General features: G+C 67.6%; 50 protein-coding genes (2 of these 50 running past the window's edge). 34 read left to right on the top strand and 16 right to left on the bottom strand.

Features of this window, described 5'->3' with window-relative positions; translation table 11 throughout:
* Nucleotides 1–635, bottom strand: the beginning of a protein-coding gene (locus ABRP34_RS17950) for an efflux RND transporter permease subunit (RefSeq protein WP_353711217.1). It extends 2524 nt beyond the left edge of the window; only the first 635 of its 3159 coding nucleotides appear in the window; it begins with the start codon at nt 633–635; its stop codon lies beyond the left edge, outside the window.
* A 483-nt stretch (nt 636–1118) separates the two neighbouring features.
* Here ABRP34_RS17950 and ABRP34_RS17945 point away from each other — a divergent pair, with 483 nt between their 5' ends.
* The 4 genes from ABRP34_RS17945 (at nt 1119) to ABRP34_RS17930 (ending at nt 9473) form a co-directional block, all read left to right on the top strand.
* Nucleotides 1119–1793 carry a DUF4232 domain-containing protein gene (locus ABRP34_RS17945; protein WP_353711216.1) on the top strand — a complete coding sequence of 225 codons (675 nt, stop codon included), beginning with the start codon at nt 1119–1121 and terminating at the stop codon, nt 1791–1793.
* 158 nt (nt 1794–1951) lie between these two features.
* Complete coding sequence (locus tag ABRP34_RS17940) at nt 1952–3442, top strand: FAD-dependent oxidoreductase (protein ID WP_353711215.1); 1491 nt, start codon at nt 1952–1954, stop codon at nt 3440–3442.
* Nucleotides 3443–3493: 51 nt separating this feature from the next.
* Nucleotides 3494–8551, top strand: coding sequence for an ATP-dependent helicase (locus tag ABRP34_RS17935; protein ID WP_353711214.1), 5058 nt, complete (start codon nt 3494–3496; stop codon nt 8549–8551).
* Nucleotides 8544–9473 (top strand): DNA-formamidopyrimidine glycosylase family protein, encoded by a 930-nt coding sequence (locus ABRP34_RS17930; protein WP_353711213.1) that lies wholly within the window; start codon nt 8544–8546, stop codon nt 9471–9473. Before ABRP34_RS17935 ends, ABRP34_RS17930 begins: the two co-directional genes overlap by 8 nt.
* A gap of 32 nt (nt 9474–9505) precedes the next feature.
* Here the strand turns inward: ABRP34_RS17930 and ABRP34_RS17925 are convergent, their stop codons facing one another.
* Nucleotides 9506–10165, bottom strand: coding sequence for a hypothetical protein (locus ABRP34_RS17925; protein ID WP_353711212.1), 660 nt, complete (start codon nt 10163–10165; stop codon nt 9506–9508).
* A 60-nt stretch (nt 10166–10225) separates the two neighbouring features.
* Between ABRP34_RS17925 and ABRP34_RS17920 the strand changes: the two genes are divergently transcribed.
* Nucleotides 10226–11707: a PLP-dependent aminotransferase family protein gene (locus ABRP34_RS17920; RefSeq protein WP_353711211.1), complete on the top strand. Its 1482-nt coding sequence runs from the start codon at nt 10226–10228 to the stop codon at nt 11705–11707.
* A 123-nt stretch (nt 11708–11830) separates the two neighbouring features.
* On the opposite strand, the gene ABRP34_RS17915 is transcribed toward ABRP34_RS17920, so the two are convergent.
* Both ABRP34_RS17915 and ABRP34_RS17910 read right to left on the bottom strand, forming a co-directional pair.
* Complete coding sequence (locus tag ABRP34_RS17915; RefSeq protein ID WP_353711210.1) at nt 11831–12523, bottom strand: SRPBCC domain-containing protein; 693 nt, start codon at nt 12521–12523, stop codon at nt 11831–11833.
* Entirely contained in the window at nt 12516–13145 is a 630-nt protein-coding gene (locus ABRP34_RS17910) for a helix-turn-helix domain-containing protein (protein WP_353711209.1), read from the bottom strand. The genes ABRP34_RS17915 and ABRP34_RS17910 overlap by 8 nt, the downstream gene beginning before the upstream one ends.
* 153 nt (nt 13146–13298) lie before the next feature.
* Between ABRP34_RS17910 and ABRP34_RS17905 the strand changes: the two genes are divergently transcribed.
* Entirely contained in the window at nt 13299–14240 is a 942-nt protein-coding gene (locus tag ABRP34_RS17905) for an RluA family pseudouridine synthase (RefSeq protein ID WP_353713398.1), read from the top strand.
* 15 nt (nt 14241–14255) lie between these two features.
* On the opposite strand, the gene ABRP34_RS17900 is transcribed toward ABRP34_RS17905, so the two are convergent.
* Nucleotides 14256–14786: an O-acetyl-ADP-ribose deacetylase gene (locus ABRP34_RS17900; protein WP_353711208.1), complete on the bottom strand. Its 531-nt coding sequence runs from the start codon at nt 14784–14786 to the stop codon at nt 14256–14258.
* A 151-nt stretch (nt 14787–14937) separates the two neighbouring features.
* On the opposite strand from ABRP34_RS17900, the gene ABRP34_RS17895 reads away from it, so the two are divergent.
* Nucleotides 14938–15567 (top strand): DedA family protein, encoded by a 630-nt coding sequence (locus ABRP34_RS17895; protein ID WP_043418554.1) that lies wholly within the window; start codon nt 14938–14940, stop codon nt 15565–15567.
* A 31-nt stretch (nt 15568–15598) separates the two neighbouring features.
* Here ABRP34_RS17895 and ABRP34_RS17890 read toward each other — a convergent pair whose 3' ends face one another.
* Nucleotides 15599–15904 (bottom strand): hypothetical protein, encoded by a 306-nt coding sequence (locus ABRP34_RS17890; protein WP_314196222.1) that lies wholly within the window; start codon nt 15902–15904, stop codon nt 15599–15601.
* A 173-nt stretch (nt 15905–16077) separates the two neighbouring features.
* Between ABRP34_RS17890 and ABRP34_RS17885 the strand changes: the two genes are divergently transcribed.
* The 11 genes from ABRP34_RS17885 to ABRP34_RS17835 all read left to right on the top strand — a co-directional run bounded on the left by ABRP34_RS17885 (nt 16078) and on the right by ABRP34_RS17835 (nt 25519).
* Nucleotides 16078–16407 (top strand): hydrogenase maturation nickel metallochaperone HypA, encoded by a 330-nt coding sequence (locus ABRP34_RS17885; protein WP_353711207.1) that lies wholly within the window; start codon nt 16078–16080, stop codon nt 16405–16407.
* 3 nt (nt 16408–16410) lie between these two features.
* Nucleotides 16411–17340 carry a hydrogenase nickel incorporation protein HypB gene (gene hypB, locus ABRP34_RS17880; protein WP_353711206.1) on the top strand — a complete coding sequence of 310 codons (930 nt, stop codon included), beginning with the start codon at nt 16411–16413 and terminating at the stop codon, nt 17338–17340.
* A 30-nt stretch (nt 17341–17370) separates the two neighbouring features.
* Complete coding sequence (locus tag ABRP34_RS17875) at nt 17371–18429, top strand: hydrogenase expression protein HypE (protein WP_353711205.1); 1059 nt, start codon at nt 17371–17373, stop codon at nt 18427–18429.
* Between the two features lie 28 nt (nt 18430–18457).
* Nucleotides 18458–20251 carry a nickel-dependent hydrogenase large subunit gene (locus ABRP34_RS17870; protein ID WP_003801347.1) on the top strand — a complete coding sequence of 598 codons (1794 nt, stop codon included), beginning with the start codon at nt 18458–18460 and terminating at the stop codon, nt 20249–20251.
* Between the two features lie 3 nt (nt 20252–20254).
* Complete coding sequence (locus ABRP34_RS17865) at nt 20255–21343, top strand: NifU family protein (protein WP_353711204.1); 1089 nt, start codon at nt 20255–20257, stop codon at nt 21341–21343.
* Between the two features lies 1 nt (nt 21344).
* Entirely contained in the window at nt 21345–22130 is a 786-nt protein-coding gene (locus tag ABRP34_RS17860) for a DUF5947 family protein (RefSeq protein ID WP_353711203.1), read from the top strand.
* Nucleotides 22127–22780 (top strand): DUF6084 family protein, encoded by a 654-nt coding sequence (locus ABRP34_RS17855; RefSeq protein WP_353711202.1) that lies wholly within the window; start codon nt 22127–22129, stop codon nt 22778–22780. Before ABRP34_RS17860 ends, ABRP34_RS17855 begins: the two co-directional genes overlap by 4 nt.
* Entirely contained in the window at nt 22777–24177 is a 1401-nt protein-coding gene (locus ABRP34_RS17850; RefSeq protein WP_353711201.1) for a hypothetical protein, read from the top strand. Before ABRP34_RS17855 ends, ABRP34_RS17850 begins: the two co-directional genes overlap by 4 nt.
* Before the next feature lie 112 nt (nt 24178–24289).
* On the top strand, nt 24290–24871 hold the full coding sequence (locus ABRP34_RS17845) for a hydrogenase maturation protease (protein WP_003801357.1): 582 nt from the start codon (nt 24290–24292) through the stop codon (nt 24869–24871).
* Between the two features lie 14 nt (nt 24872–24885).
* A complete protein-coding gene (locus ABRP34_RS17840; protein WP_353711200.1) occupies nt 24886–25191 on the top strand; it encodes a HypC/HybG/HupF family hydrogenase formation chaperone in 306 nt (101 codons plus the stop codon).
* A complete protein-coding gene (locus tag ABRP34_RS17835) occupies nt 25169–25519 on the top strand; it encodes a hypothetical protein (RefSeq protein ID WP_353711199.1) in 351 nt (116 codons plus the stop codon). The genes ABRP34_RS17840 and ABRP34_RS17835 overlap by 23 nt, the downstream gene beginning before the upstream one ends.
* Nucleotides 25520–25556: 37 nt before the next feature.
* Here ABRP34_RS17835 and ABRP34_RS17830 read toward each other — a convergent pair whose 3' ends face one another.
* The gene (locus ABRP34_RS17830; RefSeq protein WP_353711198.1) at nt 25557–26330 is read right to left on the bottom strand and encodes a DUF6390 family protein; all 774 of its coding nucleotides are present in this window, start codon (nt 26328–26330) and stop codon (nt 25557–25559) included.
* A gap of 149 nt (nt 26331–26479) precedes the next feature.
* Here ABRP34_RS17830 and ABRP34_RS17825 point away from each other — a divergent pair, with 149 nt between their 5' ends.
* The 3 genes from ABRP34_RS17825 (at nt 26480) to ABRP34_RS17815 (ending at nt 29493) form a co-directional block, all read left to right on the top strand.
* A complete protein-coding gene (locus ABRP34_RS17825) occupies nt 26480–27613 on the top strand; it encodes an ABC transporter substrate-binding protein (protein WP_353711197.1) in 1134 nt (377 codons plus the stop codon).
* Between the two features lie 82 nt (nt 27614–27695).
* Complete coding sequence (locus ABRP34_RS17820; protein WP_353711196.1) at nt 27696–28742, top strand: iron ABC transporter permease; 1047 nt, start codon at nt 27696–27698, stop codon at nt 28740–28742.
* Nucleotides 28735–29493, top strand: a complete 759-nt coding sequence (locus ABRP34_RS17815) for an ABC transporter ATP-binding protein (protein ID WP_353711195.1) — start codon at nt 28735–28737, stop codon at nt 29491–29493. Before ABRP34_RS17820 ends, ABRP34_RS17815 begins: the two co-directional genes overlap by 8 nt.
* A gap of 170 nt (nt 29494–29663) precedes the next feature.
* Here ABRP34_RS17815 and ppc read toward each other — a convergent pair whose 3' ends face one another.
* Nucleotides 29664–32474 carry a phosphoenolpyruvate carboxylase gene (gene ppc / locus ABRP34_RS17810; protein ID WP_353711194.1) on the bottom strand — a complete coding sequence of 937 codons (2811 nt, stop codon included), beginning with the start codon at nt 32472–32474 and terminating at the stop codon, nt 29664–29666.
* A 168-nt stretch (nt 32475–32642) separates the two neighbouring features.
* Between ppc and ABRP34_RS17805 the strand changes: the two genes are divergently transcribed.
* The gene (locus ABRP34_RS17805; RefSeq protein WP_353711193.1) at nt 32643–33467 is read left to right on the top strand and encodes a DUF1684 domain-containing protein; all 825 of its coding nucleotides are present in this window, start codon (nt 32643–32645) and stop codon (nt 33465–33467) included.
* A gap of 49 nt (nt 33468–33516) precedes the next feature.
* Here the strand turns inward: ABRP34_RS17805 and ABRP34_RS17800 are convergent, their stop codons facing one another.
* On the bottom strand, nt 33517–34731 hold the full coding sequence (locus ABRP34_RS17800) for an acyl-CoA dehydrogenase family protein (RefSeq protein WP_353713397.1): 1215 nt from the start codon (nt 34729–34731) through the stop codon (nt 33517–33519).
* A 32-nt stretch (nt 34732–34763) separates the two neighbouring features.
* Complete coding sequence (locus tag ABRP34_RS17795; RefSeq protein WP_353711192.1) at nt 34764–35582, bottom strand: SDR family NAD(P)-dependent oxidoreductase; 819 nt, start codon at nt 35580–35582, stop codon at nt 34764–34766.
* Nucleotides 35583–35754: 172 nt separating this feature from the next.
* Here ABRP34_RS17795 and ABRP34_RS17790 point away from each other — a divergent pair, with 172 nt between their 5' ends.
* The 4 genes from ABRP34_RS17790 (at nt 35755) to ABRP34_RS17775 (ending at nt 40979) form a co-directional block, all read left to right on the top strand.
* Nucleotides 35755–37014, top strand: a complete 1260-nt coding sequence (locus tag ABRP34_RS17790; RefSeq protein ID WP_353711191.1) for a glycoside hydrolase family 76 protein — start codon at nt 35755–35757, stop codon at nt 37012–37014.
* A 161-nt stretch (nt 37015–37175) separates the two neighbouring features.
* Entirely contained in the window at nt 37176–38222 is a 1047-nt protein-coding gene (locus ABRP34_RS17785) for an iron ABC transporter substrate-binding protein (protein WP_353711190.1), read from the top strand.
* 4 nt (nt 38223–38226) lie between these two features.
* Complete coding sequence (locus ABRP34_RS17780; protein WP_353711189.1) at nt 38227–39819, top strand: iron ABC transporter permease; 1593 nt, start codon at nt 38227–38229, stop codon at nt 39817–39819.
* Nucleotides 39816–40979, top strand: coding sequence for an ABC transporter ATP-binding protein (locus tag ABRP34_RS17775; protein WP_003798536.1), 1164 nt, complete (start codon nt 39816–39818; stop codon nt 40977–40979). The genes ABRP34_RS17780 and ABRP34_RS17775 overlap by 4 nt, the downstream gene beginning before the upstream one ends.
* Nucleotides 40980–40994: 15 nt before the next feature.
* On the opposite strand, the gene ABRP34_RS17770 is transcribed toward ABRP34_RS17775, so the two are convergent.
* Nucleotides 40995–42698, bottom strand: a complete 1704-nt coding sequence (locus ABRP34_RS17770) for a glycoside hydrolase family 32 protein (RefSeq protein ID WP_353711188.1) — start codon at nt 42696–42698, stop codon at nt 40995–40997.
* A gap of 120 nt (nt 42699–42818) precedes the next feature.
* Nucleotides 42819–43427 carry a YdeI/OmpD-associated family protein gene (locus tag ABRP34_RS17765; protein ID WP_353711187.1) on the bottom strand — a complete coding sequence of 203 codons (609 nt, stop codon included), beginning with the start codon at nt 43425–43427 and terminating at the stop codon, nt 42819–42821.
* Between the two features lie 121 nt (nt 43428–43548).
* On the opposite strand from ABRP34_RS17765, the gene ABRP34_RS17760 reads away from it, so the two are divergent.
* From ABRP34_RS17760 to ABRP34_RS17735, 6 genes are all read left to right on the top strand, one after another.
* Nucleotides 43549–44277: a VOC family protein gene (locus ABRP34_RS17760; RefSeq protein ID WP_353711186.1), complete on the top strand. Its 729-nt coding sequence runs from the start codon at nt 43549–43551 to the stop codon at nt 44275–44277.
* Nucleotides 44278–44442: 165 nt separating this feature from the next.
* Complete coding sequence (locus ABRP34_RS17755) at nt 44443–44982, top strand: NUDIX hydrolase family protein (RefSeq protein ID WP_003798527.1); 540 nt, start codon at nt 44443–44445, stop codon at nt 44980–44982.
* Nucleotides 44983–45066: 84 nt separating this feature from the next.
* Complete coding sequence (locus ABRP34_RS17750; protein WP_353711185.1) at nt 45067–46188, top strand: DUF6707 family protein; 1122 nt, start codon at nt 45067–45069, stop codon at nt 46186–46188.
* Nucleotides 46189–46267: 79 nt separating this feature from the next.
* Nucleotides 46268–46993: a hypothetical protein gene (locus tag ABRP34_RS17745; RefSeq protein ID WP_003798525.1), complete on the top strand. Its 726-nt coding sequence runs from the start codon at nt 46268–46270 to the stop codon at nt 46991–46993.
* 33 nt (nt 46994–47026) lie between these two features.
* Complete coding sequence (gene tgt, locus ABRP34_RS17740) at nt 47027–48331, top strand: tRNA guanosine(34) transglycosylase Tgt (RefSeq protein WP_043417729.1); 1305 nt, start codon at nt 47027–47029, stop codon at nt 48329–48331.
* A gap of 169 nt (nt 48332–48500) precedes the next feature.
* Nucleotides 48501–49436, top strand: a complete 936-nt coding sequence (locus ABRP34_RS17735) for a type IV toxin-antitoxin system AbiEi family antitoxin domain-containing protein (protein WP_353711184.1) — start codon at nt 48501–48503, stop codon at nt 49434–49436.
* Between the two features lie 131 nt (nt 49437–49567).
* On the opposite strand, the gene ABRP34_RS17730 is transcribed toward ABRP34_RS17735, so the two are convergent.
* Nucleotides 49568–50278 carry a queuosine precursor transporter gene (locus tag ABRP34_RS17730; RefSeq protein ID WP_353711183.1) on the bottom strand — a complete coding sequence of 237 codons (711 nt, stop codon included), beginning with the start codon at nt 50276–50278 and terminating at the stop codon, nt 49568–49570.
* Nucleotides 50279–50542: 264 nt separating this feature from the next.
* On the bottom strand, nt 50543–51949 hold the full coding sequence (locus tag ABRP34_RS17725) for an MFS transporter (RefSeq protein ID WP_353711182.1): 1407 nt from the start codon (nt 51947–51949) through the stop codon (nt 50543–50545).
* A 143-nt stretch (nt 51950–52092) separates the two neighbouring features.
* Here ABRP34_RS17725 and ABRP34_RS17720 point away from each other — a divergent pair, with 143 nt between their 5' ends.
* Complete coding sequence (locus tag ABRP34_RS17720; protein ID WP_353711181.1) at nt 52093–52986, top strand: hydroxymethylpyrimidine/phosphomethylpyrimidine kinase; 894 nt, start codon at nt 52093–52095, stop codon at nt 52984–52986.
* Nucleotides 52987–53094: 108 nt separating this feature from the next.
* On the opposite strand, the gene ABRP34_RS17715 is transcribed toward ABRP34_RS17720, so the two are convergent.
* Nucleotides 53095–54369, bottom strand: coding sequence for a serpin family protein (locus tag ABRP34_RS17715; protein ID WP_353711180.1), 1275 nt, complete (start codon nt 54367–54369; stop codon nt 53095–53097).
* A 174-nt stretch (nt 54370–54543) separates the two neighbouring features.
* On the opposite strand from ABRP34_RS17715, the gene ABRP34_RS17710 reads away from it, so the two are divergent.
* Nucleotides 54544–54900, top strand: a complete 357-nt coding sequence (locus ABRP34_RS17710; protein WP_353711179.1) for a DUF1801 domain-containing protein — start codon at nt 54544–54546, stop codon at nt 54898–54900.
* A 97-nt stretch (nt 54901–54997) separates the two neighbouring features.
* On the opposite strand, the gene ABRP34_RS17705 is transcribed toward ABRP34_RS17710, so the two are convergent.
* Nucleotides 54998–56738: the 3' portion of a pyruvate dehydrogenase gene (locus tag ABRP34_RS17705; protein WP_353711178.1), read on the bottom strand. 8 nt of this gene lie beyond the right edge of the window; only the last 1741 of its 1749 coding nucleotides appear in the window; its start codon lies beyond the right edge, outside the window; the stop codon is at nt 54998–55000.

Genomic DNA, 56738 nt, shown 5'->3' with positions numbered 1-56738 from the left:
GCATTGCCGGCGGTCTCGACCACCTGACTGAGGGTGACGTTCTTCGCCCGGAGCTGTTTGGGGTCCACCTGAACCTGCAGCTGCTGTTCGCGCTGGCCGTAGATGGAGACATTTGCCACCCCCGGGACACCCATCAGCGCCGGCTTGACGTCCCAGCGGGCCAGCACCGACATATCGATTGGCGAGACGTCCTGGGACGTCATCTGCACCATCATGACGCGGCTCGTCGAGGAGAGCGGCTGCATCAGCACAGGCGGAGACGACACGTTGGGCAGCGCGAAAGCCTGCGTCAGGCGCTCGGCAACGAGCTGCCGGGCGCGGAGGATATCGGTGCCGGGCTCAAAAACCATCTCAATGGAGGAAAGGCCCGGGACTGACTTCGAACGTATTTCGTCGAGCCAGGCAACTCCGTTCAGGAGGTCGGCCTCCATGGGCGAGGTAATAAGCTGTTCGACCTCAACGGCGGACAGGCCCAGTGCCTCGGTTTGAATCTCCACGTGTGGTGGAGAGAATTCTGGAAGATTATCCACTGACATTGACGGCAGGGTCGTTAATCCGAACCCTAAAATACCGGCAGCAGCGGCTAAAACGATCAATCGAAACTTAAGACTCCAGCGGACAAGCCAACCGGTCATAACCTCAGCCCCCATCGTTATTGGCTTCGGCGGCGTTGCCGGAACCAATGACTGATGCGCCTCTTCAGGTACGTCCGCAGCGGCGTTGCTGTGGACGAGTGCCGAGCTGTCTCCCCGCAACCCTGCGTGTCCCCCTTACCGGAGGACACTTCTGGCCAAGGGAGTGATGATGGACCGCGGCCAGACTATGAGCGTTATTTCCTAGCCGGCTTTCCCTGCCGGCTTTTCGATTTCTACGCAAAATTGGACAAGCGAGACCAAGATCAGTTTGGCACACCGAAATCTGCAGATCAACGCAACATTTGCGCTGAAATTAGCCAATTCTGCGCCACCGAAGTGGTTTATCGTTGCATCACCGTCGGCAGAAACCGGTTTGGGCCGAACGGATGGAGTCTGCGGGCCGATGTCACAATCCGGGCATCAAATCCGGGTGTCCGCCGCGCCTTCGTTGACTCCGGCAGGAACGCCCGCAATGTTAGAGCCATGAGGCCTCAGCGAATCACCAAAGGACTAATAGGTACGACGGCGGCTGCCGCACTGGCGCTGCTACTCGCCGCCTGCGGGCCAAGCCAGCCCGCCAGCCAGGGGACTACCGAACCGGCACCCGGCTCAGCCACCCCGAGCACCCAGTCGGCCCCCGAAACTTCCGCGCCGTCGTCGTCCTCTGCCGCCCCTGCCAAACCCCAACCAGCGTCCCCGACGGCCACTTCAGCGGCACCCCAGTCCACCGCCGCCGGCACCCAGCTGTGCAAGGCCTCCGGACTGAAGGCCACCACGGATGCCACAGGCGGCGGTGCCGCCGGCAGCGTTTATATGGAGCTGATCCTGACCAACAGCGGCAAATCCGCCTGCCACCTGAAGGGCTTCGCCGGCGTGTCCCTGACCACCGGGCCCAACGGGCAGCCGATCGGGGCACCGGCCCAGCGCGATACCTCCGTCGCCGTCCAGGACGTCCTGCTGGCGCCCGGGAAGTCCGGCACGGCGGTGCTCCGTTACACCCAGGCGGGGAACTACCCGGACTGCGCCAAGACCTCAGCCGCCGGCTTCCGGGTCTACCCGCCGGAGGACACGGCGTCGCTGTTCGTGGCACGGCCCTCGGACGCCTGCAGCAATGCCTCGATTGAGCTCCTGAGCATCAGTGCGTTCCAGGCCCGCTAGGGCAAAGTTTGCCGCAACCACCCTGCCCTCCTGCAAGCCTGTTCCGCCCCCAACTTCGTAAGTACACTTACGGTTAGTCGGGGTCCTGGCTGGCAGGGCGGGGCCAGCCGCGGGAACGCCTCGCGACAAACAAGCAGGCCAAAGGCAGGTTGAGACACGTGACGTCACTCTGGTTGGACCGGACCGACACTTTCGCCAGCGACCCCTTCACCCCCGGCGAGTCCTTTGACACCGTGGTGGTGGGTGCGGGCCTGACCGGCCTGGTCACGGCGCTGCTGCTGGCACGCTCGGGACAGGACGTGCTCGTCCTGGAGGCACGCGGGCTGGGCGCAGTGGCCACCGGCAACACCACCGCCAAGGTCACCCTGCTGCAGGGCACCGTGCTCTCCGCCCTCCGGCAGCAATACCCGCAGAAGGTTGTGGACGCCTATGTGTCCGGCAACCGGGAGGGGCAGGCGTGGCTGCTGCGGTACTTGGAACAGCGGGGTGTGCCGTTCCAGCTGCGCGACGCGTACACCTACGCCAGCACCACGCAGGGTACGGAAGCGGTCCGCGCGGAGCTTGTCGCGGCCCTTAGCGCCGACCTGGAAGTGGACTACGTCCGGGATGCTGGCCTGCCGTTTCCCGTGCGGGGAGCCGTGCGCCTCCGCGGTCAGGCCCAGATCAACCCCATGGACGTGCTCACTTCACTCGCAGAGGACGTCCGGAGCCACGGCGGCCGGATCGTCACTGGGGTGCGGGTCCGGAACGTCACCGGCGCGGGGCCATCAACCATCCACGTTGACCGCGGATCGGTCCAGGCCGACTCGGTGGTGCTGGCCACGGGCAGCCCGATCCTGAACCGCGGCCTCTACTTCGCCAAGCTCAAACCGAACCGCTCCTACGCCGCAGCCCTGGAGCTGAGCGGAGATGCCACACCGCCCGAAGGCATGTACCTGTCCGTCGAGCAGCCCGTGCGTTCCATCCGGGACTACCCTGCGGACGGCCGGAATCTCCTCCTCGTGGGTGGCAACGGGCACCCGGTAGGAAAGGCGCACTCGGAACAGGCGCACCTGGAGGATGTCCTGTCCTGGGCGCGGCAGCACTTCCCCGTTGCCGCGGTCACCCACACGTGGTCCGCGCAGGATTATCAGGCCACCAACCTCATGCCGTTCTTCGGCAAGCTCCCGCGCGGCCGCGGACGCATCTTCTTCGCCACCGGCTACAACAAATGGGGCATGACCAACGCGGTGGCCGCATCCCTGGGCATCGCCGCGGACATCCTCGGAGGCCACCTGCCGTGGGCCAACACCATCCACCGCCGGGTGACATCGCCTCCGGGCGCAGCCTCGGCCGTGACCCTGAATGCCGGAGTGGCCGCCACGCTGGCCAAAGACTGGGGCAGACTGAAAAAGCTGCCACCGGCAGACGGCGCCGTGCCGGCCGAGGGCACCGGAACCGTGGCCCTGCGCGACCGGAAGCCCGTGGCCACGTCCACCGTTAACGGAACGACGTGCAGCCTGTCCGCCGTCTGCACGCATCTGGGCGGCATCCTGCACTGGAATGACAACGAGAAGTCCTGGGACTGCCCGCTGCACGGATCCCGGTTCAGCAGCGACGGGCAGGTCCTTGAAGGGCCGGCCACGCGCGACCTTCCGCCGGCCGGGTAGAGAACTGCTGATGTTCCTATAGGTGTCAGTGCCGTGAGGCATGATGGAGGCATGCAGTCGCAGGAGCCCGCCGGTACCTCCACCGGCACGTCCACCGGGGACTCGATGGGCCAGTTCAGCCGACCCACCAGGGAGTGGTTCCTCGGCGCCTTCTCCGAGCCCACCCCCGCCCAGCAGGGGGCCTGGAACGCGATTTCATCCGGTTCACACGCCCTCGTGGTGGCGCCCACCGGCTCAGGCAAGACCCTGGCCGCGTTCCTTTGGGCTCTGGACCGGCTCCTGGTGTCCGGGTCGGGCGCACCCGATGCTGCTTTGCCCGATGCTGCGGTGCTGCCAGGTCTCGAAGAGCCTCCTGCCGGCGCCAAGCCCAAACAGTCCCGGGCACGGAAGCCCAAGCGGAAAACCCGCGTACTGTACATCTCCCCGCTCAAGGCGCTTGGCGTCGACGTCGAACGCAACCTCCGCTCTCCCCTCATCGGCATCACCCAGACCGCGAAGCGGCTGGACCTGCCGGCTCCCCTGATCACGGTCGGAGTCCGGTCCGGCGACACCCCCGCCTCGGACCGCCGTGCCCTGCTCAGCAACCCGCCGGACATCCTGATCACCACCCCCGAGTCCCTCTTCCTGATGCTCACCTCCAGGGCTCGGGAAACGCTCAGCGAGGTGGACACCGTCATCGTGGACGAGGTCCACGCCGTTGCCGGCACCAAGCGCGGGGCACATCTCGCCGTCTCGCTCGAGCGCCTTGATGCTTTGTTGCCCGCGCCCGCCCAACGGATCGGGCTCTCGGCCACCGTTGAACCGCGGGAACTCGTGGCTCAGTTCCTGGCCGGTTCCGCCCCGGTGGAGATTGTGGCCCCTCCCTCGCGGAAGAACTGGGACCTCACGGTGTCTGTACCTGTGGAGGACATGTCAGATCTTCAGGGCGCCGCCGGGGCTTTCGATTCCGGGCCGGCGTCGGGACTGCAGCCGCAGGCCTCCATCTGGCCCCATGTGGAGGAAAAGATCGTGGATCTGGTGCTGGCCAACCAGTCCACCATCGTCTTCGCCAACTCGCGGCGGCTGGCCGAACGCCTCACGGCGCGGCTCAACGAAATCCACGCGGAACGCCAGCTCCTGGCAGTTGGCGGAGGCTGGAATGACCCTGCTCCGCCGGCGCCCGGAGGCCTGCCCACGTCCACCGGCACACCTGCGCACATGATGGCGCAGGCCGGAAGCACCGCAGGGGCTGAACCGTTGCTGGCACGGGCCCACCACGGCTCAGTATCCAAGGACCAGCGGGCCCTCATCGAGGACGACCTCAAGTCCGGCCGGCTGCGCTGCGTGGTGGCCACGTCCTCGCTGGAACTCGGCATCGATATGGGTGCCGTGGACCTCGTGGTGCAGGTCGAGTCCCCGCCCTCCGTTGCCAGCGGCCTGCAGCGGGTGGGCCGCGCCGGGCACCAGGTGGGCGAGATTTCCCAGGGCTACCTGTTCCCCAAGCACCGGGCAGACCTGGTGCACACCGCCATCACCGTTGAGCGCATGCTGGACGGCAAGATCGAACGGCTCAGCGTCCCGGCCAACCCACTGGACATCCTGGCCCAGCAGACCGTCGCGGCCACCGCGCTCGGCAGCATCGACGTGGAGGAATGGTTCTCCACCGTCCGCCGCTCAGCCCCGTTCGCCACACTTCCCCGGTCCGCCTACGAGGCCACACTGGACCTGTTGGCCGGGCGCTACCCCTCGGATGAATTCGCCGAACTCCGGCCCCGGATCGTCTGGGACCGCAACGCCGGGACCATCGAGGGCAGGCCCGGCTCCCAGCGGCTGGCCGTCACGTCCGGCGGCACCATCCCGGACCGCGGGCTGTTCGGCGTCTACATCATCGGCACGGAGACCGAGGGATCGGCTTCCCCGGCCGCAGCGGGTGACGGCAAGGGGTCCGGCACGGCCCCGGCCAAGGGAGGCCGGCGGGTCGGCGAGCTGGACGAGGAGATGGTCTACGAATCCCGCGTCGGAGACATCTTCGCGCTGGGCGCCACCAGCTGGAAGATCGAAGACATCACCCATGACCGCGTCCTGGTGTCCCCCGCCTTCGGCCAGCCCGGCAAGCTGCCGTTCTGGAAGGGCGATTCGCTGGGACGCCCCGTTGACCTGGGCCGCGCCCTCGGCGCGTTCGTCCGTGAACTGTCGGCGTCCGACGTCGGCCCTGCCACCGAGCGCTGCAAGGCCAGCGGCCTTGACGACTTCGCCGCAAACAATCTGCTGCAGTACCTGTCGGAACAGAAGCTGGCCACAGAGGTGGTCCCCAGCGACACGACGCTCGTAGTGGAACGCTTCCACGACGAACTCGGCGACTGGCGGGTCATCCTGCACAGCCCGTTCGGCATGCCGGTCCATGCGCCGTGGGCCCTCGCCGTGGGCCAGCGGCTGAACCAGCGCTACGGCCTGGACGGATCGGCCATGGCCGCCGACGACGGCATCGTGCTCCGCGTGCCGATGATGGAGGACGAACCTCCCGGAGCCGAGCTCTTCCTGTTCGACCCCGAGGAACTGGAACAGATTGTCACCGCCGAGGTGGGTGGCAGTGCCCTGTTCGCCTCCCGCTTCCGCGAGTGCGCGGCGCGTGCCCTGCTGCTGCTCCGGCAGACCCCCGGCAAGCGGCAGCCGCTGTGGCAGCAGCGGCAGCGGTCTGCCCAGCTGCTGGACGTCGCGCGGAAGTACCCGGCATTTCCGATCGTGCTGGAAACCGTCCGCGAGTGCCTCCAGGATGTGTACGATCTGCCGGCCCTGAAGGATATCGCCGCCTCGGTTGAGCGGCGCGAACTCCGGATTGTCCAGACCACCACCCAGCAGCCGTCCCCGTTCGCCAAGTCCCTGCTTTTCGGCTATGTGGCGCAGTTCCTCTATGAGGGCGATTCCCCGCTCGCCGAACGTCGGGCGGCCGCGCTGGCCCTGGACTCCACGCTGCTCAACGAACTCCTGGGCCGCGTGGAACTGCGCGAGCTTCTGGACGCCAGGGTCATCGACGCCACCGAACGCGAGCTTCAGCGCCTTGCCCCCGACCGGAAAGTCCGGGGCATGGAGGGTGTGGCCGATCTCCTCCGGCTGCTCGGGCCACTGGACCCCGGGGAAGTCGCCGCCAGGCTTGCCCCGCCGGCGGATACCCCGCCGGTTGAGCCCGTTGAGACCCCGCCGTCCCAGGCAACGACGGCCGAAGCTGCCGCCCACCTCGCCGCCCTGCAGCGGGCGAACCGGGCCATCAAGGTGACCCTCTCCGGCGTCGACCGCTTCGCCGCGGTGGAAGACGCCGCCAGGCTCCGCGACGCCATCGGCGTCCCGCTGCCCATGGGCGTTCCCCTCGCCTTCATCGAGCCGGTGGCGGACCCGCTGGGCGACCTCGTCTCGCGCTATGCCCGCACCCATGGCCCGTTCACCGCCACCGAAGCCGCAGCCAGGCTGGGACTGGGTGCGGCCGTCGTCGGAACTGCGCTGAAGCGACTCGCGGCGGACGGCCGCGTGGTGGAAGGCGAATTCCGGCCCCACGCCGAGCCCGCTGACGCCGGCTCCGCTGCCGGCGAAAGCCCGGCAGCCGCGCTGTCTGATCCCGGTTCCGGACTTGACCCCGTCGCCGAAGCGGCGGCTGCGTCGGCCGCCGCCTCGGCCGCAGTGGCCCTGGCCGGCAGCGAATGGTGCGACGCAGAAGTCCTCCGCAAGCTCCGCCGTCGCTCGCTCGCCGCACTGCGGGCAGAGGTGGAACCCGTGGACATTACCGCCTACGGCAGGTTCCTGCCGGCCTGGCAACATGTCCGCACGCCGGGCACGGGACGGGGACAGCCGGCGCTGCGCGGACTCGACGGCATCATCACCGCCGTGGACCAGCTCTCCGGCGTGCCCATACCGGCGTCGGCCTGGGAACCGCTGGTGCTCGCCAGCCGGGTGTCCAATTACCAGCCCGCCATGCTGGATGAACTGATGGCCGCCGGGGAGGTTCTTTGGTCAGGTGCCGGTGCGCTTCCGGGCAACGACGGCTGGATCAGCCTGCACCTGGCGGATTCGGTGGAACTGACGCTGAACCCGGCCCCTGACTTTGAACCGGGTGACGCCCAGCGTCGGCTGCTGGACCACCTGCAGGCCAACGGCGGGGGTTACTTTTTCCGGCAGCTGACGGACATTGCCGGCGGCATGGACGCGGTGCTGGGCGACCAGGACGTCGTGTCCGCCATCTGGGATCTGGCCTGGGCAGGCCGGGTCACCGGTGACACCTTCGCCCCGGTCCGGTCCCTGATCGCCGGCGGGCACACGGCCCACCGGCAGGTCGCTCGCGCGCCGCGCGCCAGGGCGCCGCGCCTCAGCCGGCTGGGACGCTCGCACGGCACGGGCCTGCTCGGCTCGCCGGGACTGTCCGGCGGACGTTACGGGTCCGTCGGCGGCGCTGTCCCCACCCCGCCCCTCGCGGCCGGGCGCTGGTCTGCGCTGCCCACGCCCGAGCTCGATCCCACCATCCATGCCCGCGCCACGGCGGAGCTTCTGCTCGACAGATACGGGGTGGTCACCCGCGGGTCCGTCATGGCAGAGAACATCCTGGGCGGCTTCGGGCTCATGTACAAGGTCCTGGCCCGTCTGGAGGAAGCCGGACGGTGCCGGCGGGGGTACTTCATCGAGCATCTCGGTGCCGCCCAGTTCGCCGTGCCCGCCACCGTCGACCGGCTGCGCACGTACACCGAGGACGCCCAGCTGGCCAAGCCGGAACCCGTGGCGCTGGCCCTGGCGGCAACAGATCCGGCCAACCCCTACGGCGCAGCCCTGCCGTGGCCCGCCGGCAATGTCGAAGCCGGCAGCGGGCACCGCCCGGGGCGGAAGGCCGGTGCGCTGGTGGTGCTGGTCGACGGCGCGCTGGTGCTGTACGTCGAACGCGGCGGCAAGACGCTGCTGGTTTTCACGGAAGACGACTCCGTCCTTGCCGCCGCCGCCGGAGCCCTGGTGGACGTGGTGAAGCGCGGGGCAGTGGACAAGCTCATCATGGAAAAGGTCAACGGCCACGGCATCCTCGACACCCCTGCGGCATCGGCGCTGACTGCCGCCGGCGCCTACTCCACACCGAAAGGGCTGAGGATCCGTGCCTGAAGGTGATTCGGTCTGGCGCGCCGCCAACCAGCTGCATACCGCCCTCGCCGGCCAGAAACTCCTCGCATCGGATTTCCGCGTGCCCCGCTTCGCCACACTGAACCTGGCCGGCTGGACCATAGAGGAGGTGGTCCCCCGCGGCAAGCACCTGCTGATGCGGCTCGCCGGCCCGGCCCACGAGCGGCTGACCATCCACTCGCACCTGAAAATGGAGGGCAGCTGGCAGGTCTACCCGCCGGGCGGCAGGTGGCGGAAGCCGGGATTCACGGCCCGGTGCGTGCTCCGCACGGCCGTTGCCGACGCCGTCGGGTTTTCCCTTGGCCTGCTTGAGGTGATCAAGACCAGCGAAGAGGACAAGGCAGTGGGGTTCCTGGGGCCCGACTTACTGGGACCGGACTGGGACCCGGCCGAGGCCGAGCGCCGCGTGGCGGCGAAGCCCGACGTGCCGGTCGGTGTGGCCCTCCTGGACCAGAGCAACCTCGCGGGCATCGGGAACATCTACCGCTGCGAGGTGTGCTTCCTGGCCGGGATCCATCCGGCGTCGCCCGTTGCCGCGGTGCGCGACTGGCCCGCCATGTTTGCCGACGCCAAGCAGCTCCTTGAGGCGAACCTCGGACCGGGCCGCCGGACCACGCTGCTCAACGCCCGTGGAACTCCGGTGGGCCGCTCGGCCGGGCGGCCCGGCTACTGGGTGTACCGGCGCGAGCACCAGCCGTGCCTGCGCTGCCGGACCCCCATCCGCCGCGCCGTGCTGGGCAAGAGCGTGCCGGGCAAGACCGTGCCAGGCAAGGGCGTGCCGGGAAAAAGTGCTGTGGGAAACGCTGCGGCGGGCAGCCCCGGCAGTGGTGCGGCCGTCACGGAAGAACGCGACATCTACTTTTGTCCGACATGCCAGCCCCTGCTGGGCGGCCCCGAAGCCTGACGGCCACGGACCCGCCCGCAGAACGAACTGTGTCAGGACGCTGTCGCCGGTGCCGCTGACTGGTCCTCGCGGTCCCCGGACTTTGCATTGACAGCTCTGCCGGCGCCGCCACGGGCGGCCGGAACCTGGAAGTACGGCAGCAGGAGCTGGACCAGCGGACCGATCGCCAGGGCATAAACCACAGTTCCCACGCCGACCGAGCCGCCCAGCAGCCAGCCCGCGGCGAGCACCACCACCTCGATCAGCGTGCGGGACAGGCGCACGGACCAGCCGGTGCGCCTGGCCAGGCCCGTCATGAGCCCGTCACGGGCACCGGGGCCGAAGCGGGCACCGATGTAGCACGCTGAGGCGATGCCGTTGAGCAGCACCGCGCCGCCCAGCAGCGCGATCTGTCCCCCGAGGTGGGAAAACGCGGGGATCAGGGCGAGCCCGACGTCGGCAAAGACACCCACCAGGATGGCATTGCAGAGCGTGCCGAAGCCCGGCCGCTGCCGCAGCGGAATCCACAGCAGGAGCACCAGAAAGCTGACAATGATGACCACCACGCCGATACTCAGGCCTGTCCTGCCGGCAACGCCCTGATGGAACACGTCCCAGGGGTCCAGACCGAGCCCGGCCCGGATGAACAGGGCCAGCGAAATACCGTACATGGCGAGGCCGGTGAAGAGCTGTATAAGTCTGCGAGTCATCATTGAACCATCCTGAAGCAGAACTGGCCTTGTTTTCCATGGCCAGTTTGAAATACTGGCCTCATGTCCGGATCACTTACCCCCACCGCCCTCGCCCGCTTCCTGGGCCAATGGCACCACGGCAACGCTCCCGCCTACCGCGAACTGGCCGACGTCGTCCGCCTTTTGGTTCTGGACGGGCGCATCCCGCTGGGGACCGCGCTGCCCAGCGAACGGACGCTGTCCGCCACCCTCGCGGTCAGCCGCACCACGGTGACGGCGGCCTATTCCAGCCTGCGCGAGCAGGGGTTCCTGAGCAGCGGCCAGGGCACGCGCGGCCGCACGTGCCTGCCGCGGACGGCGTATGCCGGAGAAAAGGGACGGGATTCCGGGGCTGGCCTGTCGGGGGCCCCGGGCCTGGCAGTTCCCGACGGCGTCATCGACCTCGCGTACGCGTCGCTCCCGGCCAGCGGCGAAGCGGTCCACCAGGCGTTCGCCGCCGCGCTCACCGAGCTGCCCGCCCTGCTGCCCGGCTTTGGCTACGACGCCTTGGGCGTGCCGGGCCTTAGGGAAGCAATAGCCGGCCACTATTCCGACGCCGGTGTGCCCACGACAGCCGGGCAGATCCTCGTGACGTCCGGCGCGCAGCATGCCCTCAACATCGTGCTGCGGGCCTTGGTCGGCAAGCAGGACAAGGTCCTCGTGGAGCAGCCGACCTATCCGAACGCGCTCGACGCCATCCGTGCCACCGGCTGCCGCGTCGTACCGGTCCCGCTTCCCCCGGCGTCGGAGCGGGGCTGGGATCTGGACGCGACCGAATCCGCCCTGATGCAGCACCGTCCCCGCATGGCCTACACCGTTCCCGATTTCCATAACCCCACCGGCCGGCTGATGCCTGACGCGCAGCGCCGCCGGCTGGTCCGCGCGGCCGCGGCGTCGGGCACGGTCGTGGTGGTGGATGAGACGCTCCGTGAGCTGAACCTCGACGGCGGGACGACGGCTCCGCTGGCTTCCTTCAGTGCGGCCGTGGTGTCCATCGGATCGCTGAGCAAGTCCCACTGGGCGGGCATGCGCACGGGCTGGATCCGCGCCTCGGAGAGCCTGATTCAGCGGTTCGCGGCCGTCCGCACCACGATGGACCTTGGCGGCCCGGTGGTGGAGCAGCTGGCGGCAGCCCATCTGGTGCGCAGCCTGGCCGATCCCCTGCCCGCACGCCTGTCCGCGCTCCGGGAGAACCGCGCCGCGCTGCTGGAGCTGCTCAAGGTTCACCTGCCGCGGTGGGAGGCGGAACGGCCCGACGGCGGCCTGGCCGTCTGGTGCCGGCTTCCGTACCCCGGGAGCACGGCACTGACCGTGATCGCCCCGGAACTCGGCATCCGGCTAGCAGCCGGCCCGCGCTTCGGGGTGGGTGGGGTGTTTGAGAACTTTCTTCGCATTCCGTTCACCCTGCCGCCGGACCAGCTGGAGACGGCTGTCCTCGCACTCCGGGCCGCCCAGGACCGGCTGGAGGCGGCACCGCAGCTGCGCCGGACACTCAGGGACTCCCCCGTTGCCGCCATCGCCTGATGTCCGGCGGTTCCACGACGCGCATCTGCCCCCACGACGCGCACATTGCCTGGCGACCCTTGAATCCGAGTGTCCTGAGGCAATATGCGCATCACCAGGCAGATTGCGGGTCGCCGGGCAGGCCTACGCGTAGACCTTGTGGAGGAACGCACCCCAGGCGCTGGCAGTCGCCGCGGAATCCCCGCTGCCGCTGAAGTCGTGGACGGTCATGCCCACGGGTGCGCCGAACGCGTTGCGGCCAAAGAACCGGTACATGGTGTCCGCGGTCCGCAGGCCCAGGAAGTTCTCGTTGGAGAAGTCCACGTGCCCGCTCAGCCGGCCGACGCCGTCGACCTCCACATCAAAGCTCTCGCCCTGTGACGCATTGTCCACGCCGAGCGCCTTCTTGAGCCGCACGAAGCCGTCAGGCACCTGTGATTCCGCGGGTCCCTGGATGTCCGTGAATACCACGGGCTGGCCGTCGAAGTGCTTCAGGTACTGGCCCAGGGTGTGCAGGTAGAACTCCGTATGCTTGCTGGCACCGTCGTACTGCTGGTCCCAGTTGTCCGCGAAGATGCCGCTGTGGACATAGTGGAGCCTGGCCCGGCCGCCGTCGACTGGCTCCAGTACATGCTCGAGCTGGTTGAACCAGCCATCCGGACCATCCATGCGCGACACCAGATGCTGCGGATACTCCTCCACGGTCTTCACATCCGGCCACTGGTCCGTGGGGAACATCCAGCCCGGGGTGCCCCTGGTTACGGCCTCCCAGACCCGCTCCGGGGTGCCGGGCAGCTCGGTGTCAAAAACAATCTCGAATTTCCTGTCGTCAGTCATTGTCCTGCTCCTTGGCTGGGATGGTTTTGGTTGAGTCTTGTGCTTCCGGCTTGAGTGCGGGGTGAAGCGCGACGACGAGCCGGTGCTTCCTTCCTCCGGCACCGCCGTGGTGGTACTGGTCAACAAGCCGCGTGACCGCCACCCCGAGGTCTTCGGCGAAGGCCGCCCGGTCGGCGGCGGTGCGGAAGGTGATCTCGCCGTCGATCGCGAACGTGGCGAGTTTCTGCCGTGCGGCGGCGGCACCGGCGATGAGCTTGCCCATTTCCTGGACCATGCGGCCGGCGAGCGCCAGCAGCCAGAAGGCGGAGAAGCGGTCCGCAAAACGTCGCGGGTCCGGCGCCACGGACTGCAGCGCCACCGGGGAAATGAGGTAGGACGCCGCCGTGGCCCGCAGCACGCGTTCGGTGACGTTGCCCTTGCGGCGCTCCTCCACCAGCTCGACGAGGCCATGCCGCTCCAGCGCCTTGAGGTGGTAGTTCACCTTCTGCCGTGGCAGCCCCACTTTCGCTGCGAGCTGCGTGGCCGACGCGGGCTCCGCCAGCTCCTGGAGGATGCGGGTCCGGATCGGATCCAGCGAGGCCTCCGCCGCCGCCGGGTCCTCGATCACTTCGATGTCCAACATGGTTCAAGTGTCACCACCGACAGTTTTATTTGTCAAGAACTTTTTTACCGTCGGTTGCTTGCCGGGGTGGCGAGTTCGCCGGAAGGTTCCGGCGAACTGGGAGTCCGGCGCTTTCGACGGCGGGGACGCGGCGCAAAGTAGAATGGACCGGTGATGCAATCCCCCCTTCCCGTGCGCGACGGCGTGAACGCGACCCGCCTGCGCCTCCCGGACGAGGGCCCCTGGGACACCGCAATGGACTACATGATGCACCGTTGGGGCCACATCGACCCCCGGGGCATCGAGGACCGGTTCGACGCCGGCGAGATCGTGGGCGAGGGTGGCATCCCCCTGCACCGCGGCACCAGGCTCGAGGACCATACCTTCATCTGGTACTACCGCACGCTCCCGCCGGAAACCCGGCTGCCCGTGGAGCTGAACATCCTGCACCAGGACGAACACATCCTGGTGGTGGACAAGCCGCATTTCCTCCCCACCACGCCCGGTGGAACGTATATCCAGGAATCGGCGCTGGTCCGGCTCCGGAATCAGCTGGACCTGCCGGATCTGATTCCCATGCACCGCCTGGACCGGATGACCGCGGGCATCCTCCTGCTCTCGACCAACCCCGAGACGCGGGGAAAGTACCAGGTGCTGTTCGAGAAGCGCCAGGTCCAGAAGGAATACGAGTGTGTGTCCGCCGCCGAACCGGCTGCCGGGCATCCCGCCGTCGAATTTCCGGTGGTGGTCCGCAACCGGATGATGAAATCCCGCAGCTATCTTCTGGCGGAGGTCATCGACGGCGAGCCGAATGCGGAGACCCGCATCGACCTGCTACGGACGTTCGACGCAGGGACTCCGGCAGGTGCCCCGGGTCGCCTGGGCCTCTACCGGCTCGAACCGCATTCCGGTAAAACCCACCAGCTCAGGGTGCACATGGCCTCGCTGGGCCTGGGCATCCTGCACGATTCGTTCTACCCGGAACTGCTGGACAAGGCGCCCGACGATTACACCAGGCCGCTCCAGTTGCTGGCACGCGGCATCAGGTTCGTGGACCCCATCACGAAGAAACCCGTCGAGTACCGCAGCCGCCTCCAGCTGAGCGAAGTCCGCTAACCGGAGCAGGGTTCGCTAGAAACCACCTTCAAGGACACTCCGGAAGACCGCCACGGTTTCCGGACTGAAGAGCACGAACTCCACCAGCTCCACCCCGCCTTCGGGAGAGCGGGCGGCATAGGACCGGACGGCGTCAAAGGCCACCTGCGCCACTTGGCGGGCGTCCCAGCCATAGACCCCCGCGCTCACAGCAGGAAAGGCCAGCGAACGGACCCCCAGGCCCTCGGCAATCCGCAGGCTCTCGGTGAAGCAGGACGCAAGCAGCGCCGGATTGGTCTGCCCCGCGTGGCGGTTAGGACCGACGGTGTGAATGACCCATTGAGCCTGCAGCCCGTAGCCGGGGGTCGCCACCGCAGCGCCAACAGGCAGGCCGTCCCGGAGCGTCGTTGCCCTCAGCTCGCGGCAGGCCTCCAGCAGTTCCGGCCCCGCCGCACGGTGGATCGCGCCGTCCACGCCACCGCCGCCCAGCAGTGAGGAATTGGCCGCATTCACCACGGCGTCCACCGGCCGCCCGGTGATGTCACCCTCAACGATCTCTATCCGCATGCAGCCAGTGTGGCACTCCCATACGGCCAGGCGTAGACGTTCGGCCGGTACAAGGGGCCGGGCGGGCGGAAGTGGCTGGGCCGGCGAACGGCTCGGTCCGGCACGGAGGTTTCCCGGCGTGCCCCTTTTGGAGGTGCGGTACCTTGTGCAGATGGACTTCGGTAATCCGGACACCTGGAGCACGGCCATCTATTTCTGGATCATTCCCGCTGTCCTCGGCGATGCCATTTTTCCGCCCATCCCGTCCGAGATGGTCCTGATCACGGGCGGTGCGCTGTCCGCCGAGGGGCGGGCCAACCTGTTTCTGGTCGGCATCCTGTCCGCGGCCGCATCATGGCTGGGCGACGTGGTGGTGTTCCAGCTGTTCAAGCGGCGGCTGAGCCATATTCTGGACCGCTGGACGTGGGGCCGGAAAATCCACCACGGCATCCACGAGGCCATCGCCAAGGCGGGCCGTTCCTCCACCTACGGGACCATCATCGGGGCGCGGTTCATCCCCGGAGGCCGGCTCGCCACGTCCGCCGCCGCAGGCATCGCCGACGTCTCCACTCCGGGCTTCAACCTGTGTGCCGGGCTGGGGGGTGTCCTGTGGGCTACGTGGCTCGTGGGCCTGGGCTACTTCACGGGCTCCGCCACGCGGCTGCCCTTCTGGGCGAGTTCGCTGATCGGAGTCGCCGTTGGCCTCGTGATCGGCGCCGTCGTGGGTCTGATCGTGACGAGGCGGCGCGGCGACCGCTCGCCCGTGGACGAACCAGGCGAGGCGCCCGGCACAGGCAATTAAGGTCCGCCCGGCTAAGCCCTGGCCCCGAACCTCAGACGGGCGCCCAGCGGCCCCGGCTGCGGCGGAGCACCGAAAGCGAGCCGGTCAGCGCAACGCGTTCGACGGCGTCGCGCATCACGGCTGCCGACTCCCGGGCAGCGCTGTTCTCACTGTTGTATTCGGTTGGCTCCACGAGGAACCGCAGGTTCAGCTGCGGCACACCGCCGGCCAGTTCCAGCTGGTGTGACTCCACATGGTGCCGGGACCGCAGCGACTCGACAGCGGTGTCCATCACGGCTTCGGGAGGGTTGCCCGGCTTCAGCCCGGTGATCTTGAGTCTGGTCTGAAAGGACGGCATCACCCCACCCTAGCGCCGGGCGCGAAGGACCCCGCGCGAACGTACACTTGACGCCCTAAAATCCGGCCCCCGCAGGCCTTATCTGTCCGTTCGGGCCGGGGAGCGGAGGACAGGTATTCGGACGGTTGCGTTTTGTCTGGCGCGAGCCTATCTTGGCAGGAAGGGGCGCGATTATGCACGAACTCTCTATCACGCAGGGCCTTGTCGACGCCGTTCTCAACCGCACAGGCGAACGGACGGTCACGGCGGTCAACGTGCGGATCGGCCCCCTCTCCGGCGTACTGGCTGATGCCGTGCGCTTTTGTTTTGACGTGGCAACGGCCGGCACACCGCTGGCCGGCGCGCGGCTGCGCATCGAGGAACCGCAGGGCCGGGCACGGTGCCGCGACTGCCGGGACGAATTCACCCTGAGCGATCTCATCCTGCTGTGCCCTTGCGGAAGCGCGGACGTCGAAGTCCTCAGCGGCCGCGAGCTCATGCTGATGTCCGTGGAGGTGGCGTAGGAAATGTGTACAACATGCGGTTGCGGCGACGAGGCCGGGACCCGCATTTCAAACCTCGCAGGAGAACTGCAGACACCCGGGCCGGGGTACCTGCACAGCCATACCGATGAGCACGGGCGCACGTACACGCATGAGCACTCCCACCAGCACGCCAACGCCGGCTCCCATGACCACCACCACGGGCACGCAGACGGTCACCACCATGCGGATCCGGGCACGGAGACCATCCTGCTCGAGCAGAACCTGCTGGCCAAGAATGACCTGCTGGCCGCCACGAACCGCGGCTGGCTTGCGGGCCGGGGGGTCCGCGCGTTCAACGTCATGAGTTCACCCGGTGCCGGCAAGACCACCCTGCTGGTCCGCACCCTGGCGGAGCTTGGCGGGCGCCTGAAAGCGGGCGTCATCGAGGGGGACCAGGAGACGTCCCTTGACGCCGACCGCATCCGGGCCACGGGGCGCCCGGTCATCCAGATCAACACCGGAGCCGGCTGCCATCTCGACGCCGGGATGCTGCGGCACGGCCTCGATGCACTGTCCCCGGAGGCTGGCTCCACGGTCTTCATCGAAAATGTGGGCAACCTCGTCTGCCCCGCGCTTTTTGACCTTGGCGAAACAGCCAAGGTGGTGATCGTTTCGGTAACGGAAGGTGATGACAAACCCCAGAAATACCCGCACATGTTCATGGCAGCTGACCTCGTGATCGTCAACAAGTCGGACCTGCTCCCCTACGTCGACTTCGACGTCGACGAGTGCCTGCGACGCATCCGGCAGATCAATCCGCGGGCCGAATTCCTCACACTGTCCGCCACCACCGGCGAAGGCCTCGCCGACTGGTACGGCTGGCTCGACGGCGCCACCTCCCCAGCGGCGGCGCCCACCCCCGGGGCAGCCCGGTCAGAATCCCTGACCGGCTCCCTGACAGAAGCACACTGAGCTCCGCAAGGGGCACTGAAAGAGGCAACGATGCCTACGGAAACTTCCCTTAAGGCCGAAGAAGCCCTCATCCACGTGCTGTGGATCAATGCAGGGCTCAGTTGTGACGGCGACTCGGTCGCCCTGACAGCGGCCACCCAGCCGAGCGTCGAGGAAATCGCCCTCGGCGCGCTGCCCGGCCTGCCGAAGATCGCCATGCACTGGCCACTGATCGACTTTGAATGCGGTCCGCAGGAAGGGGCCGACGATTTCCTGGAATGGTTCCGCAAGGCGGACCGGGGCGAACTGGAACCGTTCGTGCTGGTGGTCGAGGGATCCATCCCCAACGAGAAACTCCATGAACCCGGCGGCTACTGGTGCGGGTTCGGCAACGACCTCGAGACCGGCCAGCCCATAACCACCAGCGAATGGCTGGACCGTCTCGCACCCAAGGCCACCGCCATCATCGCCGCCGGAACCTGCGCCACTTACGGCGGCATCCATGCCATGGCAGGCAACCCGACCGGCGCCATGGGCGTGCCGGACTACCTCGGCTACGACTGGAAGTCCAAAGCCGGCATTCCCATTGTCTGCGTGCCCGGATGCCCGATCCAGCCCGACAACCTGTCCGAAACCATGACCTACCTGCTGTACCAGGCCACGGGCCAGGCGCCAATGATTCCGCTGGACGAGGCACTGCGTCCCACATGGCTGTTCGGCAAGACGGTCCATGAGGGCTGCGACCGGGCCGGCTACTACGAGCAGGGTGACTTCGCCACCGAGTACGGTTCCCCCAAGTGCATCGTCAAGCTCGGCTGCTGGGGTCCCGTGGTGAAATGCAACGTTCCCAAGCGCGGTTGGATGAACGGCATCGGCGGCTGCCCGAACGTCGGCGGCATCTGCATCGGCTGCACCATGCCGGGCTTCCCGGACAAGTTCATGCCCTTCATGGATGAACCTCCCGGCGGAAAGCTTTCCACGAGCACCATCCGGCCCTACGGCTCCGCCATCCGGGCGCTGAGGGGCATCACGACGCACACGCTGGACCAGGAGCCCAAGTGGCGCCGGCCCGGAACCGAGCTCCTCACCGGGGCCAGGCGCACCTGGTAGTCCACCCAATTCCAGACAGGCGAAGACAATGACGTCCACAATTCCCATGGGTTCCGGAGGCGGAACGGGCAACAACAACCTGGTGGAGATGAACTGGGACCCCATCACCAGGATCGTCGGCAGCCTCGGCATCTACACCAAGATCGATTTCGAGAACAACCAGGTCGTGGAATGCAAGAGCACGTCCTCGATCTTCCGTGGCTACTCCCTGTTCATGAAAGGCAAGGACCCGAGGGACGCCCACTTCATCACCAGCCGCATCTGCGGGATCTGCGGCGACAACCACGCCACCTGCTCCTGCTACACGCAAAACATGGCCTACGGCGTCAAACCGCCGAACCTGGGCGAATGGATCGTCAACCTGGGCGAAGCCGCCGAGTACATGTTCGACCACAACATCTTCCAGGAAAACCTCGTCGGCGTGGACTACTGCGAAAGGATGGTCTCCGAAACCAACCCCGGCGTCCTGGCCAAAGCCGAGAACACCAGGGCACCGCACGAGGCCGACCACGGCTACCGGACCATCGCCGACATCATGCGCTCGCTGAATCCGTTCACCGGCGAGTTCTACCGGGAGGCGCTGCAGGTCAGCCGTGCCACCCGGGAGATGTTCTGCCTCATGGAGGGCCGCCACGTGCACCCCTCCACGCTCTATCCTGGCGGCGTGGGGACGGTGGCCACCATCCAGCTGATGACGGACTACCTCACCCGGCTGATGCGCTACGTCGAGTTCATGAAGAAGGTCGTCCCGATGCACGACGACCTGTTCGATTTCTTCTACGAGGCGCTGCCCGGCTACGAGCAGGTGGGGCTGCGCCGCACGCTGCTGGGCTGCTGGGGATCGCTGCAGGACCCGGACTACTGCAACTTCGAGTACAAGGACATGACCGAGTGGGGCCGGAAGATGTTCGTCACCCCGGGCGTGGTGGTGGACGGCAAGCTGGTCACCACCGACCTGGTGCGTATCAACCTGGGCCTGCGGATCATGCTGGGCTCCTCGTACTACGAGGACTGGGAAGACCAGGAAATGTTCGTCACCCACGACCCCCTGGGCAACCCGGTGGACCGCAGGCATCCCTGGAACCAGCACACCAACCCGCGCCCTCAGAAGCGCGACCTTTCGGACAAGTACAGCTGGGTCATGTCCCCGCGCTGGTTCGACGGCGAGAACAACCTCGCCCTGGACACCGGCGGCGGCCCGCTGGCACGGCTCTGGGCCACGGCGCTCGCCGGACTCGTGGACATCGGCTACCTCAAGGCCACCGGCAGGAGCGTCCAGATCAACCTGCCCAAAACCGCGCTGAAGGGACCCGTCACGTTCGAGTGGAACATCCCGCAGTGGAGCAACACGCTCGAACGCAACCGCGCCCGCACCTACTTCCAGGCCTACGCCGCGGCGGCCGCGCTGCACTTCGCGGAAAAGGCCCTCGAGGAAATCCGGGCCGGCCGCACCAAGACGTGGGAAACCTTCGAGGTCCCGGATGAAGGCATCGGCTGCGGTTTCACCGAGGCGGTCCGCGGGGTCCTGTCCCACCACATGGTGATCCGCGACGGCAAGATCGCCAACTACCACCCCTACCCGCCCACCCCCTGGAACGCCAGCCCCACCGATTCAAGCGGCGTGGCCGGCCCCTATGAGGACGCGGTTCAGGGGCAGCCGATTTTCGAGGAGAACGACCGGGAGCATTTCAAGGGCATCGACATCATGCGCACCGTCCGCAGCTTCGACCCCTGCCTGCCGTGCGGCGTCCACATGTACCTGGGCAACGGGCAGACGCTGGATATGCTGCACTCCCCCACCCAGACCCTGACCGGCGAGTAGGCCATGCCCGGCGGGGACCGGCCGCCGCTGCAGAACGGCGACCAGATCGGCACACTCCTCGACGCCCTCGGCGCCGGCGGGGCGGTGGCCCGCGGCCGGGCCGAGGACCTGGTCCGGCAGGTGACAGACCTCTACGGCGCCGGACTGCAGCGGATCATGGAGATCCTGCAGGACCACGGAAAGCTCGACGACGCCACGCTGGAAGCGCTGACCGCTGACAGCCTGGTGGCCGGCCTCCTGGTCATCCACGGGCTGCACCCCCATTCGATGGAGGCACGGGTGGCGGCGGCACTGGACAGCGTCCGGCCCTACCTGGGATCGCACGGCGGTGACGTGGAACTGGAGGGCATCAGCCCCGACGGCGTGGTGCGGCTCAAGCTGCTGGGCACCTGCCAGGGGTGCCCGTCGTCGTCCGTCACCCTTAAGTACGCCGTTGAGGAAGCCATCCAGAACGCCGCCCCGGAAGTGACGGCCATCGACGTCGTCGAGGCGGAAAAGCAGCCGGGTGCACCGGCGCTGATTCCGGTGGACTCGCTGCTGGTCCGGGTGAACAATCCGGCGGGCGGAACTCCCGCGGAATCCTGGCACGACATGTCCGGCGGCACCTGGGAGCCGCTTCCGGAGGTCGCCGGGCTCGAAGCCGGCGAGGTGGCGGGTTTCCTGGTCGGCGGCTATCCGGTGCTGGCCTGCCGCGCCGGTCAGGACATCTACGCCTACCGGGACTATTGCCCGCGCTGCACCGGATCGATGGCCGGCGCCGTACTGCAGCGCGCCCTCGCGGCACCGGCCGGCGGGGGCCTGCTGCGCTGCCCCACCTGCCGTGGCCACTTCGACGTTAGGCGCGCCGGCGCCTGCCTCGAGGACAAGGACCTGCACCTGGAGCCGCTCCCGCTGCTGGTCCGGAACGGAGTCATGTCCGTGGCGGTTCCGACAGTGTCCGTGCAGTCCGCGCCGTTGCCGGCTCCACCGGTACCGGCATCCCCGGCAGAGGTGACGCCGGCGCAGGCACTTCCGCTGGTGATGCCGGCCGGCGTCGAGGTCCCGGCGGCGCCTGCCCCGGCGTTGCAGGCAGCCGCGGGACAGGACAGCTGACATGAACGTGGAGAACGGAGGAGGTACAGGGCGCGGCGCGGGAACCGGCCGGGCCAACGGCGCCTTGCCGGTGGCCCTACTGCGGCGGATTTCCGCGAACCGGCCCGCTCCCGCCGCCGGGGAATGCTGCGAAATGTGCGGCGAACCGATTCCCGACGCACACCAGCACGTGGTGGACCTGGAGAGCCACGCGATGATGTGCACCTGCCGGCCCTGCTACCTCCTCTTCACCGATGCCACCGCCCACATGCGCTACCGCTCGGTGCCGGACAGATACCTCTCCTTCCCCGACTTCGATCTCGGCCCGGGGCAGTGGGACGAACTGGAAATTCCGGTGGGCCTGGCATTCTTCTTCCGCAGCTCCAGGCTCGGCCGCACCGTGGCGTTCTACCCGGGTCCGGCCGGGGCCACGGAATCGGAACTGCCCCTCGCCGCCTGGGACGGCGTGCTGGCCCGCAACCCTGCCCTCGGCCTCGCGGCGCCGGACACCGAGGCTCTGCTGATCCGCGGCCCGGGTCCGGGCAGGGCCGCCGCGGACTGCCACCTCGTTCCGGTGGACGCCTGCTACGAGCTGGTGGGCCGGCTGCGCCGCCTCTGGCGGGGGTTCGACGGCGGCCAGGAGGCACGCGATGAGCTCACCGCGTTCTTCGACCGGATTGGCCGCCGGAGCGTTCCGGCGCCGGCAAACCCCGCCGGCGAGGCATCCGCCAGCGCCGCATCAGGCGGCGCGGCGTCCAGCAGCCGCGCGTCGGGCAGCCGCGCGCCGGGCACGGGAGGCTTCCGGTGACCGAACTTTCCTTCGCTGTGCTGGAGATCCGGCCCGAACCCTACGCCGCCGCCCCGCAGCTGACAGCCAGGCTCCAGGTGACGGAGGGCACGGGTGCCGTGGTGCACGCTGTGGCGCTGCGCTGCCAGGTCCGGATCCTGCCGCAGCGCCGCGGCTACGCGTCCGGGGAGGAGACCGGACTGCTGGACCTCTTCGGCGATCGCGGGCGCTGGCCCACTACCCTGAAGTCGTTCGTCTGGATGCAGTGCAGCACCATGGTGCAGGGTTTCACGGGCAGCACCGAGGTTGACCTGCCGCTGCCCTGCACGTTTGATTTCGACGTTGCCGCCGCCAAATACCTGAATGCCCTGCACGACGGCGAGATACCGCTGGAGCTGCTGTTCTCCGGCACGGTCTTCACCAGGGGGCAGACGGGGTTCACCGTGGAACAGGTGCCCTGGGACCTTGAGGCGTCCTACCGGCTGCCCGTCGCTGCCTGGCGCAGCCTGATGGACCAGTACTTCCCCAACGCCGGGTGGATCCGCCTGGACCGGGACGTCCTGGCAGCACTCGCCCGGTACAAGTCCTCACGGGGCCTCACGTCGTGGGAGGCCGCGGTGGAGAAGCTGCTCGCCCAGGCCACCGCCGACGTGTCCGGGGAACTGCCATGAACACCAGCCTGGCCCTTGCCCGCGCCGTCGCCGACGCCGTCCTCTACGAGGGCTACCTGCTCTACCCCTACCGTGCCTCGGCCCAGAAGAACCAGGCCCGGTGGCAGTTCGGGATCCTGGGTCCGCCGGGGGCCGCCGAGGACGGCAGCGGGGAGGAGCCGTCCATGTCCGCCGAGTGCCTGCTTGCCCCGGGAGCCCGGGCCGGGCTCGAAATCCACTTCCGCTTTCTGCAGCTGCAGGCGCGCACGGCAGAAAAAGCGGACGACGGCGGCGGGTTCACACCCGTGGACAGCCTCGCCGCCGGCGGTGCGAACTGGCTGAGCTGGGACGAGGCCATCGAACAGGAAGCGGCGTTCGGGCCCTTCTCCGTGGCCCAGCTCCGGGCCGGACTGGTCCTGCCGCTGGAGGTCCCGGAGGGACTCGACGTAGAGGAACTGAAGGACGACGCCGGGAGGCGGGCCGGCAGACTGGTGCGCCGCCGTCGGGCCCTCCGCGGCGAACTGCGGCTCAGCGCCGCCGAAGACGCCAACGGGCTGCTGCGGCTCAGCGTTACCGCGGCCAACACGGCAGGTCCTCTGCCGGCCCATACCCTGCCGGCCCGTCCGCTGCCTGCCGGGAACCGGCAGGACGCCACCGCGGTCTCCTTCATCGGCGCACACGTGTTGCTCTGCGTGCGGGACGGGGACTTCGTCTCGCTGCTGGACCCGCCGCCGTGGGCACAGCCCGCAGCCGGGCTGTGCTCCCAGCACCGCTGCTGGCCCGTGCTGGCAGGCCCCGAAGGCCAGACCGACGTGCTGCTGATCTCGCCCATCATCCTGTACGACCATCCCGCCGTCGCCCCGGAAAGTTCGGTGGCGCTGTACGACTCCACCGAGATCGACGAGATCCTCACGCTGCGGGTGCTGACGCTGACCGACGAGGAAAAGGCCGAGGCGCGGGCCACGGATCCGCGGGCCGCCGCCGTCATCGACCGCTGCGAGGCGATGTCCCCGGAGGACCTCCAGCAACTGCACGGCGCTCTACGGAACCCGCACGCGTTCGCCGCGGATCCCGCCGAAGCATGGAGCACGGCCGGCCAGGACGTTCCCTGGTGGAATCCTGAGGCGGAAGCCAGCATCCGGCCGGACGAGGACGCCGTCGTGATCAATGGTGTGGCGGTGGCCCGCGGCAGCCGGGTGAGGGTGCACCCGAAGCGGCGCGCCGACGCCCAGGACCTGTTCTTCGGCGGACAGACCGGCCGGGTCACCAGCGTGCATTTCGACGTCGACGGCGGCACCCACGTCGGGCTCGTCCTGGAGCAGGATCCGGCGGCCGATCTCCATGAGGGCTACGGCCGGTCCTTCTACTACGCGCCCGACGAGCTGGAACCGCTGGAGGGAAAGGAAAACCCGCAATGAAGGCAATAGGAATGGCCACTGTTTCGGTGCTGGCAGCGATGGCCCTCTGGTGCGTCTACGTCGGGATCCGCGCAGTTCCGGACATCCGCCGGTACATGAAAGTGCGGCGGATGTGACCGCCGCCGGCAGTGCAGGGACGGCGCCGCAGGGTTCCGTCCGGCAGGGTTCCGGCGAGCGCGCCTCCGGCGAGCGCACCGGCGGCGTCCTCGTGGCCGGCGTCGGGAACTTGTTCCTGCACGACGACGGTTTCGGTCCCGAGGTGGCGCGGCACCTCGCCGCCCACCGGCAGCCGCTGGAGCCGGGCGTCCGGGTGGTGGACTACGGCATCCGCGGCATGCACCTGGCCTACGACCTGCTGGCCGGCGTCGACGTCCTGGTCCTGGTGGACACTGTGCCCGCGGAGGTGAACTCCGCCCCCGGCAGCATCCGCGTGCTGCACGTCAGCGCGGCGGACCTCGACGGCAGGGCCGTGCTCGATCCCCATGGCATGGACCCGGCGGCCGTGCTGGGCCGGCTTCGGTCCATGGGCGGCAGCCTTCCTGCCACGTATGTGGTGGGCTGTGTCCCCGCCGACCTGTCCGAGGGCATCGGTCTCTCGCCCGCGGTGGCTGCGGCCGTGCCCAAGGCGGCTGCCGCCGTCGGGTCCCTGCTGGGCCAGCAGTCCCCTATTCCAAACTCCTCCACTGCAAGTTAGGGCGGTGTCCGTACATGTGCCTCGGAATACCCGGCAGGGTCGTCGAACTCCTCGAGGGCTACGGCGGCCAGCTCGCGCTCGTCGACGTGGCCGGACTGCAGCGGAAGATCAACATCGGACTGCTGGATGAGGGCCCTCTCGAACCCGGGACATGGGTCCTGATCCACATGGGTTTCGCGCTGGAACGCGTGGACGCCGCGGGCGCAGCACAGGCCATGGACGGACTGGAACTGATGGGCCGCCCGGCGGACAGCGGACCCGGAACCCAGCCGGCACAACCACCCCAAGGAGGGCAGCATGTCACCCACGAACCGGCCTGATTCCGACGGCAAGGACCAGGGCACCCCGCAGGGCACCGCACCAGGTACGGCGCGGGCCTTCGGCAGTGAACCGCCGCTGAAGGAACCCGCCCAGCCCGGAGCGGACGAAACCCCGGAGGACGCGGCACCGGCTCCCGACGACGTCGGCGTCAGCACCACCCGCAGGGGCGAGGACGTCATCAAGGAGGAGGGCTCCGAGCCTGGGCGCGAGCACACGGGATCCGACGATACTCCTGCCGGCAGGCCGGCCGGCGAGTCGTCCGCCCGCGATGCCACCGCCATCAAGAGCCCCGACCATCCCGACGGCGCGGCGCCGCAGTCGCCATAGGCAATCGCAGGGCTCGTGCCCGGGGCTGGTGCCCGGGCTAGTGTTCAAGCGCTATGGCCGCGCCGCGGTGCTCGACGCCGCTGTTGGCGATCCGGAGGTGGCGCGCCGTAAAGTGCTTCAGCTGCTGGAGCTGGTGCGCCGAGAGGCGGTCACACACCCAGTCCCAGTGCAGTGAGACGACGTCGCCCACGGCCAGTCCTTCCACGAATCCGGTTCCGTTCACGGCGAACTTGGCCGACTCCACCACCGGTTCGCCGATGTCCAGGGCCGTGCCGTCCCAGACCAGCCGCCGGGACCGCACGACGGCGTCGTCCCCGGTGATCGCGAGCACCTGCCCCCAGCGGATTCGGCACCTGTCCAGCACGTTCAGCGCGGTGGCATGCCGGCGTTCGTCGCGGAGCAGGCCCAGCCACGGGTAGATCTCGAACACGTGGAAACTGTGGTGCGGGACCCCGCCGGCCAGCACGCCTTCCACCAAATGCGGGAACTGCCGTCCGGTGCGGGCCCGAAACCTGTCCTCCATCGAGTTGCCGATGTTCGTGATGCCGACGGAATCAAGCAGGCTGTTGCCCACCCAATAGGCCTCCACCACCCGTGCGTCCAACGGATCGGCAATGCCGTGGGTCCCCGCGATCAGTTCAAGGTAGGGCCAGGCTCCGGCAAAGCCTTTGGCCAGCTCCCGGAGGCCCTGATCCGTGACGCCGGACTGCCCATAATGCAGCAGGGCGTCACTGTCCGGCGGCCCACAGCTCCCGCGTGAATTGGGCGGATAGGCATAGCGGACAAACAACTGGGCACCATCGATAACCATCCCGTGGCCACCTTCTGCGAGCGTCTTCTGAAAGTAGCACCGGCCTATGGCGCGGACAAGGGACCGGCCCTTTACAGGACACCGGAGAGGCGTTGACAGCCCTGCCCCTGAAGCGGATGCTTTGAAGACCCACGCGCAGGGAGTCAACGATGACAGCTGCAGACCTAAACCGCCGCGCCGCCCTACAGGTGTTCATTGCAGGTGGCTCGGCCGCCGTGCTGGCCGGATGCGGCGCATCCGGCAACGCCCCGCCGTCGTCCCCTGCGGGCAGCACCAACAGCATCAGCCTCACGGACCAGCGCGGCCGGACCCTGACCTTTGCCCGGCCGGTGGCGCGGGTGGTCACCATCCCGATGCCGTCGGCGTCCCTGCTGGTGGCTGTCGACCGCAGCGCGGACCATCTCGCTGCCATGCACAACGCCTCCTGGGTGGCCATGCGCGACGGCATCATGGGCGCCATGTTTCCCGCGGCCCTGGACCTCCCGCACGACATCGCCACCCAGGACTTCACCGCCAACGTTGAGAGCATCCGGGCCCTCAACCCGGACGTGGTGGTCCAGTGGTCGGACGCGCAGCTCATCGAGCCCCTGGAGAAGGCCGGCCTCCAGGTTCTGGGGCTGAAAAACTCCGGAACGCAGGAGGACGTGGACGCCTGGGTGGCCATGTTTGCCGCCATGCTCGGCAAGCCGGAACGTGCCACCGAGCTTAAGACCCGCAACGACCGGGAACTCGCCGAGGTCAAGGCGCTGGCATCCGGGCGGGCGTCCCAGGGTCCGAGCATCCTGTACTTTAACCGCTTCACCGGCGGGCTCAAGGTTGCCGGCGCCAACAGCTACAACGACTTCTACATCAAGCTGGTGGGCGGTTCGAACCCGCCAACCGGCAAGGATCCGCTGACCGGTTCCGGCATGGTGGGTGTGGACATAGAGCAGGTGCTGCGCTGGGACCCCGAGGTTATCCTGCTGGGCAACTTCGACGCCGCCATGCCACAGGACATCTACTCGGACCCGGTGTGGCAAACCGTGTCCGCGGTCCGTTCGAAGCGTGTGTACAAGGTCCCGCTGGGCGGCTACCGCTGGGATCCGCCCGGGCAGGAGTCTCCGCTGATGTGGCACTGGCTGGGCGACATCGCCTTCCCGCAGCAGAGGTCGTTGGTGCGGGACAAGGCGGCCGAATACTTCAGGTTCCTGTACAACCACGAGCTCACGAAGGCTGAACTGGACAAGATTCTCCGGACCGCGGAGAACGGGCAGTCCGCCAACTACCGTCAGTTCAATGCTTGATGGGGCCGGCGCTCCACGGTTGCGGAAGCGGGTGCGGCCAGCACTGCCCCGGGCTGGCCCGGCTTCTGCCCCGGCCGGGGCGGTGGACCGAAAGGCGACGGCACGACGGCGGGAACCCGCCGTCGTCGTTCCCGTTGCCCTTACTGCCTGCTTCCTGGCCGTCGTGGCGGTGCTGGCACTGGCGGTGGGGCGCTACAGCGTGCCGCTGGACCACGTGGTCCAGATCCTGACCGCACAAATCGCGCCGGTCCCGGTCCAGGCCAGCGCCACCGAACAAAATGTGGTGCTGCTGGTCCGGCTGCCCCGGGTACTGCTCGCTCTTCTGGTGGGCGGGGGCCTGGCCATCGGCGGCGCCGCGCTGCAGGCCATATTCCGCAACCCCCTGGTCAGCCCCGAAATCATCGGTGTCTCCGCCGGCGCATCCTTCGGCGGTGCTTTGGCGCTGCTGCTCGGCTTGGGTCCGTTCCTCCTGGTGGGAGGCTCCTTTGCCTGCGGCCTGCTGGCCCTCGGAACCCTGTTCCTGATCACCTCGGGCCGTGCAGGGACGCCGATGCTCATGATCGTGCTCGGCGGCGTGGTGACGGGGTCCTTCTTCTCCGCCCTGGTTGCCCTGGTGACCTACATCGCCGACCCCAACACCACGCTGCCCGCCATCGTCTTCTGGCTGCTCGGCAGCGTGTCCACAGCCACCTTCACCAAAGTCGCGGTGGCCCTCATCCCGGTCCTCGGTGGAGCCGCCGTCCTTGTGGCCCTGCGCTGGCGGATCAACGTGCTGTCACTCGGCGACGAGGACGCGGCGGCGCTGGGGGTGCGGCCGCGTCCGCTCCGGTGGGTGGTGCTCGTGTCCGTGGCGCTGATCGTGGCAGGGGCTGTGGCGGTCAGCGGCGCCGTCAGCTGGGTTGGCCTGGTGATCCCCCACCTTGCCCGGATGTGGGTGGGCCCGGACCACCGTGTCCTCCTGCCCGTGTCCTTCCTGCTGGGTGGCGCCTACATCGTCCTGGTGGACACCATCGCCCGTACAGCCACCGCAGGCGAGATCCCGCTGGGCGTCCTTACGGCCCTGATCGGCGCACCCGTGTTTTTCCTGCTCCTGCGCCGGAACCGCGAGAAGGTCTGGGACAGTGCTTGAACTCGACGGCGTGGGTTTCGGTTATTCGCCCAGGGACTGGGTGTTCCGCGGCGTCAGCTTCCGCGTGCCGCCGGGAACCGCCACCGCCGTGCTGGGCCCGAACGGCAGCGGCAAGACCACGCTGGTGCGCTGTGCCGCGGGACTGCTGGACCCGCAGGAGGGAACGGTCCGGCTCAGCGAAAGCGCCGGCTACGTCCCGCAGGCGCACGGCAGCGCCTTTGCCTACCGGGCACTGGACATGGTCCTGATGGGGCGCGCCCGGCACGTTGGAGTGTTCCGGACACCCGGGCCTTCCGACCATGAGGCAGCGCTGGAGGCGATGGAACGGGTAGGCGCGGCTGGGCTGCGGGACCGGCGTTTCCCCACCCTCAGCGGCGGCGAGCAGCAATTGATCCTGATCGCCCGGGCCATTGCTGCCGGCTCGCCGGTCCTGGTGCTGGACGAGCCCGCCACCGGTCTGGACCTCAAGAACCAGGCCCGCGTCCTGACGCTGTTGCGTGAACTGATGGCGGACGGAATGGCCCTGCTCCTGAGCACCCACCATCCCGACCACGCCCTGCACCTGGCCGACCGCGTGGTCCTGCTGGGCCGCTCCGGTGTGCGGACCGGCCCGGCAGCGGAACTCCTCACCGACGCCCAGCTGTCAGCCCTCTACGGTGTGCGCGTGAGCACCGTGGCCTACTCCGACGACGGCGATGGCTTCCCCAGCAGCACGCCCCGCCGGACCATCGTGGTGCACTACGGCAGTTGACGCTCCCTCACTTTTCGCACCAATTCCACCAACGCTCCCTCAGATCCCGTCGGCTCACGCCGAACGCTTCCCCAACGAGTGAGGAAGCGTTTGGAAAAACTCGACCAAACGTGAGGAAGCGTTTGGAATGAGGCGACCAAAAGTGAGGACGCGTCCGGCCCCCGGGCGGGCTACCCGGTGTTGCGGAGGCCGGCTGCTACGCCGTTGACGGTAATGAGCATGGCCCGCTGCAGGCGCTCGTCGATCTCGCCGCCGGAAATGCTGGCACCCTCTGCACGCACGCGGCGGAGCAGTTCCACCTGGAGGTAGCTGATCGGGTCGAGGTACTGGTCGCGGATTTCCAGCGACCGCTTGAGCGTGGGCTGGGCATCCAGGAGCACGGTCTCGCCGGTGAGGTTCTGGATCTCGGCGACGGTGAGTTCGTACTCGTCACGGATGGCGCGGAAAAGGTGGTGCAGTTCCGCCGGGACCAGGGTGTCAACGTAGTAACCCGCGATCTCCATGTCCGTCTTGGCCAGGGTCATCTCCACGTTGGAGAGCACCGAGCGGAAGAAGTGCCAGCCGTGCATCATCTCCACGAGCTGGGCCGAGTTGCCTGCTTCACGTGCCGCCTTCAGCCCGGAGCCGACGCCGAACCAGCCCGGCACGATCTGCCGCGACTGGGTCCAGCCGAACACCCATGGGATGGCGCGCAGTCCGCCCAGCCCAGCACCGGAGTCCGGGCGCTTCGACGGGCGGGAGCCGATGTTCAGCGAACCGAGCTGCTCCACCGGCGTCGAGGCCAGGAAGTACGCGGGCAGGTCCAGGTGGTCGATAAGGCTGCGGTAGCGGGCAAAAGCGGCATCGGAGATCGACTCCATGACGTGCCCGAACCGCTCGCGCTGGTCATCGGACGTGCGCGGCGTGCGGTGCAGCGCGGACCCCTGCAGCACGGCCGCCAGAGACAGCTCCAGGTTTTCACGGGCAAGTTCCGGGAGGGAATACTTGTCCGAGATGACCTCGCCCTGTTCGGTGAACTTGATTTCACCCTCGAGGACGCCGTTGGGCTGCGCCATGATGGCGTCGTAGGTGGGTCCGCCGCCGCGGCCCACGGAACCGCCGCGGCCGTGGAACAGGCGCACCCGGACGCCGTGCTTGGCGGCGATGTCGCGCAGCTTGCGCTGGGTCTTGTGGATTTCCCACTGGCTGGTCATCACGCCGGATTCCTTGTTGGAGTCCGAGTAGCCGAGCATGACTTCCTGGACGTCCCCGCGCAGCCGGACCAGTTCGCGGTAGGACGGGTCGGACAGCAGCTCGTCCACAATTTCCGCCGAGGCCCGCAGCTCCTCAACCGTTTCCAGCAGCGGCGCGAAGCCGATCTTGGCGTACGGCGCATCGCCGAAGAGGCTGACCAGGCCGGCCTCGCGCGCCAGCACCGCTGCGGCCAGGACGTCGTCGGCGCCGCGGGTCATGGAGATGATGTAGGTCTCAATGACGTCCGGGCCGTACGTGCGCAGGGCACGGCGGATCTCCCGGAAGACGTCGTACGTTCCGTCAGCGGCGCCGTCGAGCCTGATCGGGTGGCCGGACAGCGGACGGCGGGAGGCGAGCTCCGCGCTCAGGACCTCGAGGCGCTCGCCCCGGGTCAGCTCGGCATAGCGGATGCCGGGACCACCGAGGCGGTCCATGAGCTGCCCGACGGCGTCATGGTGATGGTCTGCGTGCTCACGGATGTCGAGCGTGGCGAGGTGGAGACCGAAGGAGGCGATGGCCCGGCGCACACGGGCCAGCGCGCCGTCCGCGGCGAGGGACGCCGAGTGGTTGCGCAGCGAGAGTTCCAGGAGCTCCAGCTCGGAGATGAGTTCCTCGGTGGACGTGTAGTCGCGGCCGGGCTGGTGAGCGGAGCCTGCGGCGACCCTCTTGCCGGTGTTAATAAGCTTGGCCTTGATGCAGGTCAGCTTCAGCCGGTAGGGCTCCTGGGCGTTGAGTTCCAGGATGCGGCGGTCCAGTCCGGGCAGCTTCGCGAGGTCGGCGTCGATCGAATCGAGCAGCGCCTGGTCGGCGCCCGCGAGGGCTGTGGAGTTAGACAGGATCGAGATGAGCTCGTCGATCATGGCGATGCTGATCCGCACGGCGTTCTGGTTCTGGAGCTGCAGGATCTCATGGGTCACCGCCGCGGTGACGTTCGGGTTGCCGTCGCGGTCACCGCCGATCCAGGAGCCAAACCGGATCGGGGCGTTGTGGGCCGGCAGCGCAACGCCGTGCTCGCCGAGGAGTTCCGAGAAATCGGTGAGCATCTCCGGCAGCGCGTCCGTCAGGATGCTGTTGAGGTAATAGATGGCGTTGCGGGCCTCGTCCACGGGAGTTGGCCGGACCTGGCGCAGCTCGTCCGTCTGCCACATCTGGTCGATCATCTCCGACAGCTGGCGGTCCTGCCGGCGCCGGGCGCTGGTGCCCTCCTCGGTGGGCTGGGCCAGGACATCCGAGAGCTTGCGGATTTTGTCCAGCACGGAACGGCGGGAGGCTTCGGTGGGGTGCGCAGTGAAGATCGGCCGCACATCCAGTTCGTTGACGACTTCCTGCAGCACCGCCGGGCCGGCCTGCCCCGCGATGTCCTCGACGGCCTTGGCCAGCCAGCCGTCCTTCTCCTGCCGGGTGCGCAGCCGGCGGACCCGGTGGACCTGTTCGGCGGCGTTGGCGAGGTGGAAGTAGAAGGCGAAGGCGCGGACCAGGTCGGTCGCCTGCTCCAGCGGCAGGGAGGCGAGCAGCTCGCGGACCTGGGCAACGACGTCGTGCGCGCTCCACGGACCCGTGGCGTGCGCGCCGCCCCGGGCGGCTTCCTTGGATTCCTTGGTGAGCAGGCGCACCTGCTCCACGAGGTCAAGGAGTTCGGGTCCGTGCTGGCGGACCAGCGATTCACCCAGAAGGGTTGAAACGCGGCGCACATCGGCGCGGAGTTCGGCGGCGAGATCTGTTTCTGAATTCATTGCAGTGTCAGCCATGGAAACTATCTTTCGAGTGTTCGACTTTGGCTCGTACACTGCGCTGGATACTGTGAGCCGGGTTACTGTTCCTATGGGATGTTACCCGCAGCAGGCCGGAGCCGGGAATATGTCTCAGATGTTGTCGCGCCCTTGAACCCGAACCGCCGGTCGCTGTATGGAGGACCCATGAGCACCGCAGCAGACGCCCAGCTGGAGCGCTGGCTCCGCTTCCGCAAAGGCCGCAATACCGCCCTCGCGGCCGACCACGGCTGGCTCACCCTCACGTCGTTCCAGTGGCTCGAAAGCGAGCCGGCCGCCGTCGACCTCGTCCCCGGGCTGTGGTCAGCGGACGGCACGACGGCGACGCTCACCGCCGCGGCGTCCGACGGGCTGACGCTCGTGGAAACCGGGGAGCCGGTGGACGGGACGATCACGGCAGTGCTCGCCAACGAGGAGTCGCTCATGTGGGTACAGTTCGGCGGCGTGGACGGCAAGCAGGTAGTGGTGGAGCTGGCGGTGCGCGCGGACAGGTATGCGGTCCGCACCCGCGATTCGAAGTCGCCGGTGTTCACCGGGTTCGACGGCGTGCCCACCTTCGATTACCGGCCCGACTTGGTGGTTGAAGCACGGTTTGAGGCGTTCCCCGAGCCGGAGGACGTTCCGATTGCAACCGCGAACCCGCTGGTGGACGGGGTTCACCGCAGCGTCGGGGAACTGGTCTTCCGGCTGCCCGGCAAGGACCACGAGTACCGGCTTCATGCTGAAGAAGAGAAGCTCGGTGCCCTGACGGTCACGTTCCACGACGAAACCAACGGCGAATTGACCGACGAGTGGCGCAAGGTGTCCACCGCACGTCCCCGGCCGGACGGCTCCGTGGTCCTGGACTTCAACCGCGCCATCAACTATCCCAGTGCCTTTACGCCGTACGGCACCTGCCCCATGCCGGTAAAGAACAACAGCCTCGACGCCCGGATCGAAGCCGGGGAGAAGCAGCCCGCCCTCGCCGACTGAGCGCGCACGGACCCTTAAGCCCCACCCGTGAGCGCGAGCCGCGGAAGCGTCAGGTTATCGCGGAGACGCCCGTGACGGCGCGGCCCACGATCAGCGTGTTGATCTCGTACGAGCCCTCGTAGGTGTAAATGGCTTCCGCGTCGGCGAAGATCTTGGCCATCCGGTACTCCGTGACGATGCCGTTGCCGCCCAGGATGGACCGGCCCATCGCCACGGTTTCGCGCATCCTCGCCGACGTGTAGGACTTGGCCAGCGCCACCTGCGCCATCCCGGCACCCTGTTCCTGCAACTGCGAATGCTCCTGCAACTGCGCGATCCGGACCATCATGCCCATGCTCGCCATGGCGTTGCCCAGCATGGACACCAGCTGCTGCTGGATGAGCTGGAACCTCGCCAGCGGACGGCCGAACTGCTGGCGTTCGACGGCGTACTGCCGGGCGACGTCGAACGCGGCCAGCTGCTGCCCCACCGCCTGCCACGCCACCATGATGCGTGAGCCGCGGAGCAGCTCATTGGTGTCATCGAAACTGCCGATGCCGGCGAAGCGGTCGGCCTCGGCAACCCGGACGTCCTTGAAAACGATGTCCGCGTTCTGCACCGTTCGCAGCGCGATCTTGTTCTCGATCCGACTCCGGCCCACTCCCGGCAGCGAAGCGTCCACGATGAATCCGCGGACCGCTCCGTCGGCTTCATCCCGCGCCCACACCAGCATGAAGTCGCAGAACGTCCCGTTGCCGATCCACCGCTTGGCGCCGTTCAGCACCCAGCTGTCCCCGCCGGCGTCGGCTTCTCCGGTACGGCCCGATATCCGGCGCGCCCGCGTCTCCATGCCGCCGGCGACGTCGGAACCGTGATCCGGTTCGGTCAGCGCAAAGGCTCCCGTCGTCCTGAGGTTCGAGGCGTCGTCGAGGTACCGGCTGCGCTGGTCCTCGGAGCCGAAGCGGTAGAGCGACTCGACGAAAAGGTCGTGGTGGACCAGGAAAAACGTGGCGATCGAGGTGTCCACCCGCGTCATCTCCGCGATCACCAGCCCGGCGAACAGATGGCTGTAGCCGCGCTGTGCCGGCGTGCTCAGCTCCAGCGCGGCCAGCTTGGGGAGGATGTGCGCCGGAAATTCGGCCTTGTTCCACCAGTCCCCCGCGAACGGCGCGATCTCCGCGGCCAGGAACTCCCGCAGCTCGCCCAGCTTCCGCCGCTCGGCGGCGCTGAGCAGGGACTCGTAGCCGAAAAAGTCGGCGGCGGGCAGGGTGTCGACGGCGGGCATCGAGGCCCCGGGACTGCTTAGTTGGGTGCCGCTCACTTCGGGCCCATCCGGATGGCGCCGTCGAGGCGGATGGTCTCGCCGTTGAGCATGGCGTTCTCCACGATGTGCGCGGCGAGGTTGGCGTACTCGGCGGGCCGGCCCAGACGGGACGGGTGCGGCACCTGCCGGCCCAGTGACTCCTGGGCATCCTGGGGCAGTCCCGCCATCATCGGGGTTTCGAAAATCCCGGGCGCGATCGTCACCACACGGATGAGGGACCGGGCCAGCTCGCGGGCCAGCGGCAGGGTCATGGCGGCCACGCCGCCCTTGGACGCGGCGTAGGCAGGCTGGCCGATCTGCCCGTCGAATGCGGCCACCGAGGCGGTGTTGATGATGACTCCGCGTTCCTCCCCGCCGAGCTCGGTCGCCGCAGGCTCGGTGGCGGCCATCGCGGCGGCGGCCAGCCGGACCACGTTGAAGGTCCCCACCAGGTTGATCTGGATGACGCGCTGGAAAGTCTCCAGCGGCAGCACACCGTCGCGCCCCAGGACCTTGCCTGGCGTGGCGATGCCGGCGCAGTTCACGACGATCCGCAGCGGTCCCAGCCCGACGGCGGCATCGACGGCGGCCTGCACCTGCTCCTCGCTGGTCACGTCCGCGGGAATGAAAACCGCTTTGGGGGCTGCCGGCTGATGGCCCGCGAGGCTCTGCGGGCCGGCCGCGTTCAGCTCGTCGGCGTAGGCGGCACCGGCCGAGGAGCCGAGGTCAGCGAGCACTACCGAAGCGCCGGCGTCGAACAGCCGCCGGGCCGTGGCGGCGCCGAGGCCGGATGCACCGCCCGTGATGAGCGCGACGGAACCCTCGATTTCCATACATCCTCCTTGATGCGGAACCGGTCGATGCGGATCCGGATCCCGGCCGCGAACATTAGTTAGTGAATGTTAACTGAAATGAGCGGCGGATGCATCCCGCGGCGCTGGGTGCACCAGACCGCCCCGCCCCTCCCGCACGGCCGCCGGCCCGGCAGTTCGCTAGGCTGGCCGCATGACCCAGCCAGATGCTGACGCCGCCCCGGATGCCGCCCCCACCTCCGCGACGGCCTGGGCAGAGCGGGCCGACGACGCTGCACGGTCGGTTACGCACCTGTTCGGCCAGCGGTTGTTCTTCCTGCCCGGGACACACATCGCCGCCACCGCCCGGCCGTCCGGCCGCATCGAGAACCTCCGCCGCCCCTGGCACTACTGGTGGCAGGCGCATTATCTGGACTGCCTGGTGGACGCGGGCTTTCGCGAACTTGGGAGGGCGGGGCGCCCGCCGGAAAAGTTCGACGGCGATACCCGCCCCAGCGCCGGCCAGCTCGCGTCGAGGCTGGTCACCGGCATCCGGCTGCGGAATTTCCTGACGTTCGTCAACCACTACTACGACGACATGGCCTGGCTGGCCCTGTCCACGCTCCGGCTGGAGCGGCTGGCCGACGAGAGCCGCAGGCCCAGCCCCCGGCGGCAGGAGAGAATCCGCAAGAGCCTGACACTGCAGTTCGACTCGGCGTCCACCGACGACCTGGGCGGCGGCACATTCTGGAGCACCAAGCGGGACTTCAAGAACACCCCCGCCACGGCACCGGTTGCGCTCTACTACGCACGCACGGGCAACACCGCCAAGGCGCAGGCCCTGCTCGACTGGCTGGATGCCCGGCTGTTCGACCCCGCCCGCGGGCTCTACCTGGACGGGATCCGGGTCCGCGACACCGGGGAAACCGTACTGGAGGACGGCATCTACACCTACAACCAGGGGCCAGTCCTGGGCGCCCTGCTGGAGCTCGGCGGCGACGCCAACCTGGAACGCGCCGCAACCGTGGTCCATGCGGTGGCAACACACCTCACCCTGCCGGAGGCCGCCACGGCTGCCAGCGCCAACCCCGCCAACCCCATGGTCCTCCGCTGCGACGGTACCGGCGACGGCGGCCTGTTCACCGGGATCCTCACCCGCTACCTGGCGCTGGCCGCCAACGACCAACGGCTGCCGCGGGACGTCCGGACCACCGCCGCCCGGCTGGTCACCGGCACAGCCGGTGCCCTCTGGTCCGGCCGCCGGCCGATTGCGGCGGGCGAACCGCTGGCCCGGCACGGCCGGGCCGGGGACCCCATCTTCTCTTTCGAACCGAAGCGGCCGGCGATGGGCGCCTACCCGCCGGGTGCCGCCGTCGAACTGTCCACCCAGCTGCAGACCTGGATGGCGCTGGAGGCCGCGGCGCGCGTGGCGGCCGCGTCCGTGACAGCGGGCACCGAGGAAACCGGAAATTAGGACACGCAACAGTGCCGTAATTGATGTGATCCTCATCACTTAAGGTCTTTCCCGCTTGGTGCTTAGGTTTGGCTAACCTACAGTTTTTCGAGTGAGCTTCACCTAATTTCCCCAGCTCACGAGGGCCTCGCCCACGAGACTTTGCAGAAAGAAGCACCCCGATGAAGATCCGCATCAACGCGCTGGCCGGCATCGCGATCGCCGCCACCGCAGCCCTCGGCCTCTCGGCCTGCGGCTCCAGCACCTCCCCCGCTGCCTCACCCTCCGCTGACCCCGCCAAGGGCGAGATCACGGTCTACAATGCGCAGCATGAAAGCCTGACCAAGGAGTGGGCGGACGCCTTCACCACGGAAACGGGCATCAAGGTCACGCTGCGCCAGGGCTCGGACACCGAGATGTCCAACCAGATCGTCCAGGAGGGTGCGGCCTCCCCGGCGGACGTCTTCCTTACCGAAAACTCCCCCGCAATGGCGCAGGTGGAGAATGCCGGTCTCTTCGCCGACGTCAACAAGGACACCATCGCCCAGGTTCCGGCGGAGTTCCGCCCCTCCACAGGCAAGTGGACCGGCATTGCCGCCCGCTCCACCGTCCTGGTGTACGACAAGAACAAGATCTCCGAGGACAAGCTGCCCAAGTCCATGCTTGACCTGGCCAAGCCGGAGTGGAAGGGCAAGTGGGGCGCTTCCCCCAGCGGCGCCGACTTCCAGGCCATCGTCTCCGCCCTGGTCGAGCTCAAGGGCGAAGCCGCTGCTGCGGAATGGCTGAAGGGCATGAAGGAAAACTTCACCGCCTACAAGGGCAACAACACCGCCATGAAGGCAGTGAACGCCGGCGAGGTCAATGCAGCGCTGATCTACCACTACTACTACTACGGCGACCAGGCGAAGACCGGCGAGAACTCCAACAACGTCACGCCGTACTACTTCAAGAACCAGGACCCGGGCGCCTTCCTGTCCGTCTCAGGCGGCGGCGTCCTGAAGTCCTCGAAGAACGCTGAGAACGCCCAGGCCTTCCTGAAGTTCATCACCGGCAAGAAGGGCCAGGAAATCCTGCAGAAGGGCACCTCCTTCGAGTACGCCATCGCTTCGGGCGTCCCGGCCAACGAAAAGCTCGTTCCCGTCAAGGAACTTGAGGCCCCCACCGTGGACCCGGCCAAGCTGAACTCCGCGAAGGTCACCGAGCTGATGACCAAGGCAGGACTGCTCTAATTCTGTGATCACGCAAGTATCGGCTGCGGAGGAATCCGGAAGCACGACGTCGGCGGGCCGGGGCAAGCGCCCCCGCCCGCCTTTCGGCGTTTCAGCGGTAGCTGTCGCGGCGGTGCTGATCGCCCTGTTTTCGCTCCTGCCGCTGGCTTACGTGGTGTACATGACCGCGGCCACCGGCTGGGACACCGCCCTCGAACTGGTCTTCCGGCCCCGCGTCGGCGAACTGTTGCTGAACACGGTGCTCCTGATGCTGATCACCGTTCCCCTCTGCCTCATCCTGGGCGTCGGCGGCGCATGGCTTGTGGAGCGCACCACACTTCGCGGAAAGAAGGTGTGGGCGGTGCTGCTCGCCGCTCCCCTGGCCATCCCGGCCTTCGTCAACAGCTATGCCTGGGTTTCCGCCGTCCCCTCGCTGCACGGCCTGTTTTCCGGGGTGCTCATCGCCACCCTGTCCTACTTCCCGCTGGTCTACATTCCCGCTGCCGCGACACTGAGCCGGCTGGATCCCGCAGTAGAGCAGTCGGCTGCGTCCCTCGGCCTGGGCGCCTGGCGGGCATTCTTCCGCGTGGTCCTGCCGCAGCTGCGGATCGCCATGACCGGCGGCGGACTGCTGGTGGGGCTGCACCTCCTGGCCGAGTACGGCGCCTTCGCCATGATCCGCTTCGACACCTTCACGACGGCGATCATGGTGCAGTACCAGTCCACGTTCAACGGCACGGCAGGGAACATGCTCGCGAGTGTGCTGGTGTTCATCTGCCTCATCCTGCTGGTCGTCGAGGTCCGCAGCCGAGGCACCGCGCGGTACGCCCGGGTCGGTTCCGGTGCACAGGCCAAGGCACTGTGCCTGCCGCTGCACGCCTACCAGTGGCCGGCCCAGCTGGCCCTGCTCGGCCTGACCCTGCTTGCCTTCGGCCTGCCGCTGCTGTTCGTGCTGCGCTGGATCATTGCCGGCGGATCAGAAATCTGGGCCGCTGACGAGTTCGTTCCCGCGCTGCTGCAGACCCTCCTCTACGGGCTGGCCGGCGCCGCGGCCACCACCGTCGTCGCCTTCCCCATGGCCTACCTCGCCGTCCGGCACGCCAGCTGGTTCAGCAAGGGCCTGGAACTGTCCAACTACGTCACCAGCTCGCTGCCGGGCATCGTGGTTGCCCTGGCCTTCGTCACCGTCAGCATCCGGCTTGTCCCGGGCGTCTACCAGACCACCGGCGTCCTGATCGCCGCCTACGTCCTCCTGTTCCTGCCGCGCGCCCTGGTGAACATCCGGGCGGGGCTGGCCCAGGCACCCAAGGAGCTGGACGAGGCGGCCCAGGCACTCGGCAGCCCTCCGCTGCTGTCGTTCATCCGCGTCACACTGCGGCTCACGGCTCCCGCCGCGGCCGGCGGCGCCGCCCTCGTCTTCCTGGCCATCGCCAACGAACTGACCGCCACGCTGCTCCTGTCCCCCAACGGGACCAGGACCCTCGCCACCGAGTTCTGGAGCAAGAGCAGCGAAATCGACTACGCCGGCGCGGCGCCGTACGCCCTCTTCATGATCGTGATCTCGGCGCCCATGACCTATTTGCTCTTCCAGCAGTCCAAGAAAGTAGCGGGACAGTGACCGAACAATCCCCGTCCAGGCTTCCGGAACCGCGGATCTCCCCCTCCGTGGCGCCAAGCACCAACAGCCACCTGGAGATCGACGCCGTCACCAAGAACTTCGGCTCGCAGGCCGTCCTCAAGGGCGTGAACCTGTCCGTGGCCAAGGGCGGAACCACCGCGATCGTGGGCCCCTCCGGGTCGGGCAAGACCACCCTGCTTCGGCTGATTGCGGGCTTCGAACACCCCGCCACCGGCAGCATCTCGCTGAACGGATCCCCGGTGGCGGGCGACGGCGTGTGGAAGCCGGCGCACAAGCGCCACGTCGGCTATGTGGCGCAGGACGGCGCCCTGTTCCCGCACCTGACGGTGGGGCAGAACATAGCGTTCGGGCTCAGTGCCGCAAAGCTCGACGGCGGCCGGCGCGCGGTTAATGCGCGGGTCAACGAACTCCTGGAGATGGTGTCACTGGACACCGCCATGGCCAGGCGCCGGCCGCACCAGCTTTCCGGCGGGCAGCAGCAGCGCGTCGCCCTGGCCCGGGCCCTCGCCCGCGAGCCTGAACTGATGCTGCTGGATGAGCCCTTCTCCGCCCTGGATGCCGGGCTGCGCGTCGCCACCCGGCGGGCGGTGGCCAAGGTCCTCAACGAGGCCGGGGTGACCACCATCCTCGTCACCCACGACCAGGCCGAGGCACTCTCCTTCGCGGACCAGGTGGCGGTCATGCGGGGCGGCAAGCTGGCACAGATCGGCAACCCGTTCGTTGTGTACACCCGGCCGGCGGACCGCGCCACGGCCGAGTTCCTGGGCGACGCGGTGATCCTCGATGCGTGGATGGAGGGCTCGCTGGCCACCTGCTCGCTCGGCGGGATCCCGGTCCGGCGTCCGCCCGCGCAGGGCCGCGTCCAGCTCATGCTGCGCCCGGAGCAGATCCGCATCGCCGAGGACGGTCCCATCCGCGGCGTGGTGGTGGATACCGACTACTTCGGCCCCGAAACCACCGTGCGGCTCAAGCTCGCCGTGCCGCCCAAGCTGGCCGGTGCCATGCCCGACCACCGCTATCCCGGCGGCGGTGAAGTGATCACCATCCGGCACTGGAACGCATCCATCGCGCAACCCGGCACGGAACTGTGCCTGCGCGTGGTGGGGGAAGCCGTGGCCTTCCCGCTCGAGTCGGACTGACTTTCGCCGCTTTGCCTACCGTGCCGTCAGCACGGTGGCCAGCGGGGTGTACTTGAACGACTTCAGTGTCAGCTTCCCGCCGGCGGTCGCCGCGCTGACCGCCGGCTGGCCCGGCCTGGGCAGCACGACCGACGTCAGGGTCTGTTCGCCGCCGTTCACAAAGACCTCCGCCGAGGAATAGTCCACGAAAATGGTCAGATCCACGCTGCCCCTCCCCGGCGAGCTGCCGTTGCGGGGCGGGCTCTGCGCACTCCTCCGTTCCGTGAACACAGGTCCGAGGGCATCAGCGCCTGGCACCAGTGCCGCCCGGTCCACCCATGCCGTGCCTGCCTCGAAGTTGTAGCCCACCGTGGCGAAGTCCGCGCCGCCGTTGCCCAGTTTCAGCAGGGCCTCCGTGCCGTCGTCGCCCGGTGCACGCTCCAGGGTCACGTCCAGCCGGTAGGCACCGCCTGCGGGCGCGGGAAGCCCGCCGGCACCCTCCGGGGTCAGCGCCCCGCTGTCTGCAGTCTTGGCTTCGCCGTCCAGCGCGGACAGGGCGGGAGTGGGGGTGGAGACGAGCGTGGGCCTGCCCTGCACCGTTTTCAGCCGGATGTCCCGGACGATGGAGTCCGCACCGCCCTGCCAGTCGGTCGTGGGCAGCTGGCGGGCATACGTCCAGTTGTTCATCCAGCCGATCGCGTGGCGGGACGCCATCCGTTCGTTTTCCGTCAGCCGGGGATCGTCCCAGGTGACGGCGGCGTAGAAGTCGGCGCCGGCGTCGAGCCACTGGTGTTTGTCATCCGCGGGGGTGAACGTGGTCCCGTCAAAGGTCCCGGTCCAGTACGCTACCCCGGTGGTCCGGCCTTCCGCGGTGCCGTTCGCGCTGGCCGCCAAAACCCAGGTGCGCTTGGCGGGGTCGCCGTCGACGTCCAGCTGGAAGAGGTCGGGGCATTCGAGGATCCCCAGGCCTTTCCGTTCGAAGCCCGATACGTAGTTCCAGTCCTTCAGGTCCCTCGAGGTGTACAGGCCGATCTTTTCCCCCTCGGCCAACGCCATGACCCACTGTTTCCGGGCCTCGTCGCGGATGATTTTCGGGTCGCGCCAGTGCTCCTTGCCCGGGTTGTCCATCACGGGATTCCCGTCGGCCTCCTTGAACGTGTAGCCCTTGTCCGTGGAGTAGAACAGGGACTGCCGCTGCACGCCCTTGTCCTGCTGGGTCATGACGGCGACGACGGCACCCTTGCCGAAGCCGGCGGTGTTGTCCTGGTCCACCACGGCGCTGCCGGTCTCAATGTCCCCCAGGCCGTTCTTGAATTTCCCGATGGCCACGCCTTCGTCCTTCCAGTGCACCAGATCGGTGCTGGTGACGTGGAACCATTCGGTGCCGTTTCCCTCGGGGTGGTCCGCGTTGTAGAGGTAGTAGTAGTGCCACACCCCGTCCAGCAGGAACGGCCGCTGCGGATCGTTCATCCACTCCTTGGCCGGAGTGAGGTGGTAGGAGGGCCGGAACTGTGAGGCGCCCTCGGGTCTGCTGAAGGACTTCGGGGCTGCACTCTGGGTGCTGCTGCCTTGGGCGCCACCGCCCTGGGGTCCGGCACCGCCCTGTGTTCCGCCGTCGCCCGGACGCCCGGCCAGGCCGATGACCGCGGCCGCGGCCGCGGCGAGCACCAGAGCCAGGGCCACGGCCACCGCAATCCACCGCGCGCGGGGGCCGAGCGTGCGTAGGGAAAACCGCTGCATGTTCGCCGTTCGTGTTGGGAGTTGCTCCCAATTTTAGCGCGGACGTCCTTTTCGATGCCCCTTGCCAGGACGCTCGGCGCCGGGTTCCACAGACTCAGCCAGCGGAGTGAAGCGACACGCTCAACCAGCGGGATCCTGCGCCGGGCGCCTCTTCTGCGGATACGGCGTCTCGCCGCGGGCAAGCATCTGGACAAACCCGGCGATTTTCCGCTCCCTTGTGGAGGCCTGCTTAACCGAATTGGTGCGGTAGATCAGCGCGTAGCGATTCACCGAGGTCAGCACGTCGAACATGGCCTGCGCCTCGGGCACGGCGGCGATGGCGGCGGCCAGATCCGCCGGGACCTCCGCCGTCGCCGGTCCTGAATAGGCGGCCTCCCAGCGGCCGTCGGCCTTGGCGGCGTCGACGGCGGCACGTCCCGGGGCCGTCATCTTCCCTGCCGCCTCAAGCCGGGCCACATGGCCCACGTTCCGTTCGGACCAGGGGCTCTTGGGCCCCCGGCGGGTCATGCGCTGGAGGTAGCTGCCGCCGTCGCGTTTTTTGACCTGGCCGTCGATCCAGCCGTAGCAGAGCGCCTCGTCCAGTGCGGCGTCGTAATCGAGTTCAGTGACGTTGCCGCCCTTCTTGTGCAGGACCAGCCAGACGCCGGGGCTGTCGCTGTGGTGGGATTCCAGCCATGTCCGCCATGCGGCTGCATCGGTCACCAGCAGTTCCTCGAGTTCAACGGGCATGCGCCTATTCTGCCCCAGCGCTGCGTGATTCAACCCGGTGCCGCGCGATTCAAGACGTGGCATCATGGCCATGTCGGCGCCGTTTTCGAAGATCCTGGTGTTTCGAGTTCGAGGAGAGAGCATGCTTCGTGTCCGCCCCATCCACTTCACGTCCCGGGTTGACCCCTGGGAGCGGCTCCTCACCGACCTGGGGATGATTAAAACCACCGACGAGGGCTCCTGGCGGGAGTACGACGCCGGTGCGGGCAGGCTGGCGCTGCACCAGGCCGAACCGGGCGCTGCGGAGGATGGCGTCACGCACTTTGGCGTGGAGGTGGGTGACCTCGAGGAGTTTGCCCGGCGCACCAACCAGTCCGGCGCGGAATCTGACTCCTCGTCCGCCGAGCTTGTCCGCGCGGACCACGGCGACTCCTGCCGGATCACGGGCGCGGACGGTTTCAGCTTCTTAGCCGACAGGGCCGCCCACGGGGCCGGCTGTGCGGATGCGGATCCAGCGCTGGCCGTGGTGGAGGTCTGGTTCAGCGAGGACGTGACAGCCGCTGCCCAGGCGCTGCGGGACATTGGGGCACGGTTCCGGCCCGTCCCGGACGACGATGAGACTGCCGACTTCACCGCCAAGAACGGCGGTGTGCTGATGGCGCGGCCCGGCACCGGCGCGGCGCACGCAGGACTGGGATTCGAGTACGCCGGGGACCTAGACGCCCTGCGGGACCGCCTCACGGCCGCGGGACACGACGTGACGCTGACCGAGGAGGCGTTCGGGCGCACCCTTCATGTGCCGCACCCGGACAATGACGGTGCGGCGGCACAGCGGGCCCCGCTCTGGATCTCCGCCCGGCGCCCGTCCTAGCCGCCCGGCGCCCGGCGTAACCCCCAAACGGCCGGAGCAGCGGCGCGGCGCGGCGGCGCGGAGAGGCAAAATCGGATGGTGAGACTGCGTCGTTTTGCCCGCCGCCAGGCGCCGGGATCCCACGCCTCGGCGGCCGGAGCTGTGGTGATGGGGTAAAAATGATTCATGAACGTGCGCACCCCTGACCCCAACCCCGGCTGGCTTTCGGACGAGGATCTCTTCGAAGCCAGAGGCAGGCTCCCGATGGTCTACGTGGAGGCGGTGCCGGTCCGGCTGGATCCACTCGGGTTCGTGAATGAGGTGGGCACACTCCTGCAGGCGGACGAGGACGGCACCATGGTCCGGTCCCTCGTTTCCGGCCGGGTGCTCTACCGCGAGACCATCCGCGCCGCACTGCTGCGCCACATGGAAAAAGACCTCGGCCCGCTGGCATTCCCCCAGCTCCCCATCAGCCCTGTGCCGTTCACCGTGGCCGAATACTTCCCCGCCCCCTCGCACACCGGCTTCACCGACGACCGCCAGCACGCCGTATCACTGGCCTACATCATCCCTGTGACCGGCGAATGCGAACCCCGCCAGGACGCTCTGGAGCTGACCTGGATGACGCCCCAGGAAGTGCTTAGCGACGGCGTGCAGCTCGAGTTCACCGGCGGCCGCGGTGCCCTGGTGCGGCAGGCTCTGGCCTACGCCGGCGTCGGCAGCTGACGCCCGGGCGCCCGCGCCTCCCGGACTTCGCACCCTCTCCTTTGTAGACTGTTGGGCGGACCCCAAGAGAACTTAAGGACTCCCATGAACCACCCTGCAGCTGCCAAGACCTACCGTGAACAGCAGGCGGGCTCTCTGCGGGCGGGCGACCACCTTCTCCTGCCGGACGGCAAGCGGTCCGCGGAAATCCACTCCGTGGAAGTCGAAACCGATGATTTCGGCAGCCCCGCCATCATCCTTGCGACCCTCACCGGCGGCGGCACGCTGCGCATTGCTGCCGGCTCGTCCGTCCGCATCCCCGGACCCGCGGTTGACGACGTCGCCTCCCCGGAAGCCGCCGCCAATGCCGCTGTTATGACTGCTGCCGCCGTCGAAGATGCTGCCGGCGCAGACGGCGCCGGCGCGGACGGCGCCCCCCAAGGAACGGACAGTGACGCCCAAAGGGCGGACGCCCAGGCGTCCGACGCCGGCGTTCCCCTTTCCGTCGTGGGGAGAGAAGCAGCTGGGGAGACTGCGCGGACGGCGCCTGCCGCCGTCGTCGTCCCTCCGCTGCCGTCCACCTCCCCGGGGGTGGTCGGCCCCAGTGCGGAGGATCTGGCCCTGATCCCGGAGCCCTCGGGAACGCCTGAATCCGTGGTGGAAGCCGTGGCGGAGGCCCATCCGGACGCCGTCGGGGTGCAGCTGCTGGCCGACAAACTGGTCAAGGGCATCAACACCAAGTCGGGCAGCTGCCTGAAGGACCTGAGTGACCTCGCGCATGAGCTGTTCGTCATGCTCAAGGATGCCGAGGCGTCGCTGGCCGTGGCCGACCTGCTGAACGTGCTGCCCTTCGACGGCAACCCGGGGCGCTGGGGGTCGGTGGAGGCGTCGCTTGCGCTGTCCAGTTACGTGTGCCGGCAAACGGGGCAGAAGGACCGCGCCGCCGTGTACGAGAAGCTGCTCCGGGCGCCGGACAACCAGGAGACGGATCCGTTCAAGGCGCGGATGCAGGCCCGGGTCCGCCAGCGGTCACTGAACGAGCCGAACCTGTACGACAAAGAGATTTTCCGCTCCATCGACAACTCCAACCACGAAGCGGAGCGCGAGTGGCGGCTGCTGCGGCTGGAATCGCTGCTGTTCCTGCGCGCCCACGGCGGATCCCAGACCATCAGCGCGCCGGAGCTGGAGCGGCGGATTGCGAATGAACTGGAGTCTGTGCGCGGCTGAGCGGCCCTGCGGTACGGGTGCCCGTTTTCTGCCGGAAATTCCCCTAGCCCGGGTCGCGCCCAAGTTGTAGATTCAGGCCATGACGAACAAGCTCAGCGTTGTGATCAATTCCGACGCGCCACAGATTTGGACGATGCTGCGTGAACCCTCGAAGGTCGCGCAATGGCATGGCTGGGAAGCCGACGAGCTGGCGGCGGAAATCAATGAGATCTACTTCAGCAAATCCGTGGTTGAAGGGCCGGACCACACCTCCCTGACGGTCAACAACGGTGACATCTTCACGCTGAAGCCCGTGCCCACGGGAACTGAGGTCAGCGTCACCCGCGCCGGTGTGGACCACAACTCCGAATGGGCCGCGTGGGACGAGGACATCACCCAGGGGTGGCTGATCTTCCTGCAGCAGCTGCGGTTCGCGCTGGAGCGCCATCCCCACGGGAGGCGCCGCACCTGCTACTTCTCCGTCCCCGGTTCGGGCGGCTCCGCCATCGAGAAACTCGGGCTCAAGGACATCCCCGCCCCCGGCGAAGAATATTCGCTGACCTTGGGCACCGGCGAGGAGGTCTCGGGCAGGGTCTGGCACAAGACCAACCACCAGGTGGGGATCACCGTACACAGCTACGCGGAGCACGGGGAGGGCCTGCTGATTGTGGCTGACCAGCCCGTCATCCCCGAGAAAAGGCCCGACGGCGGCTCGATGGTGATCCTCTCGCTCTACGATCTGGGCGCACACAGCATGGAAACGATCCGCTCCCTCTGGGACGACTGGCGCTCTGAGAACTACCCCACATCAGAACCCATCCAGTGAAGGTTCGCCGCTGTTAGCTGGCACACTTGAACCGTGCCAGCCAATCCTGAACCGCCCTCCACTTCTGTACCGGTGCCGGCCGCCCGTCAGTCGGAGTTCTCCTTCCGGGTGGGCAAGCGCCTGACCGAAACATGCAACCCTACCCCCGAGCAGGAGACCGCCAACGGAGGCGGGTTCCTGGGCCGGACCGGCACCATCACCACGCCGCACGGTGAGATCCAGACACCGGCCTTCATCGCCGTCGGCACCAAGGCCACGGTGAAGTCGGTGCTTCCGGAGTCCATGGCCGAACTCGGCGCCCAGGCCCTGCTGGCCAACGCATACCACCTGTACCTGCAGCCCGGCCCCGAGATCCTGGACGAGGCCGGCGGCCTCGGCGCGTTCATGAACTGGCACGGGCCCACCTTCACCGATTCCGGAGGCTTCCAGGTGATGAGCCTGGGCTCGGGGTTCAAGAAGGTCATCGACATGAAGTCCGTGGACACCTCCGGACCGGACGATGCCGTGGCCCCCGGCAAGGAGCGCCTGGCCCACATCGACGACGACGGGGTCTGGTTCAAGAGCCACCTCAACGGGGACCGGCACCGTTTCTCCCCCGAGATCTCCATGCAGGTCCAGCACCAGATCGGCGCGGACATCATGTTCGCGTTCGACGAGCTCACCACGCTGCAGAACTCCCGGGGATACCAGGAGGAGTCGCTGGAACGAACCCGGCTGTGGGCGGTCCGCTGCCTTGAGGAACACTTCCGGCTCACGGCCGGGCGGCCCGGCAAGCCGTACCAGGCCCTGTTCGGCGTGATCCAGGGCGCCCAGTACGAGGACCTGCGCCGCAAAGCCTGCCGCGACCTCGGTGCCATGGCCTTTGACGGGTACGGGATCGGCGGAGCCCTTGAGAAGGAGAACCTGGGCACCATCGTGCGCTGGTGCAACGAGGAACTGCCCGAGAACAAGCCGCGGCACCTGCTGGGCATCTCCGAGCCGGACGACATCTTCACGGCCATCGAGAACGGCGCCGACACCTTCGATTGCGTCTCCCCCACCCGGGTGGCCCGCAACTCGGCGTTCTACACGCCCGACGGCCGCTTCAACCTCTCCGGTGCCAAGTACAAGCGCGACTTCGGTCCGCTGCAGGACGGCTGTGACTGCTATGCGTGCCTGAACTATTCAAGGGCCTACATCCATCACCTGTTCAAGGCCAAGGAAATGCTCTCCGCCACGCTCATTTCCATCCACAACGAGCGCTTCGTGGTGAAGATGGTGGACGACGCCCGGCTGGCGATCGAGTCTGGCGACTTCTTCGAGTTCAAAGCCGAGACGCTGGGCCGGTACTACTCCTAGGCCTGCGGCAGCAGGGCCGCGCCGCCGTCTGTACTGCCGACCGTTTCGATGGTTCCCTGCACGCTCGACGTATCGCGGCGTCGAGCCTGGCAGGGAACCGTCGAACCGGATTTCCACATAGCCAACTTGAGGTCTGGAACACGGACGTTGCGAGGCCGACGCTGGAACCATGACGCAGCCGAATCCCCAGCTTCCCACCGGCAAGATGTGGCGCACGCAGGAACTGTTCAGCGCCGGTGTTCACCCACGGGCCATCACCCGTTTAGTGCAGAGCGGCGACTTGGTGCGTCCGAGGCGCGGCTGCTACGTCCGCGGCACCTGGTGGAATGGACTGAAGCCGGGCACGCGCAGCCGTTACCTGATCCACGCCCATTCACACGGGACGCTTACGACGTCGGCCGGCAGCTTTGTCTACAGCCACACCTCGAGTGCCCGCTTGCGCCGGCTTCGCCTGTGGAACGTTGATGACCGGATCCACCTGACCCAGGCGACTTGCCCGTCCAGAATTTCCCATGGAACCGGCGTCGTTGCCCATACCCGTACCCTGCGGCGGGGCGAGATTGGCTTTGTGGATGGTCTCCCCTGCACGTCACTCGAGCGGACAGTGGTGGACTGCTGCCTGATGTTCAACCTGCGGCAGTCCGTGATCCTGGTCGATCATGCCTGCAGGCTTGGCGCGGATCTTGAGGCTCTGCGGACCTACTGCGCCGAACTGGCCGGGCGCAACGGAGTCGTGGCGCTGCGCGGCGCCGTCGACCTGGCGGATCCGCGCGCCGAGTCGCCCGGGGAATCCCTGACCAGGGAACTGCTGCACAGGCTCAAGATCGAGCCGCCCGAGCCCCAGTACGTGGTGCACACTCCGCTCGGCAAGCACCGCCTGGACTTCGCCTGGCCGAAGAAGAAAGTCGCGCTCGAATTCGATGGAAAGGCCAAGTATTTCGACTATCAGCCCACCGGCGAAGTCCTGTTTGCCGAACGTCGGCGCGAAAAGGCACTCATGGAACAAGGCTGGATCTTCGTGCGGATCGAGTGGAAGGACCTGTTCAACGAGGCGGAATTCAAGTACCGGGTGCTCCGGGCGCTCGGCAGGGGCGCTGCCGCCTGACTCCCCACCGTCCCTGTGCTCCCGCCGTTTCGATGGTTCCCTGCCGGGCTCGACGACTCGCAGCGTCGAGCGGGTCAGGAACCGTCGCAACGGCGGCAGATCGGACGGGAACGTGCGATGGGGGTGGCCGGCTATGCTGCCTGGGTCGGCGCCCCGTAGCTCGGTTCGCGCTTCTTGACCCAGCCGATGGCCAGGGTGGTCACGGGAACGAAGAGGAACTCCACGAGGGTCTTGTAGAGGAAGCCCACCAGCACGTAGTTCGCAAACGTGCCAAAGTCGCTGATGCCGATCACCGAGGCCGCGATGCTGCAGAAAATCAGCGTGTCCACGAATTCCCCGGCCACGGACGAGCTCATGATGCGGGCCCACAGCGACTTCTCCCCGGTGCGGGCCTTCATCCTGACCAGGATCCACGAGTTGATGGTCTGCCCGGCGAAGAAGGCAAGGAGCGAGGCCAGCACGATCTGTGGAACTGGGCCGATTGCGCCTTCGAGGGCGGCCTGTTTGGCGGTGCCGAAGTCGTCGTCGAAGCCAGGCAGCGCAATGATCACCCAGTAGCAAACTGCGGCGAAGACCGACAGGGCAAACGTGGTGATAATGGCTTTCCGGGCTACCTTGAAGCCGTAGACCTCACTGATGACGTCGCCCAGGATGTACGCCAGCGGGAACAGGAAGAAGCCGCCGTCCGTGACGATTGGACCCAGCACCACGCCCTTGGAAGCACCGATGTTGGACAGGATCAGCACCACGGCCATGACCGCAAGCATGATGCCGAAGTAGGGGGACCCGATTGAGGCGAATTTCGGCGCTGCTTTCGGCACGGAGGACTGGGCGGTAGTCATGGGTTTTCCATTCGTAGTGGTTCGCTCGGCTGCCTGCGTCCCTGCGAACGGAGATGGCAGCTGGCTGTATTAGCACTGGGACGGGTCCCGCCGGCTGGCCGTCGAAACCGCCCTTCATTGTCCCACCATTGCCGGCTCCGGGGAGAGCGGGCTCACGGCCGGCAAAACCCCGGGGACGACGACGGCGGGCTGCCGCCCCTGGGACCCAAAGGTCACCGCGGGGCCGGCCACCCGCCGTCGTGCGTTACCTGTTTTTCGCTGAGGTCAGACGTTGACGAAGTCCTCGTCCTCATCCTTGCGGGCGGCGCCCGACGGGGTGCTGGACGCAACCGTGCTGGACCAGGCGTGGCCCTGCTCGCGGTCCAGATGCGTGGTCTTCTTGTTCTTCAGCGCGAAGATGTAGACCAGCAGGGACAGCCCGATCGCGATGGTGACGTACGTGAAGAACAGGTCCACCTGATCCGACTTCTGCAGTGCGGCGCCGATCAGCGGAACCGTGCCGCCGAACAGCGAGTTGGCTACGGCATAGCCCAGGCCCACGCCAAGGGCTCGGATGGAAGCCGGGAAGAGCTCGGCCTTCACGAGGGCGTTGATGGAGGTGTAGCCGCCTACGATGAGCAGGCCTCCCATCATCAGCAGGAACGCTGTGAACGGATCCTTGGTGCCAGCCAGGGTGGAGAGCAGCGGCCAGGTGAAGAGCACACCGGTGATCCCGAACCAGAGGAGCAGCGGCTTGCGGCCCACCTTGTCGGAAATGATGCCGTAGACGGGCTGGAGCAGCATGAAGATGAAGAGGGCCCAGAAGTTGATCACGGACGTGTCCGTCTTGGCGATGCCGGACGTATCGTTCATGAACTTCAGGATGAAGTTGGTGTACGTGTAGAAGGCCACAGTGCCGCCCAGGGTCACGCCGATGCAGATCAGCAGCGGCTTCCAGTGCTGGGTGAACAGCAGCCGCAGGGTGCCGGGCTGTGCCTCGCCGGCTGCGGCAGGTGCCTTGGCTGCCTGGACCTGCTCCTCGGAAACCGTCTCCTCCATCGAACGCCGGAGCCACAGGACCACCAGCGCCGCAACACCGCCGATGGCGAACGGGATGCGCCATCCCCATTCCTTCAGCAGCCCGTCGCCCAGGGTGTTCTGCAGAATCACCAGAACCAGCAGTGCCAGCATCTGGCCGCCGACCAGGGTCACATACTGGAAGCTGGAGAAGAAGCCGCGGCGCCGCGAGGTGGCAGCCTCGGACATGTACGTGGCGCTCGTGCCGTATTCTCCGCCCACGGAGAAGCCCTGCAGCACACGGATGAGGATCAGCAGGACAAGGGCCCAGATCCCGATGACGTCTTGGGTCGGGAGGATGGCGATCGCGAACGATCCTGCGGACATCAGGGTCACGCTGAGGGTCAGGGCAGCCTTACGGCCGTTGCGGTCGGCGTAGCGTCCGAAGAACCAGCTGCCGATGGGGCGCATGAGGAACGACGTCGAGAAGACGGCCATCGCCTCCAGCCCGGCCTGGAGCTCGTCCTTGGAATTGAAGAAGTGTGCCTGGAAGTACGCCGCGAAAACCGTGTAGACGTAGAGGTCGTACCACTCCACGAGGTTGCCGGCGGAGCCTTTGAGGATGTTGCCGACTGCGCGGCGGGTTTGTGCTGCTTCTGACAGTTGGGTGCTCATCAGTGAACCTTCCTGGATTCGGCGTGGAAAGAAAGCAACGCCGCCCGCCACCCTATGGCCTGTGACTGGGGCCACCGCCCGTTTTGGTCATACTGTTCATGAGCACAATGCGAGGGCTGCGCGGCCGGTGGCAGGATGGGGGCATGACTTCTACCGCGTTTGACTCCACCGCTTTGGCGTCCGATACCGCGTCCGACGCCGTTTCCGGCACCACCGCCGCTCCCGCCGTCGTCCTGACCATCGCAGGCTCGGAGGCGACCGGCGGGGCCGGAGCACAGGCCGACCTGAAAACGTTCCAGGAACTCGGCGTCTTCGGCATCGCCAACCTCACGTGCATCGTGTCGTTCGACCCGGAGAATGACTGGAACCACCGCTTCGTGCCCGTGGACCAGGAAGTCATCGCGCACCAGCTGGAAGCGACGACGGCGGCCTACGGTGCCGCTTCCGGCGCACCTTCCGTGCTGGACACCGTGAAGATCGGCATGCTGGGCAGCCCGGCCACCATCTCGACCGTGGCCACCGCTCTGGCGTCGGGTGCGTTCAGCAACGTCGTCCTGGACCCGGTGCTGATTTGCAAGGGCCAGGAGCCGGGCCATGCCCTGGACACGGACCAGGCACTCAAGGCACAGATCCTGCCGCTGGCCACGTTCGTCACGCCCAACCACTTCGAGGCCGAGTCGCTGTCCGGTCTGGAGATTACCGACATCGAATCCCTCAAGGCTGCGGCAGTCCGGATCCACGAGCTGAGCGGAGCCGCGGTGCTGGCCAAGGGCGGCGTGCGGCTGTCCGGTCCCGACGCCGTCGACGTTTTCTACGACGGCGAAACCCTCGAGGTCCTGACGGCGCCGAAGGTGGGCGAGGTGGCAGTCTCCGGCGCCGGCTGCTCGCTGGCTGCGGCGGTGACGGCGGAGCTGGCCAAGGGTGCATCTCCGCTGGAGGCAGCCCGCACGGCGAAGGGCTTCGTGACCGCGGGCATCCGCAACCGCGTGGCCTCCGGCGCCCCGTTCGACGCCCTCTGGCAGGGCGGCCCGCGCTAAAATCCTCTCCGCCCCCGGGGACGCTCTCTCACCTTTCGCACGAAAAACCGGGACGCTCCATCACTGGAGCGTCCCGCTTATCTCTGCAGGATCTGAGAGAGCGTCCGGTCAGGAGCGCGGGTCCGCCACTGTTCCCATGAATAGAGGCAACCCGGTTTCAACGTGCACGATCTGGTAGTGGAACGGCCGGTCGAAGTCGATGGTGTGTTCGGGCCGGGGTGGCGCGCTGGTCACCCTGCCGTTGATTTGGGTTACGGCGGCAGCCACGGTTCCCTTCTCGGCCACCGTGATGTTGGCGGTCTGCGCTGCCTGCATGATGGTCATGTTCGGCTGGATCGCGTTGAAGTCCTCAGTGGTGGTGAGGGTCTTATGCAGTCCGGCGTCGTCCAGGACGGTGCGCAGGTCGAAGCTGCATTTGTGGTCCCAGCGGGGCAGCTGAATCTGCACGGTGTCCAGAGGCGCGGTGTCCAAGGCGCTCGCGATTTCCATGAGCCGTGGCCCCTTGGATAAGGCATCCGCCCCGGCGTCCGGCAGCACCAGACGCATCACGAAGCCCTCAGCATACGGGAGGTCCACACCCCGCCAGCCTGCCCCTTCCGCGTACTTGATCTCCAGCAGGTTGTGCATGGCCGGGACGTCGATATGCTCGCCGCTGTCGAGGGTGAAGGGCAAATCCGACGTTGAGGCCGGGTCAAACGGGGTCTGCCAGGCCGCCGTAAAGTAGACGGAATTGAGCAGGCTGAACGTGTTCCGGGGGTCGTGCTTCGCGGGCGCTTCCTTGATCCGGCCGCCCGTGTTCCTGTCCACCCAGGCATCGATCGCGGGCTTGGTGGCGCCCTCGTCGGTGAAGTCCACCGGATATACGCCGGTTCCGTAGTGCCTGGCCAGCGTGCCGAGGAATGATTCACCGGTTGGCACGCCCTTGTCCACGAACAATCCGTTGGCGGCATGCATGACAGGCCTCCGCGGCGGGTTGTCCTCGTTCACGGCCCCGGGATCGCCGTCGAACTTCGCCAGGGACGCGAGCAGCGCATTCATGGCCTCGTCGCGCCTCTCCACCGGGAAACCCACAACAGTGTCCAGCTCGGCAGCCGTTTCCCCGGACGCGCCGGCCCGAAGCATCGCCAGTGCAACCAGCAAGCTTCCCGGCGAGGACACCACATTCCCGCCCGAACCGTCGCCGCCGTTGGCCAGCAGTGCCTGGCCAAGTCCCAAGGCGGAGTCCCGGAACGCGCGGAACTCAGCGGCGTACGCCGTGCCATCCACCGAAACCCGCTCCACGCCGTCGGCCTTCAACATTCCCGGCACCGGCGCCGAGCACGCCGTTGCGAGTGTGACCGCGGCCGAGGCCGCCACCATCTTGGCCATTTGGATCCTCTTCATTGCAGTCCTCGGCTCATCCGGCGAACACCGTATATTCACAGTCAATCAGCGGGGGCTGACAGTAACGATGCCTGTCCGGTCACGGTTTGCCGTCGGTTTGGTCTCATCCCCGGCGCCCACATATCCGGCCCGGGCGTATCCTCGAGGCATGCCGATGGATCGAGGAGGAGCGCGGTGGCCCAGCATTTCGACAGCGTTGACGACTACATCACGCAGTTTCCCGCCGATGTGCAGGACGTCCTCCAGGAGGTCCGGCGCAGGTGCCGTGCGGCTGTACCGGGTTCCGGCGAAAAGATCAGCTACGGCATCCCCACGGTCACGCTCGGCGGCAAGTATGTGGTGTATTTCGCGGGCTGGGCGCGGCATATTTCGGTCTACCCGGTGCCGTCCGGCGATGACGCCTTCCAGGCTGACGTTGCGCCCTTCCGGGCCGCCAAGGGCACGCTCAAATTCCCGCTAGGCAAGCCGCTCCCCTACGGACTCATCGAACGGACGGCGGCGCTTCTCGCCGCCGAGCGCCGGGGGCAATAACCGCCGTCTGTACCACCCGCCGTCGAACGCGTACGACGGCGGGAGCGGACGTCGGAGGGCACACCCGCCGTCCGCTTTGCGATGGTGCGCGCCACCCTTACCGCCGCGGAATGTTCCGGACGTTGCTGCGCGCCATGCTCACGGCCTCGCCGGCGCCGCGGTTCAGGACCACCTTCGACATGGCGGTGGCGAACCCGAGGACCTGCGAGCCAGTGATTTTCGGCGGAATCGACAGTGCCTTCGGATCCGTGATCAGCTCCACCAGCGAAGGGCCGGGATGGGCGAAGGCTTCACGGTAAGCATCCTCGATCCGGGCAGGATCCGTGACGCGGACGGCATGGAAGCCGAGGGCACGGGCGACCGCAGAATAGTTGGCGTCCGGCACATCGACGCCGAAATCAGGCAGCCCGTCCACGAGCATTTCGAGTTTGACCATGCCCAGGGTGGAGTTGTTGAAGACCACCACGTTCACGGGCAGCCGGTGGGCAGCAACGGTGATGAGCTCGCCAAGCAGCATGGACAGGCCGCCGTCACCCGAAACCGAAATGACCTGCCGTCCAGGGTACGCCAGCTGCGCGCCGATCGCGTGCGGCAGTGCATTGGCCATGGAGCCGTGCAGGTAGGAGCCGATCAGCCGGCGGGTGCCCAGCGGGTTGATGTAGCGGGCGGTCCACACGTTGCACATGCCCGTGTCCGCGGTGAAAATGGCATCCTCCGCCGCTACCTGGTCCAGCAGCGACGCGGCATATTCCGGGTGGATCGGCTGTTTCTTTTCCACCTTGCGGGTATAGGCGCCGACGGCCTTGTTCATGAGCTTGTCGTGCTTCCTGAGCATCTGGTTGAGGAAGCGGCGGTTCTTCTTGCGTTCCAGCAAGGGCATGAGTGCCGTGATCGTGGGCAGCACGTCGCCATGGACGGCGATGTCGACGTCGGTCCGCCGGCCCAGCCTGTGGGCGGCCCGGTCCACCTGGGCGGTGCGGGTGCCGGGCAGGAACTGGTCGTAGGGAAAGTCGGTGCCCAGCAGGATCAGCAGGTCCGCGTCCTCAATGCCTTCGGCGGCCGCTCCGTAGCCGAGCAGGCCGGTCATCCCGATGTCATAGGGGTTGTCGTACTGCAGAAAGTCCTTGCCCCGCAGGGTGTGGCCGACCGGCGCGCCAATCAGTTCCGCGAGCGCAATGACCTCGTCATGGGCGCCCTGCGTGCCCGCCCCGGCGAAGATGGCAACCTTGCCGGCAGCGTTGATGGCATCGGCCAGTTCCTGGACGCTTTCCGGCGCCGGTGTCAGAGTGGCTGGCCGGAAGTTTGCTGGCATCGGAGTCTCACCGGTTGCCTCCAGGCCGGCGATGTCGCCGGGAAGGGTGACGACGGCGACGCCGCCCAACGCGACGGCGTGCTGGATGGCGCTGTGCATTACCCGGGGAGCCTGTTCCGCAGTGCTGATGAGCTCCGAGTAGACGGAGCATTCGTTGAAGATCCGGTCAGGATGGGTTTCTTGGAAGAAGCCGCTGCCGATCTGCTTGCTCGGGATGTGTGAGGCGATGGCCAGAACAGGTGCCCCTGAGCGGTTTGCATCGTACAGGCCGTTGATGAGGTGAAGGTTGCCGGGGCCGCAGGAGCCGGCACACACGGCGATTTTTCCTGTCAGCTGGGCTTCGGCTGCCGCGGCGAAGGCTGCGGCCTCCTCGTGCCGGACATGGATCCAGTCGATGCCGCCCTGCTGCGATCCGCCGGCCTGACGGACGGCGTCGACGATCGGGTTGAGGCTGTCCCCGACGATTCCGTAGATCCGCTGGACGCCGGCGGCCTGGAGTTGTTCGATGAGCTGGGTGGCAAGTTCC

It is taken from the genome of Arthrobacter sp. K5 (assembly GCF_040448525.1).
Classification (GTDB): Bacteria; Actinomycetota; Actinomycetes; order Actinomycetales; family Micrococcaceae; genus Arthrobacter; species Arthrobacter globiformis.
Note: the sequence above shows the minus strand (reverse complement) of the source record. Positions and strands in the feature narration are given on the sequence as shown.

What these genes read in the sequence shown, in the direction of transcription:
- ppc (WP_353711194.1), bottom strand. Translation starts at nt 32,474, where the DNA reads ATGGCTGACACTGCAATGAATTCAGAAACAGATCTCGCCGCCGAACTC.
- ABRP34_RS17805 (WP_353711193.1), top strand. Translation starts at nt 32,643, where the DNA reads ATGAGCACCGCAGCAGACGCCCAGCTGGAGCGCTGGCTCCGCTTCCGC.
- ABRP34_RS17760 (WP_353711186.1), top strand. Translation starts at nt 43,549, where the DNA reads ATGCTTCGTGTCCGCCCCATCCACTTCACGTCCCGGGTTGACCCCTGG.
- ABRP34_RS17745 (WP_003798525.1), top strand. Translation starts at nt 46,268, where the DNA reads ATGACGAACAAGCTCAGCGTTGTGATCAATTCCGACGCGCCACAGATT.
- ABRP34_RS17925 (WP_353711212.1), bottom strand. Translation starts at nt 10,165, where the DNA reads ATGATGACTCGCAGACTTATACAGCTCTTCACCGGCCTCGCCATGTAC.
- ABRP34_RS17795 (WP_353711192.1), bottom strand. Translation starts at nt 35,582, where the DNA reads ATGGAAATCGAGGGTTCCGTCGCGCTCATCACGGGCGGTGCATCCGGC.
- ABRP34_RS17790 (WP_353711191.1), top strand. Translation starts at nt 35,755, where the DNA reads ATGACCCAGCCAGATGCTGACGCCGCCCCGGATGCCGCCCCCACCTCC.
- ABRP34_RS17720 (WP_353711181.1), top strand. Translation starts at nt 52,093, where the DNA reads ATGACTTCTACCGCGTTTGACTCCACCGCTTTGGCGTCCGATACCGCG.
- ABRP34_RS17865 (WP_353711204.1), top strand. Translation starts at nt 20,255, where the DNA reads ATGCCCGGCGGGGACCGGCCGCCGCTGCAGAACGGCGACCAGATCGGC.
- ABRP34_RS17935 (WP_353711214.1), top strand. Translation starts at nt 3,494, where the DNA reads ATGCAGTCGCAGGAGCCCGCCGGTACCTCCACCGGCACGTCCACCGGG.
- ABRP34_RS17910 (WP_353711209.1), bottom strand. Translation starts at nt 13,145, where the DNA reads ATGTTGGACATCGAAGTGATCGAGGACCCGGCGGCGGCGGAGGCCTCG.
- hypB (WP_353711206.1), top strand. Translation starts at nt 16,411, where the DNA reads ATGTGTACAACATGCGGTTGCGGCGACGAGGCCGGGACCCGCATTTCA.
- ABRP34_RS17915 (WP_353711210.1), bottom strand. Translation starts at nt 12,523, where the DNA reads ATGACTGACGACAGGAAATTCGAGATTGTTTTTGACACCGAGCTGCCC.
- ABRP34_RS17725 (WP_353711182.1), bottom strand. Translation starts at nt 51,949, where the DNA reads ATGAGCACCCAACTGTCAGAAGCAGCACAAACCCGCCGCGCAGTCGGC.
- ABRP34_RS17770 (WP_353711188.1), bottom strand. Translation starts at nt 42,698, where the DNA reads ATGCAGCGGTTTTCCCTACGCACGCTCGGCCCCCGCGCGCGGTGGATT.
- ABRP34_RS17875 (WP_353711205.1), top strand. Translation starts at nt 17,371, where the DNA reads ATGCCTACGGAAACTTCCCTTAAGGCCGAAGAAGCCCTCATCCACGTG.
- ABRP34_RS17715 (WP_353711180.1), bottom strand. Translation starts at nt 54,369, where the DNA reads ATGAAGAGGATCCAAATGGCCAAGATGGTGGCGGCCTCGGCCGCGGTC.
- ABRP34_RS17825 (WP_353711197.1), top strand. Translation starts at nt 26,480, where the DNA reads ATGACAGCTGCAGACCTAAACCGCCGCGCCGCCCTACAGGTGTTCATT.
- ABRP34_RS17860 (WP_353711203.1), top strand. Translation starts at nt 21,345, where the DNA reads ATGAACGTGGAGAACGGAGGAGGTACAGGGCGCGGCGCGGGAACCGGC.
- ABRP34_RS17785 (WP_353711190.1), top strand. Translation starts at nt 37,176, where the DNA reads ATGAAGATCCGCATCAACGCGCTGGCCGGCATCGCGATCGCCGCCACC.
- ABRP34_RS17890 (WP_314196222.1), bottom strand. Translation starts at nt 15,904, where the DNA reads ATGCCGTCCTTTCAGACCAGACTCAAGATCACCGGGCTGAAGCCGGGC.
- ABRP34_RS17945 (WP_353711216.1), top strand. Translation starts at nt 1,119, where the DNA reads ATGAGGCCTCAGCGAATCACCAAAGGACTAATAGGTACGACGGCGGCT.
- ABRP34_RS17830 (WP_353711198.1), bottom strand. Translation starts at nt 26,330, where the DNA reads ATGGTTATCGATGGTGCCCAGTTGTTTGTCCGCTATGCCTATCCGCCC.
- ABRP34_RS17765 (WP_353711187.1), bottom strand. Translation starts at nt 43,427, where the DNA reads ATGCCCGTTGAACTCGAGGAACTGCTGGTGACCGATGCAGCCGCATGG.
- ABRP34_RS17850 (WP_353711201.1), top strand. Translation starts at nt 22,777, where the DNA reads ATGAACACCAGCCTGGCCCTTGCCCGCGCCGTCGCCGACGCCGTCCTC.
- ABRP34_RS17840 (WP_353711200.1), top strand. Translation starts at nt 24,886, where the DNA reads ATGTGCCTCGGAATACCCGGCAGGGTCGTCGAACTCCTCGAGGGCTAC.
- ABRP34_RS17835 (WP_353711199.1), top strand. Translation starts at nt 25,169, where the DNA reads ATGTCACCCACGAACCGGCCTGATTCCGACGGCAAGGACCAGGGCACC.
- ABRP34_RS17735 (WP_353711184.1), top strand. Translation starts at nt 48,501, where the DNA reads ATGACGCAGCCGAATCCCCAGCTTCCCACCGGCAAGATGTGGCGCACG.
- ABRP34_RS17885 (WP_353711207.1), top strand. Translation starts at nt 16,078, where the DNA reads ATGCACGAACTCTCTATCACGCAGGGCCTTGTCGACGCCGTTCTCAAC.
- ABRP34_RS17750 (WP_353711185.1), top strand. Translation starts at nt 45,067, where the DNA reads ATGAACCACCCTGCAGCTGCCAAGACCTACCGTGAACAGCAGGCGGGC.
- ABRP34_RS17895 (WP_043418554.1), top strand. Translation starts at nt 14,938, where the DNA reads ATGGACTTCGGTAATCCGGACACCTGGAGCACGGCCATCTATTTCTGG.
- ABRP34_RS17730 (WP_353711183.1), bottom strand. Translation starts at nt 50,278, where the DNA reads ATGACTACCGCCCAGTCCTCCGTGCCGAAAGCAGCGCCGAAATTCGCC.
- ABRP34_RS17755 (WP_003798527.1), top strand. Translation starts at nt 44,443, where the DNA reads ATGAACGTGCGCACCCCTGACCCCAACCCCGGCTGGCTTTCGGACGAG.
- ABRP34_RS17920 (WP_353711211.1), top strand. Translation starts at nt 10,226, where the DNA reads ATGTCCGGATCACTTACCCCCACCGCCCTCGCCCGCTTCCTGGGCCAA.
- ABRP34_RS17870 (WP_003801347.1), top strand. Translation starts at nt 18,458, where the DNA reads ATGACGTCCACAATTCCCATGGGTTCCGGAGGCGGAACGGGCAACAAC.
- ABRP34_RS17800 (WP_353713397.1), bottom strand. Translation starts at nt 34,731, where the DNA reads ATGCCCGCCGTCGACACCCTGCCCGCCGCCGACTTTTTCGGCTACGAG.
- ABRP34_RS17905 (WP_353713398.1), top strand. Translation starts at nt 13,299, where the DNA reads ATGCAATCCCCCCTTCCCGTGCGCGACGGCGTGAACGCGACCCGCCTG.
- ABRP34_RS17900 (WP_353711208.1), bottom strand. Translation starts at nt 14,786, where the DNA reads ATGCGGATAGAGATCGTTGAGGGTGACATCACCGGGCGGCCGGTGGAC.